The sequence below is a fragment of the Pseudomonas sp. SCA2728.1_7 genome, assembly GCF_018138145.1.
Lineage (GTDB): Bacteria > Pseudomonadota > Gammaproteobacteria > Pseudomonadales > Pseudomonadaceae > Aquipseudomonas > Aquipseudomonas koreensis_A.
The window spans coordinates 6,484,938-6,542,608 of the sequence record NZ_CP073104.1 but is presented as its reverse complement, the minus strand read 5'-3'; the positions used below and the strand labels follow the sequence as shown (position 1 = coordinate 6,542,608).

Below are 57,671 nucleotides of genomic sequence, written 5' to 3'. Positions count from 1 at the left end.
TCTTGGTGAGCGTGTTGTAGATCGTTAGCACGTTATTTCCCTTGACGCTGAATCACTGGCCCCACGAATCACGCAGGGTCACGGTACGGTTGAATACCGGCTGACCTGGTTTCGAGTCCTTCAAATCCGCAACGAAGTAACCTTCGCGCTCGAACTGGAAACGGTCTTCCGGCTGTGCATTGCCAAGCGATGGCTCAGCACGACAACCGGTGAGTACCTGCAGCGAATCAGGGTTGATGTTGTCGAGGAAACTCGCGCTGTCTTCGGCCTTCTCAGGGTTGGCCGAACGGAACAGACGATCGTACAGACGCACTTCGCACTCGACGCTGGCGGCAGCCGGCACCCAGTGGATCACGCCTTTGACCTTGCGGCCTTCCGGGTTCTTGCCGAGGGTTTCCGGATCGTACGAGCAACGCAGTTCGACGATGTTGCCATCGGCGTCCTTGATTGCTTCGTCGGCACGGATCACGTAGCTGCCGCGCAGACGCACTTCACCGGCCGGCTCCAGGCGCTTGTAGCCCTTTGGCGGCTCTTCCATGAAGTCGTCACGGTCGATGTAGATTTCCCGAGCGAATGGCAGTGCGCGCAGGCCCATGTCTTCTTTCGGGTGGCGCGGCAGTTCGAGGTTCTCGACCTGGCCTTCCGGGTAGTTGGTGATCACGACTTTCAGCGGACGCAGCACGCACATGGCACGCGGCGCGGTGTGGTCGAGGTCGTCACGGATGCTGAATTCGAGCATGCCGAAGTCGACCACGCCGTCGGAACGGTTGGTGCCGATCATTTCGCAGAAGTTGCGGATCGATTTCGGCGTGTAGCCACGGCGGCGGAAGCCCGACAGCGTGGACATGCGCGGATCGTCCCAGCCATTGACGTGCTTTTCATCGACCAGTTGCTTGAGCTTGCGCTTGCTGGTGATGGTGTAGTTGAGGTTCAGACGGCTGAACTCGTACTGACGCGGGTGCGCCGGCACTGGCAACGCGTCGAGGAACCACTCGTACAGCGGACGATGGCTTTCGAACTCGAGGGTGCAGATCGAGTGGGTGATGCCTTCGATGGCGTCCGACTGACCGTGGGTGAAGTCGTAGTTCGGGTAGATGCACCACTTGTCGCCGGTCTGGTGGTGATGGGCGTGGCGGATGCGATACATGATCGGGTCGCGCAGGTTCATGTTCGGCGAAGCCATGTCGATTTTGGCACGCAGCACGCGGGCGCCATCGGCGAACTCACCGGCGCGCATGCGCGCAAACCAGTCAAGGTTCTCTTCAATGGAACGGTCGCGGAACGGGCTGTTCTTGCCCGGCTCGGTCAGGCTGCCACGGTATTCCTTGGCCTGCTCCGGGGTCAGGTCGTCGACGTAGGCCTTACCGGCCTTGATCAGCTCGACGGCCCAGTCGTGCAACTGGTCGAAATACTGCGAGGCGTAGCGCACTTCGCCGGACCATTCGAAGCCCAGCCATTTGACGTCGCTTTCGATCGCGTCGATGTATTCCTGGTCTTCCTTGGCCGGGTTGGTGTCGTCGAAACGCAAGTGCGTGACGCCGCCGAACTCCTGGGCCAGGCCGAAGTTCACGCAGATCGACTTGGCGTGGCCGATGTGCAGGTAGCCGTTGGGCTCAGGCGGGAAACGGGTGACGATCTGGGTGTGCTTGCCCGAGTCCAGGTCTGCCTGGATGATCGGCCGCAGGAAATTGACCGGCACGGCAGGGCCGGACTTGGCATTCGAGGTAGGGTCGACAGTGGGCTTGCTCATAGGATCCTTGACTTACATGTGCGCGGCCGCAGAGGGGGCCAGACAAAACAAAGCCGCTATCATAGCCGATGCTGTCAAGGGGCTGACAGAGCAGGCCCTATAAAGGTGTGCTTTTTATCGCCGGGAATTGAAAAACAGCCTCGAAATTCGCGCCTGTCACGCTAAACTGCGCACCTTGGCCCACGCTGGCTGAACCGGTTTGGGGGCTCGATGTCTCAAAACCACGAATTCCTCTAAAGAGTAGCGATCATGACTCAAGTTAAATTGACCACCAATCATGGCGACATCGTCATCGAACTGAACGCTGAAAAGGCGCCGATCACCGTCGCCAACTTCATCGAGTACGTCAACGCCGGTCACTACGAAAACACCGTTTTCCACCGCGTCATCGGTAACTTCATGATCCAGGGCGGCGGTTTCGAGCCAGGCATGAAGGAAAAGAAAGACAAGCGTCCAAGCATCCAGAACGAAGCTGACAACGGTCTTTCCAACGAGAAATACACCGTTGCCATGGCCCGCACCATGGAGCCGCATTCGGCGTCCGCGCAGTTCTTCATCAACGTTGCCGACAACACTTTCCTCAACCACAGCGGCAAGAACGTGCAAGGCTGGGGCTACGCAGTATTCGGTAAAGTGACCGCTGGCACCGACGTTGTCGACAAGATCAAAGGTGTGTCGACCACTTCCAAGTCCGGCCACCAGGACGTACCAGCAGACGACGTGATCATCGAGAAAGCCGAGATCATCGAAGCGTGATATTGCTGATTTCAGACTTGCATCTGGAAGAGGAGCGCCCGGACATTACCCGGGCGTTTCTGGATTTGCTCGCTGGACGCGCCCGCTCGGCGAGTGCGTTGTACATTCTCGGCGACTTCTTCGAAGCGTGGATTGGCGACGACGCCATGACACCCTTCCAGCGTTCCATCTGCCAAGCCCTGCGCGAACTCAGCGACAGCGGCACGGCGATTTTTCTGATGCACGGCAATCGCGACTTCATGCTCGGCAAGGCCTTCTGCAAGCAGGCCGGCTGTACGTTGTTGAAGGATCCGAGTGTCGTGCAGTTTTACGGCGAGCCGGTGCTGTTGATGCACGGCGACAGCCTCTGCACCCGCGACGTCGGCTACATGAAGCTGCGGCGTTATCTGCGTAACCCGATCACGCTGTTTATCCTGCGCAATCTGCCGTTGAGCAGCCGTCATAAGCTGGCGCGCAAACTGCGCAGCGAGAGCAAGGCGCAGACGCGGATGAAGGCCAATGACATCGTTGATGTCACGCCGGAAGAGATTCCGCGGATCATGCAGGCGTTTGGCGTGAAAACCCTGATTCACGGCCACACCCACCGCCCGGCGATTCACAAGTTGCAGCTCGGTGAGCAAGCGGCGAAGCGCATTGTGCTGGGGGATTGGGATCGGCAGGGTTGGACGTTGCAGGTGGATGAGAGCGGGTATGCCTTGGCGCCGTTCGACTTCGCCCCGCCGCTGGCTTTGCCGCACGGCTGAAGATCGCCACCCCCTCACCCCAGCCCTCTCCCCCAGGGGGGCGAGGGGGAAAGGGAGCCGATCTCTGTGCTTTTCAAAACCGAGTTCGACTGAAGTCAGACAGTCCCCTCTCCCCAACGGGGCGAAGGGCAAAGGGAGCTGATCTCTATGCTTTTCAAACCTGAGTTCGGCTCGGTATTGCAAGTCGGTGTACCTCGAACATCCACCACGGTCAGTCCCCTCTCCCTCCGGGAGAGGGTTAGGGTGAGGGGCTTTTGACCTCAGTGCCCGGAAGCAGCAGGCCCTGCCTTCGCGGCAAACGGTGGCTTAGCCAGCCACACAATCAGAATCAACCCCATAAACCCCCAGCCCAACAACGTGAAGTAATCCACGGTGGAGAGCATGTACGCCTGGCTCGTCAAAATCTGATCCATCTGCGCATAAGCCGATTGGCTCGCCCCACCCAAATGATTCAAGGTCTCGCGAGTCGCCGGCTCAAAGGTACTGATGCTCTCACTCATATACGCATGATGCTGATCCGCCCGGCGAATCCAGATCCAGGTGGTCAGCGACGCCGCAAAGCTACCGCCCAACGTCCGCAGGAAAGTCGCCAGACCGGCACCGTCGGCAATCTGACTCGGCGGCAGGTCCGACATCAGAATGCTCAAGGTCGGCATAAAGAACAGCGCCACACCAATGCCCATGAACAACTGCACCAGCGCGATGTGCTGGAAGTCGACCTCATTGGTGAATCCGGCGCGCATGAAGCAGCTCAAGCCAATCGCCAGAAACGCCAGCCCGGCCAGTAACCGCAGGTCGAACTTGTTCGCGTACTTGCCGACAAACGGCGACAGCAGCACCGGCAGAATGCCGATCGGCGCCACGGCCAGACCGGCCCAGGTCGCGGTGTAGCCCATCTGCGTCTGCAACCATTGCGGCAAGATCAGGTTGATACCGAAGAACCCGGCGTAACCCAGCACCAACACCAGCGTGCCGATGCGGAAGTTGCGGTACGCGAATAGCCGCAGATTCACCACCGGATGCTGGTCGGTCATTTCCCAGATAACGAACACCGCCAGCGCGATCACCGAAATCGCCGCGCCGATGATGATGAAGTTCGACTCGAACCAATCCAGGTCATTGCCCTTATCGAGGATCACCTGCAACGCGCCGACTCCAATGATCAGCGTGATCAGACCGACGTAATCCATCGGCTGACGGCTGGTTTCCACCGGACGTTTGGCCAGTTGCGAGCGCACCACCATCACCGCAAAGATGCCGATCGGCACGTTGATAAAGAAGATCCACGGCCAGCTGTAGCTGTCAGTAATCCAGCCACCAAGAATCGGCCCGGCAATCGGCGCAACCACCGTGACCATCGCCAGTAACGCCAGAGCCATGCCGCGCCTCGCGGGCGGATAAACCGCGATCAACAGGGTTTGTGTCATCGGGTACAGCGGCCCGGCGACCAGGCCTTGCAAGACGCGGAAGCCGATCAGTTCCGGCATCGACGTGGAGATACCGCAGAGAAACGAGGCCAGCACAAACAGAATGGTGGCCCAGAGAAACAGCTTCACCTCGCCGAAACGGCGGCTGAGCCAACCGGTCAGCGGCAGCGCAATCGCGTTGCTCACGGCGAACGAGGTGATCACCCAGGTGCCCTGCTCCGAACTCACCCCGAGGTTGCCGGATATGGTCGGCAACGCCACGTTGGCAATGGTGGTGTCGAGCACTTGCATGAACGTCGCCAGCGACAGGCCAATGGTGCTGAGCAACAGGCTGGGCGGCGTGAAAGAGGCGTTATTGCTCATTGTGAATCCTATGAAACCTGATGGTCGCCGCAGCCCTGTAGGAGTGAGCCTGCTCGCGATAGCGGTGTATCAGTCGAGGAAATTGGGTCTGACACACCACTATCGCGAGCAGGCTCACTCCTACAAAGTCAGTGCAGGTCAGCGTTGCGCGGTTTTGCTGACCGCAGCGCTGTTGTCGTGGATCAGCTGCGCAATCATCGCGTCGGCTTCGGCCAGTTGACGGTCGTAGACGCTGGTGCTGAACGACGCTTTCTGCGGTGGCTGCTGTGCGAGCACCGGGCCGCTCTGGTCGTGCAGGTTCACTTCAACATTGGTCGACAAACCAACACGCAGCGGATGCTTGGCCAGTTCTTCGGCGTTGATGTGAATGCGCACCGGCACACGCTGAACGATCTTGATCCAGTTACCGGTGGCGTTCTGCGCTGGCAGCAAGGCAAACGCGCTACCCGTACCGGCGCCGAGGCTGTCGACGGTGCCGCTGTATTTCACGTCGCTGCCGTAGATATCGGATTCGATATCGACCGGCTGACCGATGCGCATGTCACGCAGTTGGGTTTCCTTGAAGTTGGCGTCGATCCACAGTTGATCCAGCGGAATCACCGCCATCAACGCCGTGCCCGGCTGCACACGCTGGCCGAGTTGTACGGTGCGCTTGGCGACGTAACCGGTGACCGGCGCGATCAAAGTGCTACGAGCATTGGTCAGGTAAGCCTGACGCAGATCGGCAGCGGCCGACATCACGTCCGGATGCGACGAGACCACGGTGTCATCGACCAGCGCGCTGGTGGTTTTCAGCTGCTGCTTGGCGTTGGCCAGGGCGTTTTGCGCCGAGGTCAGGTCGTCACGAGCGTGGGACAGTTCTTCCTGGGAAATCGCCCCGCCCTGCGCGAGGTTTTTCCGCCGGTTGTAGTTGTCCTGGGCTTTCTGCACTTCGGCCTGTTGCGCGTTGACCTGGGCTTTCATGCCATCAACGTTGCTGTACAAGCCACGCACCTGACGCACGGTGCGCGCCAGTTTCGCCTGCGCACTTTGCAGGCCGACTTCAGCGTCGTTCGGGTCGAAGTTGATCAGCACCTGACCTTCGTGAACCAGATCACCATCGTCAGCGCCAATGCTGACCACGGTGCCGGTCACCAGCGGGGTGATTTCGACAACGTTACCGTTGACGTAGGCGTCGTCGGTGCTTTCGTTGAAGCGCCCGATGAACTCGTGATACGCCCAGACGCCGGCGCAGGCGAGTGCAACCACAACGGCCAGCACCAACAGCATGACTTTGCGCTTGCGCGGGTTGCCGGTGTCCGGGGTGTTGCCTTGAGCTTGGGTGTTTTCGGCAGTGGCCATGACAATTACCTTGAATTAGTTGTGCGGCGTGGCTGGGCTGGCGTTGGCTGCGGTCAGGGTTTGCCCCTGGAAGCCGCCGCCCAGCGCTTGCATCAGTTGAATCGACAGGTCGATCTGCTCGGCATTGAGGGTGGCCAGTTGACGCTGGGCCTGCAGCAATTGCTGCTCGATGCTGAGCACGTCCAGGTAGTTGCCGATGCCGGAACCGTAACGCTGGACCACGGTGTTGTAAGAATCCTGAGCAATGTCGGTGGCGTGTTGCTGCGCACCGATCTGCCGACCGATGTCACGCAACTGGTTGATCGTGTCGCTGACATCGCCGAGTGCTTTCACCAGACTTTTGTTGTACTGCGCCACCGCCAGATCGTAATCGGCGTCGCGCGCATCGAGGTTGGCGCGCAGGCGTCCGCCGTCGAAGATCGGCACCGAAATGGTCGGGGCAATATTGAAGAAGCGACTGGCCGAACCGAACATCGCGTCACCCAACAACGACTCGGCGCCGGCCGAGGCCGACAGGTTCAAGTTGGGATAGAAGCGGGTTTTCGCCGAGTCGATGTCTTTGCTCGCCGCTTCGACGCGCCAGCGCGCAGCGACCAGAATCCGGGCGTCGACCGAGCAATTCCGCTGGCAATACCGACGGCACGGCGACAGCGCTGGCTTGCAGGACTTTCGGTCGGGCGATTTCGTTGCCACGATCCGGGCCTTTGCCGAGCAGCACGGCCAAAGCGATTTTCGCGCTGTTCAGGCGTTTTTCCGCGTCGATCAGGCTGGCTTCGGAACTGGCTTCCAGACTTTGCGTTTGCTGGAACTGGTACTGGCTGTCGATCCCGGAACTCAGGCGACGCTGGCTCAAATCGAGCATCTGTTTGGTGCGCTTGAGGTCTTCGTTTGCGAGGTCATAAACGATGTGCGCCTGACCGAGATCGCTGTAGGCACGAGCGACGTCGGCAGCAAGCGTCAACTGCGCAGCCTGACGATCAACTTCTGCGGCGCGGGCCTGACCGAGTGCAGCTTCCCAGGCATCACGCTGGCCGCCCCAGAGGTCGAAGTTGTAATTGAACCCGGCGCTGACGTTACGCACGGTGGCGTAGGCATCGCCCCGCCCTCGCGGGTCCTGATCCTTGGCCAGACGCGAACGGCTGATGCCGGCGCTGGCGTCGAGGGTCGGATAGCGCTCGGCGTCGGCGGCATAGGCAGCGGCGCTGGCTTGATGCGCGCGGGCTTCAGCGATCTGCATGTCCGGGCTGTCGTGCAGGGCTTCGCGAATCAAGCCGTCGAGTTGCGGATCGCCGAGGCTGGTCCACCAGTCGCTCTTCGGCCAGGCGGCCGGCGACAGGGTCACGCCGTTGAGAGACTGGCCGACTTTCAGATTTTTCGCATCGAGGCTCGCGCCTGAAGTGTCGAGGCCGCTGTAGTTGGCGCAACCGGCGAGGATCATCGCCGACAGCACCAGCGTCAGGCTGCTGCGCAAGGTTTTACCGCTCATTGTGTTCACCTAAGCGCTGGATGGTGATCGGGTCACCGGCTGCCAGCAGGATTTTCTTGAGGATGTATTCCAGGGTCTTCAACTCGTCCGGAGTGACGGCGCCGGCCAGTTCATTCATCGCATCGGCGCCGATGTGCGGCAGGCGATCGGCCAGTTGCTGGCCTTGCTCGGTCAGCTTGAGTTGCACCTGACGGCGATCGCCTTCGCTGCGCTGGCGAGCCAGAAAGTCTTTCTGCTCCAGACGATCGAGCATGCGCGTCATCGAACCGCTGTCGAGCGACAGGTGCCGGCACAGCTCGGCCGGGGTATCGACGCCGAACTGGGCCATGATGATCAACACCTTGAACTGCGCGGCGGTGATGCCGTGGGGTTCCATGTGGGTGTCGATGATCCGGTCCTTGAGCAGCGCAGCACGGCCAAGCAACAAACCGAGATGGCAGTGTTTGAATTCGTCCGGGGTGAAATGCTTCATTTGCTCACCTAATAACTGCCTAGGCAGTGAATGTATGTCGAGATGTTACTGCCTAGGCAGCGAATGTCAACGCAATAGTTAGGTTGCTTTGCAATTAGTTGACCAATGGGCTGGGTTTTTGTGTTGCACAGGCGGACGCCATCGCGAGCAGGCTCACTCCTACAAGGGAACGCATTTCAAATGTAGGAGTGAGCCTGCTCGCGATTGGAGCGACTCGGTGTGAAGTCGGTCAGGAATCGTCGGAAGGATGTACAGGCGGCGGCTGCACTGGATGCACCGCACGCCCCCGCAACGCAGTGCCCACATACCCAAACGCCCGCTTGCTCACCGCATACATGCTGTGCCAGCCCGGCGGTGCCGGCTCGATTGCAGCATGCAACGCCCGCGCATAGTCGAGCACCAATCCGGGCGTCCACGCCATCGCCTCTGCCCGTTTGCGCACTTGCGCGGCAACCCAGAACTCGGGGCTGAAAATGACCCGGGCGAAATCCAGCATGCTCGAATGCCCCCGGTTCATCGCCCCTTCCAAGGCCGCTTCGAGGCTATGGGCGACAGCACTGGAACAATTGCGGCTGGTCAGGTTGTACGTGCTGTTCTGCCGATACTCCGTCCAGAACGCATGCAGGCGCCGGGCGTCATAGTGGGCAAAACTGACCTGCACCGAAGACGGACACCAGTCCGCCACCTCGCCGGCATAATCCGGCAGAAACCTGCCGGCAACATCGTTGTTCGGCGTCGCCCGCAGCAAGCGCACAAAATCCCCCGCCGAACGATCGATGTCGTCCTGTGGGTAATGGCTGATGTAAATGTCCGGGCCACATTCCAGTGCCGCGTGACCGGCGGAGATAACGCCATTGATGTCGACCGCCGCGATGTAGCGGTTGAGCAGCCGATTGCGCACCAGGGTGTCGTCGACGGTGCCGCTGGGGGTCCAGACGTGAATCACCAATGCGCCGCTGCTGGCCGGCGCACTGACTGACAAAGGGCTTGTCAGCGGCGGCTGGTGTTTGAAGCGCACGGCTTGCCGCAACAAGGCGCAACCGCTGAGAAAGAGGCTCATGCCAATGCAAAACGGCACCGTGCCCTTGTACAGCGTCGGATACGGCTCAAGGATAAACACACCAAAGCCGATTTCGAACAATCCCGCCAGCAGCGACACTTGCCAACCGACAAAGCGCACCACCAGCGCCGCCGCCAGCCGAAAACCGCCATCGAGCAAAAAAGCCCCGCCAAACAGCACCGCCAGAATCAGCCCGGCAGCATGTTGCCGGTCGACGATCAGCAGTCCCAGCAAGAGAAAAGCCAGTCCGCGCGCTCTGCGCAGGGCCGCAGCGGTCCCGGCTTGCGGTGCCGGCACCAGCAGCAGGATCAGCGCTTCGAGCAGCAACAGATAGCCGAAGAGATGCAGCGGAAAATACAGAACGCCGTCCAGCGCATCAATGAAGATGCCCACACCGGCCGCGCCCCAGACAATGCCCGTCAGCGCCAGCGCGGACCAACGCTTGCGGACAAATTCGTGACCGAGCAAGACCATACTCAAGCGGACCATTTGCGCCCCCGTTCTCTTCGGGTAGCCGCCAACCGCGCAGCTTTCCAGTGGCGGTGAGTCTAATCCATTCTGCAAAAGCCGGATCGCAGCGACGCGACCCGGCGATGGGAAACGCGCGTTAGAAATCGCGCTTGTAGAAGATATCCAGCGAACTCGCCACGCCACTCGCCGCCTCGACGTAAACCTTCTTGCTCAGCTTATAGCGCAGCGCAATGGTGCTGGCTGGTTCAAACACGCCCACGCCATAACGCAAACTGAGCTTCTCGGTAATATTGCCGCTGGCCACCACACTGGTGGCATCGCCGCTGCCTGCCGTGTCGAGCTGGAAGTCCTGAATACCCAGATCCTTGGCCAGGCTGCTGGTGACCCCGGAGCTGCCCATCAGACCCAGACCCAATGCCGCTTGCGCGAGCATGTTGTTGTCTTCGCCGTTGGTGCTCAGCGGACGACCGAGGACCAGATAGGACAACGCCTGCTCCTGGCTCATCGCCGGCTCGGAGAAGATCTGTGTGGTCGGCTGCTCGGCGCTGCCACTGAGGCGAATACCGGCGATCACGTCGTCAGTCTGGCGGATCGCTTCGATGTCCAGATACGGCTGATCGAGGGGGCCGGCGAACAACAGACGCGCCCGGCGCACTTGCAGGCGCTGGCCGTAGGCACTGTAGCGACCGTCGTTGAGCCACAGTTCGCCACGGGTGTCCATGTTGTCACCGATGTGCACATGACCTTGCACGTTGGCGGTAAGGCCGAAACCGGCGAAGGCCAGTTTGTCTTCGCCGACCACCACGTCGATGTCCATTTTCATCGCCATCGGTGGTTTGCCCTCTTCGGTCTGCGCACCGACGATGATCGTGTCATCGGAGACTTTCACCGTTGATGGTGGCAATTCGCGCACGGTGATTTCGCCGCGCGGCACCTGTACCTTACCGGCAATCGCCAACTCATCGCCGGCCATGGAAACCTTCAGATCCGGCGCGACTTCCAGCTTGGCGTACGGCTCGACCGTAACCGGCAATTGCGTGCCTTTGAGCGCCAGATCGACCACCAACGCCTGACCCCAGGCGACGTTACCGTTCAAGCTGCCCTGCCCGCTCTTGCCACTTTTCCAGCCGCCGTCGAGGCGTACCGATTCGCCGGCAATCAGCGCGGTGAGTTGCAGGTTCTGCAGTTCCATCGGCAACTCGGCGCCGGACACTTCACCGTCGCTGAGTTGCACGGTGCCGTTGACCAGCGGCGCGAGCAATCCACCGGAAATCGTGCCGCTGCCATTCAGGCGCCCGGTGAGTTTTTCAACCATCGGCACAAACGGCCGCGCCACCGACAGATCCAGTCCGCTGAGGCGGAACGAGCCGCTCAACGGTTTGTTTTTCGGCCGCGGATTGAGCTGTGCCTGCACCATCAACTCGCCGAGTTTGCCGCCGACGAAATTCAGCTCGGTGTCGACGCGTTTTGGCGTGAGTTTGCTGGTGAGTTTCAGGGTCTGGTACGGGAAGTCCAGCCACTGTTCCTTTTCCTTCATGCGCAAGGTGCCGCCACTGGCGTCGATGCTGACCACGCCGTTCGGGCCGCTGGCCGGCAGATCCAGTTGCAGATCGGCATTGAGCTTACCCTTCCAGGCGAAATCTTTTGGCAGCCATTGCGCGAGGCTTTCGATCGGGAACTGCTTGAGGTGGTAGCGCAGTTTCGGCTCCGGCATCAGGCGCTGATCTTCACCGCACAGGCTGGCGTCGCCGGACATCCAGCAATGAGCGCCAAAGTTGATTTTGCCGTCTGCCAGACGTTCGAGCTTGGCCGGGCTTTGCAGTTTCCAATCCTGGCCACCCGCCTGAATATCGCCACTGGCCAGACGACCACGCCAGTTGCCCTTGTCCAGATTGCCATCCAGACCGAGGGCTAGTTTCAGCTTCGGCCCGATCAGGTCGAGGTTGAGTTTCTGGTTCTTGATGTCGCCTTGGGCGCTGGCGGTCAACACACCCAGATTGGTGTCGCCGGCCTGAATGCCGCTGCCTTTCAGATCGATCTTTGCCCGCTGCGCACTGTCGAGGGTGGCGTCGAGGTTGAGGCTTTGCAGGCGATTGTCCTGGAAGGCCAGTTGCGAACCTTGCAGGTCGAGTTTGCCCTGCGGTGCTTTCAACGTGCCGGCGACATTGACCTGCCCGTTGATCTGCCCGCGCAGTTGCGGCCAGAGCTGAGCCAGACGCGACAGCTTGATATCAATCTGCCCGGTGAGTTTCTGTTGCAGACTGCCCTTGCCGCTGATGCTGTTATCGCCGAGACGGATTTGCAGGGCATTCAGATTCCACTGTTCGCCAGCGCCATCAGCCTTGGCCTGGAGGATCGCCGGTTGCCCACGCAATTTGCCTTTCAAGTCGAGGTCGGCGGTGAGGCTCAGGCGTTCGTTTTTCATTTCGCCTTGGCTTTTCAGCGGTCCAGCTAACGTGCCCGGCAATTCGGCGACCCAGTACGCCGGGTTGAGCGCCGACAGCTCCAGCGCGGTGTCCCAGGCGATACCGTCGGCGAACTGCACATTCACATGGCCTTCAGCCTTGCCCTGCCCGGCTTCCATTTTCAGTTGCGGCAAGGCGATCTGTTTCAGGCTGCCGCTGAACGGACTGCTCAGGGTAAACGCGCCGGCCGGACCATCCAGAGCGGCGGCGAAGTTGCCGAGGTATTGACCATCGGTGTAGGAGACTTCGCCCGTGAAGGTGCGCAAAGCGACCTCAGGTTCGTCGATTTCGTTGTAGAGCCGATGCCACGGAAAGTCCTGCCAGTTGATGTTGGCTTGGGCGCTGAGGCCTTTACTCCAGTCGACGCTACCGGTGAGTTTCAGGCTTTGTTTGTCGTTGGCTGTCAGATCAAGGCCGGCGATCTGCGCGCCGCTGGCGTCGACTTTGCCTTTGAGCAGCAGCGCCACTGGGCCTTTGTCGGCGGGCAGCGTGGCGTTGCCGTTGAGCTGGTAACCGTTTTTCAGGTCGCCTTCACCCGTCAACAGCAATTGATTGAGTTGCAGGGTGTCCGGCAAATCGGCGCTTGGCTTGAACGCGTCGCTAGTGATGCGCACCTTGGCCGGGAGGTTTTCCGCCAGTGGCTGCAACTCGCCGCTCAACTGGCCGTCAAGGTAACCACGGCTGTCGGCATGCAGGTTGAGGGTTTTCAACAGGTCGCCGTCAATCTTCAACGCCAGCGTCCACGGCCCAGTGCCCGGGGATGGGAGGGTCAGGTCACCGGCGATGTTCAACGGCCAGTTGCCGCTCGGTTCAAGTGTGCCGGACAGGTTCAGGCTGAGGTCATCACGCTGCAATTTGATGCTTTCAATCTGCATGCCCTGAGCGGTCCAGTGCGCCGCCAGTTGCAAGCCTTTGAGCTGTTCGCTGCCGTTGAACAGCAGGCTGCCGACCTGCACGTCGCCCAGTTCGATGGCCACCGGCAATTGCAGATCCGGCAGTTTGATCGGACCGCTCTCGGTCGTCTCTTCGCTCGGCGGAAATTGCAGAATGACCTGATCAGCCTTGAGCTGTTCGATGCACAAGGTCATGCGCGTCAGGCACAGCGGCGACCAAGCGAAGATCGCCTGGTTCAGCTCGACGCGGCTGCTGTCTTGCTGCCACAGCAGATGATCGGCGCTCCACTGCCCGCCGAGGCGACCATGGAAATTTTCTACCGTCAGGCCCGGCACGAGGCCCAGCACCCAGCGGCTGCCGGCCGCCGTGCCGAGTACGACGGTGACACTCAATACAACCAACAACAGCAGCGCCAACAACGCCAGCGCCGTAATTTTCAAACCACGCTTCACAGCTCAGGCCCCATGGAAAAGTGCAGCCGGATGCCGCCATCGTCGTCGAGTGCGTGGGCCAGATCGAGGCGGATCGGCCCGACCGGCGAAACCCAGCGCACACCAATACCGACCCCGGTCTTGAGGTTCGGCAGTTCGAGTTTGTTGAAAGAGTTGCCTTGGTCGACGAAGGTCGCCACGCGCCATTTCTCGGCGATCGAGTATTGATACTCGACGCTACCGGCGACCATGTAGCGGCCACCGATGCGATCACCGTCGGAGTTTTTCGGCGACAGGCTCTGATAGTCGTAACCACGCACGCTCTGATCGCCACCGGCGAAGAAGCGCAGCGACGGCGGCACCGAGTTGTAGCCATTGGTGGCGCTGCCGCCGACCTGCACGCGACCGAGGAAACGGTGTTTGTCGAATACGGTGGTCAGGCCTTTGACCAGCGCGGTGCCATATAAAAGGTTGTTGTCCGAGCCGAGGCCTTCCTTCGCCACCTTGCTTTCGAAGCTCAGGCGATAGCCGTTGTGCGGGTCGATGCGGTTGTCGCTTTTCAGGTACGAGTAACTGATGCCGGGCATCAGCAAGGTACTCAGGCCGGAGTCATCGCCGAGTTCATATTCTTCGCGCTGCCATTTCAGCGAAATCACCCGCTGCCAGCCGCTCGGTAATTTGCTGTGCCATTCCGGGCCGAAAGTCAGCAGTTTGCTCAGGGTATCGGAGCCGTCGATGTCTTCGAATTGATAGCCGCCGGCCCAACGCAGTTTGTCGGTCAGCGGCGGGTCGAGCGGGATGTCGTAGAACAGCCCGACGTTTTGCCGCGGCGCCGACAGTTCGGCTTCCCAGCCATAACTGTCGCCCTGCGGGTTGACCCAATGGCGGGTCCAGTTGGCTTTGATGCGCGGGCCGACGTCGGTCGAATAACCGAGACCCAGGCCCATGGTGCGCGGCTTGCGCGTGTCGAGTTTGACGTCGACCGGGATCACGTCGTTCTTCGCGGTGGTCGGTGCGGCATCGACACGCACGCCTTCGAAATAGCCGCTCGATTGCAGATCGCGGTTGAGTTCGGCGATCAGCTCGGAGTCGTACGGCTCGCCTTCCTTGAACGGCACCATGCGTTGCAGCAGGTCTTCGTCGAACGGTGTGTCGCCTTCGAATTTGACTTTGCCCAGCGCATAACGCGGGCCGCTTTCGTAGATCAGTTCGATGTCGGCGACACCGGCGCGCGGGTCGACCATGAGTTTTTGGCTAGTAAAGTGGCCACTGAAAAAACCGAAGCGCGAGGCCTGATTCTGAATAAGTCTTTTGGCGTCTTCGTAACGGCCATGGTTGAGCACCGCGCCGGATTTGAGCGCGTCGCTTTTCGGGACTCGAAAGGATTTGAGGGAGGCCGCCGGGCCGTCGACACGGAGGGTGACGTTGCGCAGGTGAATCGGCTCGCCAGGATCGATCTTCAACACCAGGCGCGGCTTGTCGCCGCCCTTAACGTCACTTTCGATCTGCGGCTGGTAGTAGCCCAACGCCTGAGCCGCTTTGCGCGCCTGCTCTTCGGCACCGCGACTGAAGCGTTGCAGGGCTTCTTCGTCACGGTCGCCGAGGCTGCCGATATAGCCTTCTATATTGGCTTTAAGTTCGTCGTTGGACGGTTTGATCCGCACGTCCAATTCACTTTGCGCCAGCGCCGCACAGCTGGTTAACAGCATGAGCACGCCACTGGTAAATCTTCCTGGAAACTTCATAGGCGCGGATGCTATCACGGGCTTGGGAGCGTGATAGAACAGGAAATTTCCCAAGAAGTTCGATTGTTATGCTGTTGCAGTTTGTAACACCTGCGGATTGGCGTGGAAAAACACGTGTTCGCGCACCGGGCCGACGGCAACTTCGCCGATCTCTTCGTAACCCTGCCTTTTATAAAATTCCAGGTAACGCGGGTTGCCGGTGTCGAGCACCACGCCTTGGGAGGTTTCGTCGACGGCGCACCAGTTGTGTACGGCCGTCAGCAGTTGTTCGCCAAAGTGTTTGCCCTGGAATTGCGGGTGAATGCCCAACAAGGGAAGCATGTGCACGGAATCGCTGGGCACGCACGCGGCGACCGCATCGTGATATTCGAGATAGCGGCGGGTGCAGCGGAAACCGGTGCTGAGCACCATGCGCAGGCGCCACGCCCAACTTTCGGTGATGCCCAGGCGCCGTTGCGGTGGCGCGATCAGGGCGATGCCGATCAGGCGGTCGTTGACCAGCAGGCCGATGGCCGGCAGATCCTGCAGAAAGTGTTGCTTGACCAGTTCACGCACCGTCGCCCGCACGCGCTGTTCGTAACCGGGGCGTTCGGCTTCGAACAGGTAGCCGAAGGTCGGCTCGTGGCGATAGGCCTGATAGAGCAGCGATCGGGCTTCGCGCGAGTAGCCGCGGTCGAGCATATGTATGTCGGCGATGGCGGTCTGGGTTTCAGGCATGACGTTGATTCTCCCCGGGGCGCGTGCAAATGGCGGCGCTCTTGTTGGTACGAACCTTTTGCGGGTGGCGTGGTTCCCCACAGGTATAGACCAAGTCGGGATCTTCATCGACTGGGCGACCGCTATCGCGAGCAGGCGAAGGCCTACATTTGGAATGCGTTCCCCCTGTAGGCCTTCGCCTGCTCGCGATGGCGCCATTGCTGACAACACAAATCCCACAGACAAAAGTGATTTCTCCCACCCCACACTGGCCCATCTCCCCCATGTCAGCTAGCATCGCCCTTTTGCCAGGACTGCCGACCATGAAGATCGTTTCCTTCAACATCAACGGACTGCGTGCCCGTCCGCATCAGCTGGCAGCGCTGATCGAAAAACACCAGCCGGACGTGATCGGCCTGCAGGAAACCAAGGTCCACGACGACCAGTTCCCGCTCGAAGAAGTCCGCGCCCTCGGCTACCACGTGTATTTCCACGGCCAGAAAGGTCACTACGGCGTGGCGATGCTCTCGCGTCAGGAACCGATTGCGATCCACAAAGGTTTCGCCACTGACGAAGAAGACGCTCAGCGCCGCTTTATCTGGGGCACCTTCGCCGATGCCAATGGCGTGCCGGTGACGATCATGAACGGCTATTTCCCACAGGGCGAAAGCCGCGACCATCCAACCAAATTCCCGGCCAAGCAGCGCTTTTACAGCGATCTGCAAGCGCTGCTGGAAAGCCAGTTCCACAATGAACAACCGGTTGTGGTGATGGGCGATGTGAACATTTCCCCGGAAGACTGCGACATCGGCATCGGCCCGGACAACATGAAGCGTTGGCTGAAAACCGGCAAATGCAGCTTCCTGCCGGAAGAGCGCGAGTGGATGGCACGCCTGAAAAATTGGGGTTTGACTGACAGCTATCGCCACTTGAACCCGGACGTGACCGACATGTTCAGCTGGTTCGATTACCGCAGCCGTGGCTTTGAAGATGAGCCGAAGCGTGGCCTGCGCATTGACGTGATTCTGGCGTCGCATGGTTTGTTGCCGCGGGTGAAGGCAGCGGGTGTCGACTATGAATTGCGCGGGATGGAAAAACCTTCCGATCATGCGCCGATCTGGCTTGAACTCAGCTGATCCCAAGCCTTACGCAATCCCTGTAGGAGTGAGCCTGCTCGCGATAGCGGTGAATCAGTCGACATAAATGTTGACCGGTACACCGCTATCGCGAGCAGGCTCACTCCTACAGGGGATCGCTGTCATCTTTCGGTCATGCGCCTGACTTAATCTCCCCGGCAATCCCCTTGGCTTGATTCGGTGCCGGCATGACCCTGCGTGTTCTGTGCGTTTTTCTCTTGAGTGCGTGGCTGACGGTTTCTGCCGCTGCCCTGCCCCTCCCTGAAAACGGCCCCGCGCTGCGCATTCAAGGCTCCAACACCATCGGCGCCGAACTCGGCCCGGCGCTGGTCGAAGGCCTGCTGCAAGAGCAAGGCCTGCTGAAAATCCACCGCGAAACCCCGGACACCGCCAACGAGCTACGTATTGTCGGCCAGACCAACGAAGGCAAACGCGTGGTCGTCGAAGTCGCCGCCCACGGTTCCAGCACCGGTTTCACCGCGTTGAAAAATGCCAGCGCCGACCTTGCCGCCTCCTCCCGCGAGATCAAGGACAGCGAATTGCAGACCTTGCAATCACTGGGCGATCTGAAAAGCCCCGCCGCTGAACAAGTCATCGCCATCGACGGCCTGGCGATCATCCTTCATCCCGACAATCCCCTCCAACAACTGGACACTGAGCAACTGGCGCGGATCTTCGCCGGCGAGGTGAAAACCTGGGAAGACCTCGGCGGGCGTGGCGGTGCGATTCATTTATATGCGCGCGATGATCAGTCCGGCACCTATGACACGTTTAAGGAGTTAGTCCTCAGTCGTCGTGGGAAAAGTCTGAGCAACGCGGCGAAACGGTTTGAATCCAGCGAGCAATTGTCCGACGCCGTCAGCGCAGATCCGCAGGGCATCGGTTTTATCGGTTTGCCCTACGTGCGTCAGGCCAAAGCCGTGGCGATTGCCGACGGTGCGTCGCAATCGATGCTGCCGCTCAACAGCTTGATCGCGACCGAAGACTACCCACTGTCACGACGGCTGTTTCTTTATCTGCCACCCGACAGCAACAATCCGTGGGCGAAAGCCTTGGTGAAGTTTGCGCAAAGTCGCCAAGGCCAGGCAATCGTGGCGGCCAGCGGATTTATCAGTCAGACCGTGCATGCGATGAGCGTCGCGCCGAATGCGCTGATGCCCGAGGGTTATCAATCCCTCAGCCGTCACGCCCAGCGTCTGACGGTGAATTTCCGTTTCGAGGAAGGCAGCGCGAATCTCGATAACAAGGCGCGTCAGGATCTGGCGCGGGTGTTCGACTATATAAAGCGCCATGACAAGACCGAGCGCGCGGTGACATTGGTTGGGTTTGGTGATGCCAAGGATGACCCGGCACGGGCGGACCTGCTGTCGAAGCTGCGTGCGATGGCGGTGCGGCGGGAATTGGTGAAAAACGGCGTGGTGCTGCGTGAGGTTCGCGGCTTTGGCGCGTTGATGCCGGTGGCGGCGAACAATGTGGATGAGGGGCGGATCAAGAATCGGCGGGTTGAGGTTTGGGTGTATTGAGCCTGATGGTTATGTACTGAATGTTCAGGCCCCTTCGCGAGCAGGCTCGCTCCCACATTTAACCGCATTCCAATTGGAAGAATGCGATCCCATGTGGGAGCGAGCCTGCTCGCGAAGAACGATAACGCGGTGCTGGATCAGCGCTCGCTTCGCAGCATTTCCTTCGGCACATATTTGCCGATCTCGAACTTGCCGATCGCCGCACGGTGAACTTCGTCCGGGCCATCGGCCAGGCGCAAAGTACGTTGCATCGCGTACATGTAGGCCAGCGGGAAGTCGTTCGACACCCCTGCCCCGCCATGCATCTGGATGGCCCGATCGATCACCCGCAGCGCGACGTTCGGCGCAACCACTTTGATCTGCGCGATTTCGCTTTTCGCCACTTTGTTACCCGCGGTGTCCATCATGTACGCCGCTTTCAACGTCAGCAGGCGCGCCATGTCGATCTCCATTCGCGAGTCGGCGATCTTGTCGACGTTACCGCCCAAACGCGCCAGCGGTTTACCGAAGGCAGTGCGGCTCACCGCGCGTTTGCACATTAATTCCAGTGCCCGTTCAGCCATGCCAATCGAGCGCATGCAGTGGTGAATGCGGCCTGGGCCAAGGCGACCTTGAGCAATCTCGAAGCCACGGCCCTCACCCAGCAAGACGTTTTCATACGGTACGCGCACATTGTCGAACAGCACTTCAGCGTGGCCGTGTGGTGCGTCGTCGTAACCGAATACCGGCAACGGACGGACGATCTTCACGCCGGGCGTGTCAACCGGCACGAGGATCATCGAGTGCTGGGCGTGGCGTGGCGCATCGGGGTTGCTCAGGCCCATGAAGATCAGGATCTTGCAACGCGGATCGCAGGCGCCGGAGGTCCACCATTTTTTGCCGTTGATCACCCACTCGTCGCCATCACGCACGGCGCGGGCGGCCATGTTGGTAGCGTCGGAGGAAGCCACATCCGGTTCGGTCATGGCGAATGCCGAGCGGATCTCGCCGCGCAGCAGTGGTTCGAGCCAGCGTTGTTTCTGTTCTTCGTTGGCGTAGCGCACCAGTACTTCCATGTTGCCGGTGTCTGGCGCCGAGCAGTTGAACGGCTCGGGGCCGAGCAGCGAGCGGCCCATGATTTCCGCGAGCGGCGCGTATTCAAGGTTGGTCAGACCGGCACCGAGCTCCGATTCCGGCAGGAACAGATTCCACAAACCTTCGGCTTTGGCCTTGGCTTTGAGCTCTTCCATGATCGCCGTCGGCTGCCAGCGATCGCCTTCGGCAACCTGGCGCTCGAACACGGCTTCGGCCGGGTAAACGTAAGTGTCCATGAACGCGGTCACGCGCTCACGCAGTTCTTGCACCTTGGGCGAATAAGCGAAATCCATGAGCAGCTCCCGATGGTTAAGGCAGTTCTTGAGCAGAGGTTGTTTAAGCCATGCAATCGATGCTAGAACAGCGCTGATAATTTACCTAGCCTATTCTCGGCGTGTATAAACATTCATCACCGATATATGATCGGCTGATTGCCAGCCCCCAAAACACCGCCCTAAATAACAAGAGAAGCCGCGTTATGAATCTGAGTAAGGTCGACCTCAACCTTTTCATCGTCTTCGACGCGATCTACACCGAAGCCAACCTGACCCGCGCCGGGCAGATTGTCGGCATCACCCAGCCGGCGGTGTCCAACGCCTTGGCGCGGTTGCGCGAGACCTTCAACGATCCGCTGTTCGTGCGCACCGCACAGGGCATGGTGCCGACACCGATGGCGCAAAACATCATCGGCCCGGTGCGCAACGCGTTGTCGTTGCTGCGCGTGTCGGTGCAGGAAAGCCGCATCTTCAACCCGGCGCAAGCGGTCAAGACCTACCGCATCAGCATGACCGACCTCACCGAAGCGGTGATTTTGCCGCCGCTGTTCCAGCGCCTGCGCCGTCTAGCGCCGACCGTGATTATCGAAAGTTTTCTGTCAAAACGTCGGGAGACCACCAAGGAACTCGCCGCCGGACGCCTGGATTTTGCCGTGGATGCACCGCTCAACACCGACCCGCAGGTGCGCCACGTCAAGCTGATGGAAGACCGTTACGTCTGCGCGATGCGCAAGGGTCATCCGATGGCGGGCAAAGAAAAGCTATCGCTGGATGATTACCTGTCGCTGACGCATATCCACATTTCCAGCCGCCGCAGTGGTTTGGGTTATGTCGATCTGGCGCTGGGCAAAATGGGCATTCAGCGCAAGATTGCCCTGCGCTCGCAGCACTATCTGATGGCGTCGCAGGTGATGCAGCAGACCGACATGGTCATGACCGTGCCGGAGCGCTTCGCCCGTCGGCATGAGCTGCAAGCGTTTAATTTGCCGGTGAATGATGTTCCGCCCGTGGAGACGCACCTGTATTGGCATGAAAGTACTGACCAGGACCCGGCGAATCGCTGGATGCGCGAGCAGATGATCGAGTTGTGCCAACAGGTGACGGCGCAGGAGAAGAAGCTCGATAAGGTGTAGGGCTTTTTACCGCGGCGCTACCATCGCGAGCAGGCTCACTCCTACATGTGGAATGCGTTCCCTGTAGGAGTGAGCCTGCTCGCGATGAGGCCAGCATGAACACCACAGATCATCCTGCTTGACGTAAACGTCAACCTGCCATTAGCTTAGCGCCAAGACCTTTTTCCGAGCGCTTCCATGAGCAGCCAGACTTACAGCATCTCCGACCTCGCCCGCGAGCTGGACATCACCACCCGGGCGATCCGCTTTTATGAAGAGCAAGGCCTGCTCAGCCCTGAGCGCCGTGGCCAGGAACGTATCTATTCGCCACGCGACAAGGTCAGCCTGAAGCTGATCCTGCGCGGCAAACGCATCGGTTTCTCGCTGGCCGAATGCCGCGAACTGATCGAGCTTTACGACCCGTCCAGCGGTAACACCAAGCAGCTCAACAGCATGCTGGCGAAAATCAGCGAGCGCCGCGAGCAGCTGGAGCAGCAGTTGCTGGATATCGAACAGATGAAGCTGGAACTCGATACCGCTGAAGAGCGCTGCGTGCAGGCGCTGGAGCAAACCCTCAAGAACCAGCAAGCGATCTGACAAACACCACAAATCCCCTGTAGGAGTGAGCCTGCTCGCGATAGCGGTGTGTCAGTCGAACAAATATTATCTGACACACCGCTATCGCGAGCAGGCTCACTCCTACAAGGGTTCTCCACGAATTCAAAAGAGCAGGTCAACCGCCATGTCCCTCCCCTCCCAAGTACGCCTGATCGAAGTCGGCCCGCGCGATGGCCTGCAGAACGAAGCCCAACCGATCAGCGTCGCCGACAAGGTGCAACTGGTCGACGCCCTCAGCGCCGCCGGTCTCGGCTATATAGAAGTCGGCAGTTTCGTTTCGCCGAAATGGGTACCGCAAATGGCCGGTTCCGCCGAGGTGTTCGCACAAATCCAGCGCAAACCCGGCGTGACCTACGGTGCATTGGCGCCAAACCTGCGCGGCTTCGAGGACGCCATAGCCGCCGGGGTCAAGGAAGTCGCGGTGTTCGCCGCCGCGTCTGAGGCGTTCTCACAGCGCAACATCAACTGCTCGATCAGCGAAAGTCTGGCGCGCTTTGCGCCGATCATGGAAGCCGCGCAGCAGCACGGCGTTACCGTGCGCGGTTACGTGTCCTGCGTGCTCGGCTGCCCGTACGAAGGCACGGTCGCGCCGGAGCAAGTGGCGATGGTCGCGCGCGAGTTGTATGCGATGGGCTGCTACGAAGTATCGCTGGGCGACACCATTGGCACCGGCACCGCTGGCGCGACTCGCCGCTTGTTTGAAGTGGTGTCGGCGCAAGTGCCACAGGAAAAACTCGCCGGGCACTTCCACGACACTTACGGCCAGGCCATGGCCAACATCTACGCCAGCCTGCTCGAAGGGATTTCGGTGTTCGACAGCTCTATCGCGGGCCTCGGCGGCTGCCCGTACGCCAAAGGCGCGAGCGGTAACGTTGCTACCGAAGATGTGGTGTACCTGCTCAACGGCCTCGGCATCAAGACCGGAATTGACCTGGACGCCTTGATTGCTGCGGGTCAGCAGATCAGCGCGGTGCTCGGTCGCCCGAGCGGTTCGCGCGTGGCCAAGGCTCGCAGCGCACAGTGAGGGGACAAGGTGTTACCGCTGTGTCTGGAATGTGGGTTGAAGCGAGTAACACGGAAACAAATTGTCTGGTTTCGTCGGAGTGAAAAAACGCCTTAATTTTCAAGTCATTGATTTATAACGTATTTTTAAAGTTGGCACGGCTTCTGCTATCTCTATGGCATAACAAGAATAAAAAGCAGCAAACCAATAAAAATAAGACGTACCGACTCTGACATAACAAAAACAACACGGCAGAGACGCAGCTAACAGATTTTTTTGGAGAAGGTGTGCTTTTCAGGGTGCTCTCAGGAGTGACCCGCAACCGGGCAGAGAACAATAAAACTACCTTCAGGTAGCTCCCGAATCGGTTGGATCGCTTAGCGAGAAAGCAGATCAGCGCTCAAAAAAATACGTTTGCTCTTGACCCCGGATGGGGGTCGCCAAAAACAGCGGTAAAGGGCCACGGTTGCCAAAAACAACAACAGACCGACCCTCAATAATAAAAAAGAGCACGCGACGACAAAATTAAAGGGGAGCCTCGGCTCCCCTTTGTGCTTTCTGTGATTCCTCTTTCCAACACCGATCCCCTGTAGGAGTGAGCCTGCTCGCGATAGCGGTGTATCAGTCAGTATTGCATCGACTGACACGACGCTATCGCGAGCAGGCTCACTCCTACAGGGGTTTGTGTCAGGCCTGCTTTTCGCGTAGTTCTTCGATGCTTATTTCCCGCATTCTGAATTTCTGAATCTTGCCCGTGACCGTCATCGGAAACTCTTCGACGAACTTGAAGTGCCGTGGCGTCTTGAAGTGCGCGATGCGCTCCTTGCACCAGGTTTGCAGCTCCAGCTCCGAAGCGCTGTGGCCGGGATGAAATTTGATCCAGGCGACAATCTCCTCACCATAACGCGAGCACGGAATGCCGATCACCTGCACGTCCGCCACCGCCGGGTGAGTGAAGAAAAACTCTTCCAGCTCACGCGGATAAACGTTCTCGCCACCACGGATGATCATGTCCTTGTTGCGCCCGGCAATGTTGACGTAACCCTCCTCGTTCATGCTCGCCAGGTCGCCGGTGTGCATCCAGCCCGCCTCATCGATGGCTTCAGCGGTGGCCTGCGGATTGCTCCAATAGCCGAGCATCACGCTGTAACCACGGGTGCACAGTTCGCCGATGGTGCCGCGCGGCACGAGGTTGCCGGCTTCGTCAATGATCTTGCTTTCCAGTTGTGGCTGGGTGCGGCCAACGGTGGTCACGCGTAATTCCAGTTCATCGTTTGGCCCGGTTTGCAGCGACACCGGGCTGGTTTCGGTCATGCCGTAGGCGATCTGCACTTCGCTCATGTGCATCTCGCTGATGACCCGGCGCATTACTTCGATCGGGCACGTCGCACCGGCCATGATCCCGGTGCGCAGGCTCGACAGATCGAATTCGCCGCGCTGTGGCTGGTCGAGCATGGCGATGAACATGGTCGGTACGCCATAGAGGCCGGTGGCTTTTTCTTCGGCGACGGTTTGCAGGGTCAGCAACGGGTCGAAGGCATCGTTGGGGTAAATCATCGTGCTGCCGTGGGTGATGCAGCCGAGGTTGCCCATGACCATGCCGAAGCAGTGGTACAGCGGTACCGGGATCACCAGGCGGTCGCGCGGGGTCAGGCCGATGCTTTCGCCGACCATGTAACCGTTGTTGAGGATGTTGTAGTGACTGAGGGTCGCGCCCTTGGGGAAACCGGTGGTGCCGGAGGTGTACTGGATGTTGACCGCTTGATCGAAGTGCAGGCTGTCGCTGCGTTCGTGTAGTTGTTCTTTGGAGACACTGCTTGCCATGTCGGCCAATTGCGACCACGGCAGGAAACCTGACGGTGGCTGCGCATCGAGGCTGATCACCCCGCGCAAGTCCGGCAGGCGCTCGTTGCGCAATTGGCCGATGGATTGCTCGGCCAGTTCCGGCACCAATCCCTGCAACATGGTGTGGTAGTTGGAGGACTTGAACGCCCCGGCGCAAACCAGCCATTGGCAGCCGGATTGCTTGAGTACGTATTCGAGTTCGGAGCTACGGTAGGCCGGGTTGACGTTGACCAGGATCACGCCGATTTTCGCGGTGGCGAATTGTGTAATGCACCATTGTGCGCAGTTGGGTGCCCAGATACCGAGCCGGTCGCCGGCCTGCAAACCCAAAGCCAGCAGCGCTCTGGCGTGCAGATCGACTGCATCGGCCAGTTGTCGCCAGGAATAGCGCAGCTGCTGATGGCGCACCACCAGCGCTTCACCGTCCGGGTACTGCGCGACCGTCTGATCAAACTTCTGTCCGATGGTCATCGCCAGCAAGGCTTTGTCCTGAGAACCACGGGTGTAGCTGCGCTGCGGGTTTGCACTGGGTTGATCCATGACGACCCCTATTGTCTTTATTTATGGGTTGCCGACGGTCACTTGTAGGAGTGAGCCTGCTCGCGATCTCGATCCATCAGTCAACATTTACGTCGACTGACACAACGCGATCGCGAGCAGGATCACTCCTACAAAAACTAATCAGCTTTCAATCTTGAACTGCCCCTACTCTCGCTCAAGTTGACGTTAACGTAAAGGGTGATTGACAGCCATCCATCACAGGCTTACGTTAACGTAAAGGTGAGAGCCGAGTGACCGCCCTCCCCACCCTACAAAAAAGCCAAAAGGTGACCCATGAGCTATCCATCCCTGAACTTCGCCCTCGGTGAAACCATCGACATGTTGCGCGATCAGGTGCAGTCCTTTGTCGCCAAGGAGATCGCCCCGCGCGCGGCGCAGATCGACAGCGACAACCTGTTCCCCGCCGACATGTGGCGCAAGTTCGGTGACATGGGCCTGCTCGGCATCACCGTGCCGGAAGAGTACGGCGGCGCGGGCCTGGGTTACCTGGCGCACGTGGTGGCGATGGAAGAAATCAGCCGCGGTTCGGCCTCTGTAGCGTTGTCCTACGGCGCGCACTCCAACCTCTGCGTCAACCAGATCAATCGCAACGGCAACCACGAACAGAAAAGCAAATACCTGCCGAAACTGATCAGCGGCGAGCACGTCGGCGCCCTCGCCATGAGCGAACCGAATGCCGGCTCCGACGTGGTCTCTATGAAGCTGCGCGCCGACAAACGCGGCGACCGTTACGTCCTCAACGGCAGCAAGACCTGGATCACCAACGGCCCTGACGCCAACACTTACGTGATCTACGCCAAGACCGATCTGGAAAAAGGCCCGCACGGCATCACCGCCTTCATCGTCGAGCGCGACTGGAAAGGCTTCAGCCGCAGCAACAAGTTCGACAAGCTCGGCATGCGCGGTTCCAACACCTGCGAACTGTTCTTCGATGACGTTGAAGTGCCGGAAGAAAACATCCTCGGCGTCCTCAACGGCGGCGTCAAAGTGCTGATGAGCGGCCTCGATTACGAGCGCGTGGTTCTCTCCGGTGGCCCGACCGGGATCATGCAGTCGTGCATGGACCTGATCGTGCCGTACATCCACGACCGCAAACAGTTCGGCCAGAGCATCGGCGAATTCCAGCTGATCCAGGGCAAAGTCGCCGACATGTACACCCAACTCAACGCCAGCCGCGCCTACCTCTATGCAGTTGCGCAGGCTTGCGAGCGTGGCGAAACCACCCGCAAAGACGCCGCCGGGGTGATCCTCTACACCGCCGAACGCGCCACACAAATGGCCCTCGACGCGATCCAGATTCTCGGCGGTAACGGTTACATCAACGAATTCCCGGCGGGCCGCTTGCTGCGCGACGCAAAGCTGTACGAAATCGGCGCCGGCACCAGTGAGATCCGTCGCATGCTGATCGGTCGCGAACTGTTCAACGAAACCCGCTAAACGGAGCTGGCCATGGCTACCTTGCACACTCAGCTCAATCCTCGTTCAGCGGAGTTCGCCGCCAACAGCGCGGCGATGCTCAAACAGGTCGACGCCCTGCACACCCTGCTCGCCCAAGTGGCGCAGGGCGGCGGCGCGAAAGCCCAGGAACGCCACACCTCGCGCGGTAAATTGCTGCCGCGCGAACGCATCAATCGCCTGCTCGATCCGGGCTCACCGTTTCTGGAAATCAGTCAATTGGCCGCCCACGCTGTGTATGGCGAAGACGTACCGGCCGCTGGTGTGATCGCCGGTATCGGCCGGGTTGAGGGCGTCGAGTGCATGATCGTCGCCAACGACGCGACGGTGAAGGGCGGTTCGTACTATCCACTGACCGTGAAAAAACACCTGCGCGCGCAGACCATCGCGCAGCAGAATCGCCTGCCGTGCATCTATCTGGTGGACTCCGGCGGCGCCAACCTGCCGCGTCAGGACGAAGTGTTCCCGGATCGCGAGCACTTCGGGCGGATCTTCTTCAACCAGGCCAACATGAGTGCAATGGGCATCCCGCAGATCGCCGTGGTCATGGGTTCCTGCACTGCGGGTGGTGCTTATGTGCCGGCAATGGCTGACGAAGCGATCATGGTGCGCAATCAGGCGACGATTTTCCTCGCCGGGCCGCCGCTGGTGAAAGCCGCGACCGGCGAAGTGGTCAGCGCCGAGGATCTGGGCGGCGCTGATGTGCACTGCAAGGTTTCCGGGGTCGCTGACCACTACGCCGAGAGCGACGAACACGCCCTCGCCCTCGCCCGCCGCAGCGTCGCCAACCTTAACTGGCGCAAACTCGGCGAAGTGCAGCAACGCACGCCGATTGCGCCGTTGTACGCCAGCGATGAGTTGTACGGCGTGGTTTCCGCCGACGCCAAGCAACCCTTCGACGTGCGCGAAGTGATTGCGCGACTGGTCGACGCTTCGGTGTTCGATGAATTCAAGGCTTTGTTCGGCACCACGCTGGTGTGTGGCTTTGCGCACCTGCACGGCTACCCGATCGCGATTCTGGCCAACAACGGCATCCTTTTCGCCGAAGCCGCGCAGAAAGGCGCGCACTTCATCGAACTGGCCTGCCAGCGCGGCATTCCGCTGCTGTTCCTGCAAAACATCACCGGCTTCATGGTCGGTCAGAAATACGAGGCCGGCGGCATCGCCAAGCACGGCGCAAAACTGGTAACCGCCGTGGCTTGCGCAAAAGTGCCGAAATTCACCGTGATCATCGGCGGCAGCTTCGGCGCCGGTAACTACGGCATGTGCGGGCGCGCTTACGATCCGCGCTTCCTGTGGATGTGGCCAAACGCGCGGATCGGCGTGATGGGTGCCGAGCAGGCAGCGGGCGTGTTGGTGCAGGTCAAACGCGAACAGGCTGAACGCAGTGGTCAGGCCTTCAGCGCTGAGCAGGAAGCCGAGATCAAGCAACCGATTCTCGACCAGTACGAAGAGCAGGGTCACCCCTACTATTCCAGCGCACGGCTGTGGGACGACGGCGTCATCGACCCGGCGCAGACCCGCGATGTGCTGGCCCTGGCCTTGTCCGCGTCGTTGAACGCGCCAATCGAACCGAGCCGCTTCGGCGTGTTCCGGATGTGATTTTTTGTGGGAGCGAGCCTGCTCGCGAATACGCTTTGTCAGGTAGCGGAAATGTCGACTGGTACAACGCTTTCGCGAGCAGGCTCGCTCCCACAGGAACCGTGGAGACGGATGAAAATGAGTGATTTCAACACCCTCGAACTGCAAAGCGACCCACGCGGTTTTGCGACGCTGTGGCTTAACCGCGCGGAAAAGAACAACGCCTTTAATGCCGAGATGATCCGCGAGTTGATCCTCGCCCTCGACAAAGTCGCCAGCGACGCCAGCCTGCGTTTCTTGCTGGTGCGTGGCCGTGGCAAGCATTTCAGCGCTGGCGCTGACCTGGCGTGGATGCAGCAATCGGCCGAGCTCGATTACCACACCAACCTCGACGACGCCCGCGAACTGGCGGAGCTGATGTACAACCTCGCCAAGCTGAAAATCCCCACAGTGGCCGTGGTCCAAGGCGCAGCGTTCGGTGGCGCACTGGGATTGATCAGTTGCTGTGACATGGCGATTGGCGCCGATGACGCGCAATTCTGCCTGTCGGAAGTGCGCATTGGTCTGGCGCCGGCGGTGATCAGTCCGTTCGTTGTACAGGCTATCGGCGAACGGGCTGCGCGGCGCTATGCGCTGACCGCTGAACGTTTCGGCGGCCAACGCGCACGGGAAATCGGTTTGTTGTCCGAAAGCTATCCCGCCGCTGATCTTGATCAGCAAGTCGAACAGTGGATCAACAACCTGCTGCTCAACAGCCCCGCTGCCATGCGCGCCAGCAAGGATTTGCTGCGTGAAGTCGGCAACGGCGCGTTGACCCCGGCGCTGCGCCGCTATACCGAAAATGCCATCGCCCGCATCCGCGTCAGCCCTGAAGGTCAGGAAGGCTTGCGCGCCTTTCTGCAAAAACGACCACCGAACTGGCAAGCCGCAACCACCACCAAGGAGCCGCGTTGATGAGCGCACCTGTTCTCACCACTCTGCTGGTGGCCAACCGTGGCGAAATTGCTTGCCGCGTGATGCGCACCGCCAAAGCGCTGGGCCTGACCACGGTCGCCGTGCACAGCGCCACCGACCGCGAGGCGCGGCACAGCCGTGAGGCGGACATTCGCGTCGATCTTGGTGGCAGCAAAGCGGCCGACAGTTATCTGCAAATCGACAAACTGATCGCAGCGGCCAAGGCCAGTGGCGCGCAGGCGATTCATCCGGGTTACGGGTTTCTCTCGGAAAACGCCGGATTCGCTCGCGCCATCGAAGCCGCCGGGCTGATTTTCCTCGGCCCACCCGCCTCGGCCATTGATGCCATGGGCAGCAAGTCCGCCGCCAAAGCGTTGATGGAAACCGCTGGCGTGCCACTGGTGCCGGGTTATCACGGTGAAGCGCAGGATCTCGAGACCTTCCGCGATGCTTGCGCGCGTATCGGTTATCCAGTGCTGCTCAAAGCCACGGCTGGCGGTGGCGGCAAAGGCATGAAAGTGGTCGAGGACGTCAGCCAATTGGCCGAAGCCCTCGCCTCGGCTCAGCGTGAAGCGCAGTCATCGTTCGGCGACTCGCGGATGCTGGTGGAGAAATACCTGCTCAAGCCGCGTCACGTGGAAATCCAGGTGTTCGCCGATCAGCATGGCAACTGCCTGTACCTCAACGAGCGTGATTGCTCGATTCAGCGCCGTCACCAGAAAGTCGTCGAAGAAGCTCCGGCACCGGGCTTGTCCCCGGAACTGCGTCGGGCGATGGGCGAAGCGGCTGTGCGCTCGGCGCAGGCGATCGGTTATGTCGGCGCCGGTACGGTGGAGTTTTTGCTCGATGCCCGTGGCGAATTCTTCTTTATGGAGATGAACACCCGACTACAGGTCGAACACCCGGTGACCGAGGCCATCACCGGTCTCGATCTGGTGGCGTGGCAAATCCGTGTTGCCCGGGGTGAAGCGTTGCCGATCACCCAGGATCAAGTGCCATTGAACGGCCATGCGATTGAAGTGCGCTTGTACGCCGAAGACCCTGCGAATGACTTTTTGCCGGCGACCGGGCATCTGGCGTTGTATCGCGAATCGGCTGAAGGGCCGGGGCGCCGCGTTGATAGCGGGGTCGAAGAAGGCGATGAAATTTCGCCCTTCTACGATCCAATGCTCGGCAAGCTGATTGCCTGGGGCGAGGATCGTGAACAGGCTCGATTGCGCTTGTTGAGCATGCTCGACGAGTTTGCGATTGGCGGCTTGAAAACCAACATCAACTTCTTGCGGCGAATCATTGCGCACCCGGCGTTTGCGGCGGCGGAGCTGGATACCGGGTTCATCCCGCGTTATCAGGAGCAATTGTTGCCTGCTCCGGGCATGTTGAGCGATGCGTTCTGGAGCGCGGCGGCGCAAGCCGTGGCGCAGAGTCTGCCGCAATTGGCGCGTCAGGATGATCCTGCTTCGCCATGGTCACTCAACAGCGGTTTGCGCGCGGGTCTGCCAAGGGAAATCAGCCTGCATTTGAGTTGCGAGGGGCAAGATCGCGCTTTGACGTTGAGTACCGATGATCACGCCAGACTGTCCGGCGAAGCACTCATCGTCGAGCACGAGGGCGTTCGTCGTACATTGCGTGCCATCCGCCAAGGGGATTCTCTGTACCTGCAATGGGAAGGTGAGTTGCGGCGCATCGAAACGTACGACCCGATCAGCGCCGTCGAAGCCAGTCACAGCCATCAGGGCGGACTGACCGCGCCGATGAACGGCAGCATTGTCCGCGTGCTGGTCGAGGCTGGGCAATCGGTCGAGGCCGGGGCACAACTGGTGGTGCTGGAAGCGATGAAGATGGAACACAGCATTCGTGCGCCGCATGCCGGGGTGATCAAAGCGCTGTATTGCCAGGAAGGCGAAATGGTCGGCGAAGGCAGCGCTTTGGTTGAACTGGAAGAAGTGTGAACGGCAGGATCGATCCTACGCCTGGCGAGGATCGATCTGACTAGTAACGCGCCGTTGCCTGAACCACAACGCCGATGATTCGACACTCATCAGTCAGCAGGGCTTTCGGCCAGGTCGGATTGAGCGGCACCAGGTAACGCTGGCCGCCCTCTTCGTCCAGCTTGCGGAAGATCGCTTCAGGGCTGTCGGGCCACTGGGCGATCACCAGTTTGCCGGGCACCGCCTCCGCTGCCGGGTCGACCAGAATCAGCATGCCTTCGGCAATGCTCTGGCCACTGGGAGCGGTCATCGAATCCCCCGTCACCGTCAGCCAGAACGCCGGGCCACGCGCGTGGTAATCCGTCAGTTCGAAACGCTGTTTGCCGGATGCCTTCGTGTAGGACGCCGGATCGCTCTCGCGCACCTCGCAGGTCGTCTGCCAATCGCTGACCGGGTAACGGAAGTAAGGGTTGTACTTCTGCGCCAGCGGCATGTCGTCGTCAGATGTTATTTGCGGTTCCCGGATAACCAGCACCACTTCCAGAAAATCCATGCCCAGCGCTTGCAGCACGCGATTCATTTCCGTGATGCCGGGTTCGCGACGCTTGTTCAGCCAATGGCCGATCCCGCCCTGGGACATGCCGACGCGCTCTCCGAGCTCTGTTTGAGTGATTTTGAGTTCACTCATCTTGGCCTTGACCAACTCAATCCATTTATCCATGTGCAGCACCTTACGTCGACGCCTTCGGCCAGCAAAACACATATTGTAGTATTTAAATTCTGGTCACAACTACACAGAGTACTATTCTGAAGGCACGGATTTTCAATCGACCAAGGAGTGCCTCTTCATCATGAATATCAGCAGCAAAGACTTGCCCGATCTGCAAATGGACACCACCTTCACCTCCCCTCAGGGCAATGCGGCAGCGCAGCGAGCGCTGGACTATTACTTGAAACCAGCTGTGTCAGAACCGGCAGTCGACGAACGCTTTTTCGATGTCAGGCGCCATCTCAGTGGCGAAGAAGCCCTGGTGCACGCCTCGGATCTGTTGCGCTGTGCCGCAGCCACTGCGTTCAAAGCAGCCGAAAACCTGCAAGGCGCGAGTCGCGATCTGGCATTTTCAGTGGTGCACATGGTGGATATGGCGCGGGCGATGGTTGACCATTCGCTCGATGGCGATGAAGCCTGAGGGAGAGCAGTGCGGGCGGACAGGAAAGAATTTTCCTATCGCGCAGGTAAAAACATTTGACTTGCAAATGATAATGATTATTATTGCATGCAGCTGGTCGCGAGATCAGTCGATGGACCAGAGACCTTAGGTCGGTCTTCTGGACTATCTCCTCATCAGGCTAATCACGGTTTTTGACCCGGCTTTTTGCCGGGTCTTTTTTTTGCCCGTTTTTCGGGCTTGTGGCTTCAGGCTAATGAAGTCTTTAGGTGCTGCAAATTCGATGGCGCGGATAATATCAAAAGAATATCGCTTGGCAAGCGAAGCCCGGCCAGATTGGGGCAAACTAATGACAATTAGCACTTGAGAATCAATCGCACACTCTCTAAGCTGCTTGCGCGTCATGGAGGACGCCCCCCGCCACACCCCTCAAATCCCCTCGGTTTCAGCCCTGCCTGCGTGTACAGTAACGGCCATAAAAATCATATTCAGGAATCGATTATGACCGTGGCCAAATCTTCGTTCGACATCAGCGCCAACTTCGACAGCGGCAACATCCAAGTCATCGACATCAGCAACCCGCTCAATCCAGTCCTGGCCATTCGCCCGGATACCCGCAGCGCCCATTTTCAGTGGTTCCACTTCAAGGCCAGCGGTCTGCATGTTCATCAGGAACACTGGTTCCGCTTGGTCAACGCCAGCCAGTCCTCCTATAACAAAGCCTGGACCGGCTATCAGGCAGTCGCCTCCTACGACCACGTCAACTGGTTCCGCATTCCAACCAGTTTTGAAGGTGACAGCCTGCGCTTTTGCCTTGAAGCCGAGCAAACCCATGCCTGGTTCGCCTACTTCGAACCCTACAGCCGTGGTCGTCATGACTGGCTGATCGATCAGGCCCTGAGCAAGGCCGGCACCGAATTGCTGGCCACCGGCAAGAGCGTCGAAGGTCGCGATATTCAACTGCTGCGCAAAGGCACCGGCGCCGAAGGTCAGCGCAAAATCTGGATCATTGCTCAACAACATCCCGGCGAACACATGGCTGAATGGTTCATGGAAGGCGTGATCGAACGCCTGGAAAGACACGACGACCCTGTGCTGAACAAACTGCTGGCCAGCGCTGACTTGTACCTGGTGCCGAACATGAATCCGGACGGTGCCTTCCACGGTCACTTGCGCACCAACGCGATGGGCCAGGACTTGAATCGCGCCTGGCAGAACGCCAGTCAGGACGTCAGCCCCGAGGTACTTTTCGTACAACAGCAGATGGAAAAGTACGGCGTCGATCTGTTCCTCGACGTACATGGCGACGAAGAAATCCCCCACGTATTCACCGCCGGTTGTGAAGGCAATCCGGGTTACACGCCGCGCATCGAAAAGCTCGAAGAGCATTTCCGCAGCCACCTGAAACACACCACTAAAGATTTCCAGACCAAGCACGGCTACACCCGCGACGAACCGGGCCAGGCCAACATGACCCTGGCGTGCAACAGCGTCGGACAGAAATACGACTGCCTGTCGCTGACCCTGGAAATGCCGTTCAAGGATCACGACGACCATCCCGACAAGGAAACCGGCTGGTCGGGCAAACGCTCAAAACAGCTGGGCAAAGACGTGCTGACCACCATCGCTGACATGGTTGATACCCTGCGCTGATCCCCTCCTCCGTCCCTGAAAAGATCGCAGCTTGTCTGCGATCTTTTGCTTTCTGCCATTCGTACCTTCGGGCAAACAGGTTGCAAAATAAAACCTGAATCAATACCGTTATCAAGGTTTTATTTTGAAACCTAAAAGGATGCGGGATATGAAACCTCTCAAAAGCAGCACCGTTTTGCTTTTCTCTGTGGCCTGCGGTCTGGCCGTGGGTAATGTGTATTACGCCCAGCCATTGCTGGACGCGATGGCCGAGGCGTTTGCGATGTCGCCGGCGACCATCGGCATCGTCATCACCCTGACGCAAATCGGTTACGGCATCGGTCTGGTACTACTGGTCCCCCTCGGCGATCTGCTCAACCGGCGCCGGTTGATCGTCACTCAAACTCTGCTGTCGGCAGCGTCCTTGTTGATGATCGCGCTGGCGCCCAGCAGTGTCTGGCTGCTGCTCGGCATGACGCTGACGGGGCTGCTCGCCGTGGTCACGCAGGTGCTCGTGGCTTACGCCGCCACCCTGGCGCTCCCGGCCCAACGCGGGCGCGTGGTCGGTGTAGTCACCAGCGGCATAGTGGTGGGAATTCTGCTGGCACGCACAGTCGCCGGCGGCATGGCCGATCTGGCTGGGTGGCGAGCGATCTACTTTCTGTCAGCCGGGCTGACCCTGGTGATGGCGTTGCTGCTGTTTCGAGTTCTACCCAAGCATGAATCGCCACAACCGGCGACTGGCTACATTGCACTGATCGCCTCGGTTTTCGGTTTGTTCAAAGAAGAACCGGTGCTGCGCCAACGCGCGATCCTCGCCCTGCTGACCTTCGCCAGCGCGATGGTGCTGTGGACGCCAATGGTGCTGCCACTGGCCGCCCCACCGCTGTCGTTGTCGCACAGTGAAATCGGACTATTCGGGCTGGCCGGTGCCGCCGGTGCGCTGGCCGCCGCACGGGCCGGGCATCTGGCGGATCGCGGTCTCGGGCAATGGGTCAGCGGTCTTTCGCTGTTGCTGATGCTTGCCTCCTGGCTGCCGATCGCCCTCACCCAATCCTCGTTGTGGGCTTTGTTGCTCGGCGTGATCACCCTTGATCTGGGCCTGCAAGCCGTGCACGTCACCAGCCAAAGCATGATTTACAGTGTGCGCCCCGAAGCGCAAAGCCGTCTCACCGCCGGTTACATGTTGTTTTACTCGATCGGCAGCGCACTCGGCTCCATCGGCTCGACCGCCATGTACGCGTGGGCCGGCTGGATTGGCGTGTGCCTGCTCGGCGCGGGCATCAACGCCGTGGCGCTCGCGTACTGGTGGCTGACCCTGAAAAGCGGCGCACCGGCTCGATGCGCCACTCAAGCGGGTTAACTGCGATCGCGACCGCGCAACATGCTGTCGAGCACTTCGTCGCGGCGGATCCAGCCATGAAACAGCGCCGCCGCCAAGTGCAGCAGCACCGTCAGGAACAGCAGATAGGCCAGATAGCCATGAGCCTTGCGCAAAAACGCGAACAACTGCGCGTCGGCCGGAACGATCGCTGGCAATTGCAACGTTGTGCTGAGCATGACCGGTTCACCCGAGGCGCTGATCATCGCCCAGCCGAGCAACGGCAACACCAGCATCAACGCATACAACAACAGATGCGAAGCCTTGGCCGCCAGCACTTGCCAGCCCGGCAGATCCGCTGGCAACGGTGGCTGGCGAGTGGTCAGTCGCACCAGCAAACGCACAATCACCAGCGCCAGTATCGCGATGCCCAGCGGTTTGTGCAGATGGATCAGCCATTCATGCCGCTCGGAAACCGAGGTGACCATCCCTGCACCGATAAACAGCATGGCGATGATCATCAGCGCCATCAGCCAGTGCAGCAGCCGCGCCAACAGGGCGAAATGCGTCGGTTGGGTTTTCATGGCCGAGCCTCCTGTTTGGCGGCGGGCAACTGGCTGACTTCGCTGGTGCGACGCAGATAGGAATCGGCGTAACCGGCGGAACGGGCCGCGAGCAACGGGTCGTCGGAACCCTGAATCCCGGCCGGCAGCACCAGCGGGTCATAGTTGATGTCACGGCATTCGCCGCTCAGTTGCGGCTGGGTCCTTTCCAGCACCAGCGTGCCCGCATTCAACACCTTGCGCCCCTGGGGCCAGGTCTTGCTGGCGTCGTTCACCGGATCCTCAGGATTGGCCAGAGTGATATTCAACTGAAAGCGCAGCGGCGCGGATGCCAAGCGTTGCACCAGATCCTTCTCGAGAAAATCGCCGCCCTCAGGCGCACTAGCGCCCGCAGCGTCGCGCGCCAACGGCGTCATGCTCCAGCGCACTGCCTGCTTTTTTCCGCTGGCGTCGACCAGATAAAACGCATTGACGCTGTTGTAGGTTTCAGTGGCATAACTGGCCGACGGCTTGGCGGTTTTCACCCAGGTCAGAAACGGCACGGCTTCCGGGTGCGAGGCAAAGAACGCCGGGACCTTGCTCGGATCAGGTTTACCCGTGGCTGGATCCGGCGACTGTGCCTGCTGCAATTGATAAAACGCCTCAGGCGTACCGACCGGGAACACCGGCATGCTGTTCATCCCGGTGCGCCACTGCTGCCCGTTGGCCTGGGTGAACCGCAGCGCCAGACTGCGAATCGGCACGCTGCTGTCCGGTGCATACGGACTGCCCGCCGGCAGCGCGAAACGCCCGACCACCGGCGTCTGCGGTTCGTTGAACACCTGCGCGGTGGAGAATACCCGCGCCTCACCAGTGCTTTCGAAATGCCCGATCACGCACACGCCTTTGGCGTGGTTACGACGAAACCCGGGATGCACGCCGTTGTTCTTCTCCAGCACATCGACCAGCGCTTTTGGCGTCAGACGTTGTGGGTCGAAGTTACCGTGAACGTAGGCAAACGCCCCGGCCACCGCAGCGACTACCACGGCAATGCCGCCCAGACGCAATATCAGGCTCGCGGCACTCAGTGGCGGGCGTTGCGGCCCGCCGGGCGGTGAAGCGTTGGGTGAGGTGCGATCAACCATGAAAAACTCCAGGGCCATCGGCCACAAGTAGGAAGAATCAGCAAGACGCGCCGCGTCCGGGTTTATTCCACACGACGGTATTTATTTTTCCGAACGTGGAATAACCTTCAACGGCGGGCGTCTCCCTAGTCCACAGCGTAGTGACTAGCAGAATTTCATGAGCGAATTCGACGAACAGTTGAGAGAAATCATTCCCAGATTGCGCCGCTTTGCCGTGTCACTGACACGCAACAGCAGCAGCGCCGACGATCTGGTGCAGGCGTGCCTTGAGCGGGCGCTGTCGAGTTGGGGCGATAAACGCGCTGACGGCGACTTGCGTGCCTGGCTGTTTGCGATCCTCTATCGGCAGTTTCTCGACGCCCATCGCCGCTCGCGACGCTACGCGCGGATGCTCGAATTCTTCACCGGTCGCGACGATGCCGAACCCTCGGCGGAGCGCACCGTCATTGCCCAGTCGACCCTGCAAGCCTTCGACCGTCTGCCCACCGAACAGCGCGCCTTGCTGCTGATGGTCTCGGTGGAAGGCCTTTCCTATAAAGAGGTCGCCGAGATTCTCGACGCCCCGATCGGCACCGTGATGTCGCGCCTGTCCCGTGCCCGCCAGGCCTTGCGCCAACTCAGCGACGGCGAAATCAGCAACCCTTCTTTGCGGATACTCAAATGATCAGCCTGCCTCCCAACGAGCGTGACCTGCACGCCTATGTCGACCACCAGCTCAGCGACGTCGACCGGCGTGTGCTGGAGACCTGGCTGGCCAGTCACCCGGACGAAGCGGTGCAGGTGCGCGCTTGGCAACAGGATGCCCAGCAACTGCGCGCGGCACTCAGCGGCGCGTTGCAGCAACCGGCCAATCCGGCGCTTGATCCGGCGATGATTCGCCAGCGCCGTCAGCGTCAGTCACGTCGTCATCTGGCCAGCGCGGCGGTGTTGCTGATTGCGGTCAGTGTCGGCGGCTTCAGTGGCTGGCAGGCGCGGGAAATGACCCTTGTGCGCTCGACCATGCTGCCGATGACCGATGCTTTGCAGGCTTATCGCTTGATTGCCCAGCAAGGCATGCTGCCAGCGGATTACAAAGTCGACAGTGAGGGTGATATGCAACGCTGGCTCGACCGCTATTTCACCCGGGCCAGTCGCTTGCCTGATCTGAAGGCGGCCGGGTTTGAACCGGTCAGCGGACGCCTGCTCAGCACCGACGAAGGCCCGGCAGCGATGGTCATGTATGAGGATGGCAGCGGGCACAAGGTGAGTTTCTACGTGCGCCCGCCGGGCCCGAAAAACACCTTTTTGCCCCGTGGCAGCCGCAGTGATGGCGACTTGCAGGCCGAGTACTGGTCGGGCGGCGGGTATAACTATGCGATGGTCAGCCCGGTCGATACGCCAGCGGCGCAACAGCTCAAGCAATCGCTGCAATTCTGAGAGTTCCACCTCTCCCCTGTGGGAGCGAGCCTGCTCGCGAAGGCGCCAGATCAGTCGCATCGTTGCTGAATGACACACCGCATTCGCGAGCAGGTTCGCTCCTACAAGGGATCAGCTTCAGGCTCAGAAACCCACATCGAGCACGACATTGTCCAGATAAGTTCCCGCCGGCGGTGTGGTCTGGTCGGTGTAGATCTTCGCGTTGTAGTTGAAAATCTGACTGCCCGTGCCCAAGCCGTTCCCCGGATTGACCTCGGCATCGGTACTCGCCCGCCGTGCCGTGCCGACACTGCCCCAGCGCGTGGTACCGGCGCTTTTGAAAATATCGTAGGCCAGATAATTGCTCCCGGAAATCATCCGTCGCCGGCCGCCGACACTCACCGCGTTCTGCCCGTCACTTATCCCCACGGTGTAGGCACTGCCCTTGGTGCAGGCCAGATTGATGGTCTGTCCGGTCACCGGCGTAAAAGCGCTGACCACCGGCGCGCTGCCGAAGGCAATGTTCGGCGCCGTAATCGTGCAGTCGTTGGACACGGTCAGGTTCACCGTCAAAGAAGTCGTGCCGTTGGCGATATCACGCCCGAGGCAAACAGCGCCGATGCCGATCCCCGAACAGTAATTCCAGTTCCAGAAAATACTCAGGGTCTCGGTATACACCCCGGCGGCGACGTTGCTGCCAATGGTGGTACCGAGATACAGCGGCACGGTTTTCGGCGTTGTCCCGTTGAGCAGGCCCAGGGCATCGATGATGCCGTTGCGCGCAAAGTCATAGGCGGTGCCGCGGGTCAGCGGATAGCTGGTGCTGTTGTTGGCGTAGATCGTGTAATTGATGACATCGCCGGTCGGCCCGACCAGACCACTCTGAGTCGATGAAACGGTGCCCCAGAAGTGGTCGTTGCTGGTCAGCAGGGAGAGCAGCGAACCGGTGCAACTCAAACCCGCATTCAGTGTGGAACTGGGCTGCGAAGTCGTGCGCACGGCGATCGAACTGAGCATACCGAACGCCGCCGGTGTGGTGCTGACCACCGAACACGCAGCCTGCACCGCCCCGGGTATAAGCAGTACCAGACATAACAGCCATCGCCGGAACATCATTGGCACACCAACGGGCCAATCAACGGCACCTGATTTTGATTCAGATCGACGCTGAACTGCGCATGACAGGTCTTGCCGTCGGCCAGCGTCACCTGCAGCGAGTTCTGCGCCTGCAGGTTTTCCAGATAGACCAGCCCATCCCAGCCGACGACCGTTCGCGTGCCACTCTGCTCATGCAAAACACCCGCGCCCAGCGGCAACTCGCGCTGCTGCGCGTCGACCAGCACGATGCTCGCGGCAATCACTCGGGTCAGCGGAAACTCCAGCAGATAACCGCTGCCACGCCGTACAGCGATGCGTTGTTCGACGTTGGGGCTGCGCACGTTGGCCGGCAGATTCAGTGGGTCGATTTCATATTTGCCGCGGTAATAGGCGCTGCTCCATGGCACCAGCAAATGACCGTTCTTGTCGGTCTGACCGACCTGCTGATTTTCGTAGCGCACCGGAATGTCGGCAAAACCCTCGGTGCTCACCACCACAAACGCATCGTCGATACGGTTGGCGGCAAACACCTGGCGATCCATCCACACCAGTGAACCACTGGCATCGGCCCATCGGGTTTCGGCGTCGGAAGTGCCATAGACACCGGCCTGCAACTGCACCGATTGCAGACGCCAGGTAACGTCGGCCTGACGATAATCAGCGCCATCACCCTTGGCGTAACCCAGATTGAAACCTACGCCGCCCTCGGTCGGCACCGCGCGGCTGTAGTTGACCCGCTGCTGGCTCTGCCCGGTTTTACTGCGATCACTGCTGATCGCCAGGCTGCCGCGCAGATCGAACGGAATCACCAGTTGCGCCTGCACCGCCCAGTTGCTGTCGCCGATCTCACGGTTGGCCGACAGGTAGAAACTGCTGTTGCGCCACAACGGTTTGCTCCAGCTGAGGTTGAGCAGCCGCGTGCGCGAATCGTCCGCCGCGCGCACATCGAAATAACCCGCACCAAGGCTGCCCCAGCGTTCGAGGTTAAGGCTCAGGGTCGCTTGCTCGCTGCGCCGGCTAAGGCTGATATAGGGGCTGTCGACCACGCTCAAGTCGGCGTATTGATCATGACGTTGCAGCCGCTGATAGGAAAAGCTGAAACGCTGATTGCTGTACTGATAGCCCAGGCTGACCTGGTGACCGCCCTCGCCGTCGAAACGGCTTTGGCTCAGTGCACTGTTGAGCACACCGAAGTTACCGAGCTGCCAATTGCCGCCGAGGCCGCCCAGTGTCAGCGAATCGGCCGCTTCGGCATGGCTTTCCACGGTGAAACTGTCGCTGACGCCATAGCGCAGACTGCCGGAGGTGACACCCGGGCCGTAGTTGAAATCCTTCAAACCATAGTCGCGGCGCAGCGTACCGGCCGCCACGGAAAAATCGCTCAAGCCTTTTTGCAGCAAAGTGCTGGTGACATAGAACGGCACCGTGGTCGAGACCTGACGACCGAGCGCATCAGTGGTCACTACGACGGCTTCGCCCGCACCGTTGATGAACGGAATATTGGTCAGCGTGTATGGCCCGGGCTGCAAATCCGCACTGCTGGACTTGTAGCCATTGATGAACAGATCCACCGAGGACGGCACCGCCGCTTCACCGGCAAATTGCGGTAATGGATAGGTCACCAGATCCGGGCGTACGGCAAAATCCCGAGAAAACTGCACGCCGCCCAGACGCACCGAACTGCTCCACGGCAAAGCACCGCTGATCACGTCACCGGCCTCGTAGGTGAGCATTCGCTCGTCGTCGGAGTAACGCCAGGTGGTGTCGTATCGCAAGTAGCCGTTGTCCAGCGTGTTGAGTGAATCACCGGACAAGGTTTGCCGGTATTGCCCGGTGTTGGACAGCGTGCCCCAACTGTCGAACAGCCGCACTTCGTTCCACGCCGCCAGATAAGTGCCGGCATCGTCGGTGTCATTGAGGTACAGGTCATAGTTGAACAGCGCGCCGAAACTGCTCAGCGCCGGGGTGCGCGGGTAAGCCTGACGATTGCCGATGAATTGTTCCGGCAGCCAGTCCGGCGGCACGTCCAGCAGCAAGCGTTGACCAACACTGTCGTAGTCACTGTGCAGCCCCGCCAGACTGTCGAGATCGACCTCGGCGCCGAGGCTGTCGGGCAGTTTCATGCCGGTTTCGCGCAACGCCGTCGCTGGCAAAAACAAGCGCCCGTCGCGCTGCTGCACCGCCACTACGCGCCCGGTATTCATCTGGTTGACCACCAGTTCCAGAAACAACTGTGCATCACTCACGGCCTCCATGCCGCTGGGAGGCGGCGGCAGATCGCCGGCCCCGGATGGTTGAATGAACATCAGGCAACACGCGCCGGTGATGAGCCACAACGGACGCTGAATACGGCGAACCCGTCCTGGGTTCATACGCGTTTTACGTCCGTCAATGGACTGAATCCTCCTGATACCGCTTGCGTCGACGCCAGATGCCCGCGCTACGACTCACTTACTTGGCGGGCGTGATGCTCTGCACCTGTGCCGCGCCATTTACTCGTACCTGCAACGCCGAATCACCGGCCAACGGCCCCGGTGCCGGCCAGCGCATCACCGCGCCCGGCAGCACGTAACCGAGCAACCCTTCGGCCAATGGCTTGCTCTGCCCGGCCTGTTTGATTGCCACGTCGGTCAACCGCGCATGCACCGCGCCCTGATTGCGCACTTCGACATAAGGCTTGCCATCCACGGCTACCGTGCGCCAGCTCAACTGCGGCAGGCCAACGCCCTTGGGATCACGCGCACGGGTGCTGTCCTCTTTGCTCCACAACCCGGCGCCATAGGCAAACAGCGGCACCGAATAACGCATCTGGAAGCGGATCGCTGCGGCGGTTTTGCCTCCGTCAGCGGTTGCAGGTTGCGCGGAGGGAATTTCGTCGATGATGATCCGGTAGGCCAGCTCCTGGCCCGGCGGTACGTCCTTGGTTCGGGTCAGGCGCACCAGTTGTTTCTGCCCCGGTTCGATCTTCGCCACCGGTGGGCTGCCGATCACGTCGCGCTGGTTCTGGTATTGCTCGGCGAAACCACTCTGGCTCCAGCCGAACACGCGGATCTGCAGATTGGCGGTTTCGCTGCCGCGGTTTTCCAGCCACAGCGCACTGGCCTGTTGATCAGCCTCCAGCACCGGATCGATCGGCCAGATCAGCACCGAACTCGCCGCGTGTGCCTGGCTTGCCCCAAGCATGAACATCGTCCACATCACACAGCGCACGAAAGAATGCCGTGACGTCACTGCCCCCATAAAACTGCTCCTTGTCGGCCATTCAACTTCGCCTCACCACGACAGTTGCACCTGCAACACGTCGCTGTACGTCCCCCCAGGCTGATTGCCCGGCAATTGCACCTGACCGTAAATCGGCAGGCTGATGTTGTTCGCGTCGCTGTAAGCCACCGCCACACTCTGGCCAATGCCCAGGCTCTGGCTGTACGCCGCATCGCGAAACAGTGCATACGCCACCCGCGCGCTGCCGCTGTTGACCTGCATGTGCCGACCGCTGCTGTTGTACTGGCCGCCATCGACGCTCATGTTCAGCGTCACCCCCGGCGTGCATTGCAATTGCACCCCGCCGGTCAGCGCAACCTGCACGGTGCCGGTGGCCAATGCCGAACGCGAGCCGAAATTCAGCCCGCCATAGTTCGATACCCCGCCCACCACCAGACACCCGGCAGTGACCGTGGCACTGACCTGAAAGCTCTGGCTCGTCGCTGCGGTCAGCGGCAGCGGTGCACTGCCGGCACAGAACAGGAGCAGCGCGGCACAGCCATGGCGGCGCATGGCATCAGAACGTCAGTTCAACAGCGACGGTGTCGGTGTACGTCCCCGCCGGCAAACCGGCCTTGCCCACCGCCTGACCGTAAATGTTCACCGTCTGCGCGACCCCGGTGCTGGCGGCGAGGTTGATCGTCCCGTCGATCGCCAGCAGTTGCGAGTGCCCGGCATCGGTGTACAAGTCGTACGGCACGTAATTGGCCACACCGTCGTACAACGCTCGCGTGCCGCCCGGCGACATGCCGTCATGGGAGCCGGCGCGCACCTTGACCGTCGGCGTGGTGCCGCTGGAGCAGAGAATCGAAAGCGCCCCGCCACCACCGCCCAACACTTGTCCGGTGGCGGTGGTGAACAGGCTGTTGGCGGTGCCGAAGTTCAACGCACCGAAGTTCAGCCCGGTGGAACCGCCAGCGCCGTTGACCTGACAACTGCTGATCAGAATCAGGCTGGAGGTGATCTGGCCGGTGACCGTGGTGGCGGCGTTGGCACTGGAAACCAGCGCCAGGCCAAGCAATGACAAACCTATCCTTGATGCAAACATACGCATGGTGTCCGTCCTCTCCGGGGTTACCAGTCGAGCGTCACCGTCAGCGTGTCGGTATAGACACCTGCCGGTACCGCGCGGGTATTCGCCACCACCGAGCCAAATACCGGAATGGGTATCTGCGCAGCGCTGGTGACAGCGAAATTGTGTTGCTGGCCGATGCTGTAGCTCCGGGCGCCGGAGGGATCGACGAACAGCTCATAGGGAAGGGTCTGGCGGCCGTTGCTCAGGCGCCGGGTGTTGCCGTCACCGTGGCTGCCGCCATCGATGGTGACAGTGAAGCCGGTGACCGAAGGATTGCAGGCAACGTTGAGTTTGCCACTGCTGTCGCCATCCAGACTGGCCTTGATCGGCGCGTTCCAGGTGGGCCCCTGAAGGCCGAAATCGAGGGTGCCGAAATCGCTGACCGGGCTCTCGGGCGTGCTGGTATTGGTAACTTCGCAGCCGGCAATCAGGATCAGCCGCGCATTGATCTGCCCGCTGACCGCCGCTTGCGCCTCGTCTGCGAGCAATGCCAGCGTACCTGCCGCTACCACCATCCAGTGTTTGCCTGTCATTGCGCCCGTCCCTGCTCCCTTACGCTGACTCATTCACCGCGTTCATCATGGAACGCCTTCCTTGCACACCCGCGTCCACCGGGTGTCTTGAAACCGCGATCACCAGGTGACCGTCACCTTGACCAGATCCGAATAACGGCTGACTCGCGGCACTTCAGCCAAGCGTTCGATGCGCGCGTACAACGGTAATTCCACCGTGCCGCTGTCCGGCACCCGTCCGCTGACCGGTACGTCCACCACCAGCGGTACCCGGCGCGCCGCATCCTGATACAAGCGATACGGAATAGGTTTGCTGCCGACCGAACCGGCCATGTAGCGGACCTCACCGACACCGCCATGCAAGCCGCCATCGACGCGCATCTGGTACGGCGTGTCCGGGTTGCACTCCAGCCGTGGCAGGCGCTGATTGGTCAACGCCGCGCCCAATGGCCCGGTCGGGTCGTCAAGGCGCGCGGTGCTGCCGAAGTCGAGCACACCCAGTTGCTCAATGCCGGCGCCACGCTGTTGGCCGATCAACTGGCAGCCGCGCTGCACGTCAACGCGCACTTCGACTTGAAGATCTGCCGCATGAGCAGGCACAACGAGTACCCCCAGCAGGCCCATGACCACTTGTACATTCACTGCGCCGTTCCTTGTCAGTGATCACTTGCGACGTCGTTTCTGTGATTGAGGTTAGCAACGGTCGACGATTCCGCCAGTCGATTGGATCCAGGGATCGCCCGGGATATGTTTCGAAAGGTTGGCAACCGGTCGAGCCATGTCGCTAAAAATAGCTGTACGCGCGGCACAAATTTGTTCAATAACCGCCCACTGTCGATCCGTCGTGGTGGCTGGCCAGGTCGGCGTCTGGTTACACTGTGTCGCCGCGCTCCCGGGAGCCGGTTTTGACGATCACGGAGACGCCCACAGTGCCTGCCCACCTGCCGAAACGATCGCGACTGATCCAGCGCTGGCCGGCGTTGCGCCGTTGGTTGGGCAAGGGTTTGCCGGCCAGTGTCGGGCATGACGCCAGTGCCCAGTCGATCCATGATTACTTCCGGCACAAGGCCAGTGTGCAGGGTTACACCCTCAGCCACAGCCAGCAGCGCGTCATCGAGTGCATGGCGCAGCAGGCCAGCCTGTTGTTGGGCGCAAGCGGCCGAACTGCGCCAAGCCTGTATCTGTTCGGCGCCGTCGGACGCGGCAAGAGCTGGTTGCTCGATGGTTTCTTTCAGGCCTTGCCGATCACGCAGAAACGGCGCCTGCATTTCCATCAGTTTTTCGCGCAATTGCATCAGGGCATGTTCAGCCATCGCGAGCAGGACGATGCCCTCGAAGTGACCCTCGACGAATTGCTGGAGGATTGTCGGGTGCTGTGTTTCGACGAGTTTCATGTGCATGACATCGGCGATGCCATGCTCATCACCCGGCTGTTCAAAGCATTGTTCAAACGGCGAATTCTGCTGCTGGTGACTTCCAACTATGCGCCGGATGGCCTGCTGCCCAATCCGCTCTATCACGCCCGCTTCAAACCGGTGATCGAACTGATCAATACGCACATGCAGGTAATGGAAGTCGGCGGGCCGCACGATTACCGCAGTCACACGCGCCACTCTGCGCAGCAGTTATTCACTCAGGGCCATTACGTGTGGCCAGCCACGCCAGCGCAACGCGCCGCTCTGCAGCTGCCACCTGCAGATGCGCCAGCCGTTGCGCTAACCGTCGGCACCCGGCAGATTCGGGCTCGCTGGTGTAAAGAGCGAAGTGTCGGTTTTACCTTCAACGATCTGTGTGAACAGCCGACGGCGGTCATGGATTACCTGGAGCTGTGTCGACGTTTCGACCGCTGGATCATTGATGATCTCCCGGAACTGGGAGAATGCCCGATCGCCGCACAACAACGCTTCATCAACCTGATCGACGTGCTGTATGACCAGGACAAGCACCTGACGTTGCTGGGTCGCCTGCCCTTGCGCGAAAGCCTCGACGGCCACGCCATTGACCTGGCGCGCACGCGCAGTCGGTTGGGGCAGTTGCAAGAGATGCACAACGACGACTGAGCACACTGACCCTGTGGGAGCGAGCCTGCTCGCGAAGGCGCGGTGTCAGTCACATATCAGCGGCTGACACTCCGCCTTCGCGAGCAGGCTCGCTCCCACAAAAGGCAGCTGAAGTTTCGCCACCTACCCAATTTCAAATCCGGGTATTGCCGTTATCATGTCGCCCATTCCCAGCGCCTCAGCGTCGCTCCACTGATCATTAGCGAACCCCAACATGCACACCCTTGCTCAATTGCGCGCCGGCGAGTTGTCGGGCATCACGCGGCTGGATCTGTCTTGCGGACTGACCGAGTTCCCGGTCGAGATTTTCGAGCTGGCCGACACTCTGGAAATTCTCAATCTCAGCGGCAATGCCCTGAGCAGCCTGCCGGATGACCTGCATCGTCTGACGCGTCTGCGCGTGCTGTTCTGCTCCGACAACCCATTCACCGAACTGCCGGCCTGTCTCGGCCAATGCGCGGCGCTGACGATGGTCGGCTTCAGAGCCAATCGCATCGTCAACGTCCCCGCTCAAGCCCTGCCGCCACAACTGCGCTGGCTTATCCTGACCGACAACTGCATCGAAAGCCTGCCGAGCGAACTCGGTGAGCGCCCGGCCCTGCAAAAGCTCATGCTGTCCGGCAATCGTCTGCAAGCGCTGCCGCCTTCACTGAGCAACTGCCATCGGCTTGAGTTGCTGCGCATTTCCGCCAACCGCCTGACCGAACTGCCGCAATGGCTGCTCGCGCTGCCGAGCCTGACCTGGCTGGCCTACGCCGGTAACCCGCTGGAAACCGAGGCAGACGCCGCCGCGCTGGAGGCGACGCCGCAAATCCTTTGGTCGGCACTGCGTCTGGAACAGCGGTTGGGTGAAGGTGCCTCGGGAGTGATTTCCCGGGCGAGCTGGCAACGCGACGATGGCTCAGTGACGTCGGTTGCGGTGAAGTTGTACAAAGGTGAAATGACCAGCGATGGCTCGCCGCTGCACGAAATGAATGCCTGTATCACCGCCGGCCTGCATCCCAATCTGATCCGCATCGAGGGGCGCATCAGTGGCCATCCCGACGGCCAACAGGGACTGGTGATGCAACTGATCGATCCGTCCTTCCATAACCTCGCCGACCTGCCAAGCCTGGCGTCCTGCTCACGCGATGTGTACGCCGATGATTGCCGGTTCACTGCCGAGGTGGCGCTGAACATTGCCAGAGGCATCGCCTCCGCAGCGGAGCATCTGCATCAGCAAGGCATCACCCACGGCGATCTCTACGGGCACAACATTTTGTTGAACGCGCGCGGCGATTGCCTGCTCGGGGATTTTGGCGGGGCGTCGTTCCACGCTATTGCCGACACGGCGCAAACGCGCGCGTTGCAACGCATCGAAGTGCGTGCGTTCGGGATTTTGTTGGGGGAATTGCTGGCGCGCATCGACTCGGGGTTGAGTGATGAGCGGCGTGCGGTGCTTGAGGAGCTGGAGCGGCGTTGCTGTCAGGCGGAGGTGCTGGCGCGGCCGGGGTTTGCTGAGGTCATGCGGCAGCTTGAGAATCTGTGACCGCTGCGCGGTCAATCGCGAGCAGGCTCACTCCCACACTGGATCTGTGGCGTTCACAAATCCCCTGTGGGAGCTAGCCTGCTAGCGATGAGGCCATCACTGACGCGGTCGATCAGCCCGCCAGGCCGACAAACATGTCTTGCACGTCATCATGGTTATCGAGGCCTTCGAGGAACGCTTCAACCTCAGCCATTTGCTCGTCGCTCAAACCGCTGACCGGGTTTTTCGGCTGGTAGCCGAGCTTGGCCGACAACACGGTGAAACCTTGCTCTGGCAGCGCTTTCTGCACCGCATCCAGATCGGTAGGGTCAGTCAGGAACAGCGTTGCGCCGTCTTCGCCCGGCTCGAAATCCTGAGCACCGGCTTCGATGGCGGCCATTTCCGCATCGGCGTCCGGGGTGTCCGGCGAAGCTTCGATCATGCCGACGTGGTTGAAGTCCCAAGCCACGGAGCCGGAGGCACCCAGTTGGCCTTTACGGAACGCCACGCGGATTTCGGCGACGGTACGGTTGATGTTGTCGGTCACGCACTCGACGATCAGCGGCACCTGGTGCGGGGCGAACCCTTCGTAGGTCACGCGATGGTATTGCACGGTTTCACCCAGCAGACCGGCGCCTTTCTTGATCGCGCGATCCAGGGTTTCTTTTGGCATCGAGGCTTTCTTGGCCTGTTCGACCACCAGACGCAGGTGTGCGTTGGTGGTGGTATCGGCACCGTTGCGGGCAGCGATGGTGATTTCCTTCACCAGTTTGCCGAAGATCTTGCCCTTGGCGTTGGCTGCCGCTTCTTTGTGTTTAACCTTCCACTGTGCGCCCATTACTCACTCTCTTGATCTGTGGCGCCGAGACATCTATTGGCCGACGCGTGGCGCCAAGTTTATACGGCCTAAAGTCGGCAATCGACCAAAAAAACACAATGCAGAATCGACATTTTCACCAGTGCTTGTAGGGGGATTCTGAAAAACACCTTTGACATGACCATTCAGCGCTGTGGTTTCGTACCCTCTCAGGCCCGTATTGCCTGACAGAGCCTGTTCGAATGCTCAATGACAAGGAAAGTCCTTTTACCCTGACCCTGACCGACAGCGGCCTGTGCCTGCCGGTGGTGCGTTTCCACGGTGAGGAAGCGCTCAACCAGCCCTTCCGTTTCGACATCGAACTGATCGGTCTGGCCCCCGCCGTGGCGCCGGGCACCTTCCTGCACCAACCAGCCTACCTGCGCCTGGATGACCAGCATGGGGTGCACGGCATGATCGACAGTGCCCGTTGCGAACATCGCGGCACGCATCGGATCGGCTATCGACTGACTGTCGTGCCGCGCCTGCAACAGTTGGCCCAGCCGAGCAAACGGCGGGTCTTCGTGCAACGGAGCGTGCCGCAGATTCTCCAGCAATTGCTCAAGGGAAATGCCCTGCCCGTTGATAGCTACCGGATTGAAATGAGCGTCGGGCAATACCCGATCCGGCCGTTTTGCATTCAGTACGAAGAAAGTGATCTGGCGCTGCTGCACAGGCTTTGCGAGGAGGAAGGCATCCACTATCACTTCGAACACCGAATGGACGGCCACGTTGTCGTGTTTGCCGATGACAGCCTGAGCCTGCCACAAGTGCCGGTGCTGCTTGCGTTCAAGGCCGGCGAACAAACGCCCTCACCCAGCGTCAGTGCGCTGTACCAGCATCACCACGCAGCCCCCATCGCCACGCTGCATGCCGTGCGTAATCGAGGGCAACAGGCGATCAGCGTCGATGCCGCCAACCACATCACGGTAAATCCCCTGCCGCCAATACCTTCTCTCGAGCAACGTCACCACGAACAACGCAGCCGTCGGCATTTGGAACGGCAACGCTGCCAGCACCGCACGATCAATGGCCGCAGTGATCGGGTCGGTTTGCTCAGTGGCCATCTGCTGCAAGTGTCGGCGCATCCGATCAGCCACTTCAACGAACAATGGCGGCTCACGTCGATCCGCCATCACGGCGAGCATCCGTCGATTCTTGACCCGAACCCTGCCCTGCACCGCTACCACAACGATTTCACTGCCCAGCCCTGGTCAACCGATTTTCGTCCCGCGCTTAGACAAACCCGCCCCGGCATTGCCGGATATCACCTGGCGCAGGTGTTCGGGCCTGCCGGGCAACCGGCACAACTCGATGAGCAGGGTCGAGTCGCCGTCAGGCTGTGGCCTTCGGAACACTCGCAAACACTTGATGACGACGCGATCTGGTTACCCATCGCCATGACGCGAGCCAATGGTCGAATCGCACTGGATGAACTGCCCTGCGCCGGCAGCGAAGTGTGGGTGAGTTTCCTCGACAGCGACCCGGATCGACCGATCCTGTGTCTGGGCAACTCGCGCAACCCCACGCCTCGCGAACCACCGCCTGCACGCGATAGCAGCTTGTTGCTCGACTGGCTGCTCAACAGCGACGCCCGCTGATCCCTTTGTACATCAGCAAAAAGCGCTCAGGCTTTGTCGGCCTTACCTGCCGCGGCGGCGAATTTGGCCAGGCGCACGTCGAGATGCCGAGGTCGTCGCCCATGATCCTCGGCGCGCTCCTTGCGGCGGATAGCGTTGCGCACCATCAGTGAACCGAGGTAGCGGATCGGCTCCGGCGGGAAATAACCCAGCGGCCCGTTGACCAGCGGCGAGCGCGTCCACGGGTTGTCCAGGCCTTGCACCAGTGAAGCGAGAATCTGCCCGCCCATGTGGCACGGGCCGACGCCGCTGCCCGAATAGCCGAAACCGTAAAACACATTGCCGGCGCTGCTCATCTGGCCAAAGAACGGCAAGCCAGTGACCGAGCGATCGGAGGGGCCGTTCCAGGTGGCATCGACTTTCACATCGGCAAACGCCGGAAAGAAGTCCGCAAGACTGTTTTTCAGCAGGCCGGCATAAGGCGATGGCTGATCGAACACCGGCAGCATCCGCCCGCCAAACGCGAAGGTGTTGCCGCCCTTGCCGAGCATGATCCGGCCGTCCGGGGTGTTGTGGTAGTAGTGCACGAAAATCCGCGAATCGAGCACGGTGACCCCGCTGGTCAAACCGATCTCCTGCAACAGCTCCGGGCGCGGTTCGGTGATCAGCATGTCGCTGGAGACAATCGCCACGCTGCGTTCGAACTGCGGAAAAGCACGGGCCATCCATGCGTTCATTGCCAGCACCACGCGATCGGCGATCACCGTGCCATTCGGCGTCTGCAAGCGTGCCGGGCGTCCTTCTTCCAGCCCGGTCATTGCCGTGTTTTCGTGAATCTTCACACCCAACTGCAACGCTACCCGACGCAAGCCACGCACCAGTTTGCCCGGCTGCACACTCGCCGCTGCCGGCGAGAACCAGCCTTCCAGATGCTTGCTCGAACCGGCCATGCGCTGCACATCGGCCAGCGGGCGCTGGGTGAACGAGTTGATGCCGTTGCGCTCCAGTGCGACGATCACCGCATCGGTCGAGCCGACTTGTGCGCGGTTGGTCGCGGTGTACAGCGTGCCGTCGAGGCGATAATCGGCATCGACGCCGTACTGCTCGCAGAACTCACCGATCGCATGGATGCTGCGCTCCGATTCCTTGACCAGACGTACCGCTTCCTCGACGCCAAACAGACGTTCAAGGGTGAAATATTTTGCCGACCACGACAGCGCACATCCGCCATTGCGCCCACTGGCGCCGGCGCCGCAGATGTCCGCTTCGATCAGCAACACATCGAGTTCGGGGTTCTGCTGCTTGAGCATGATTGCCGTCCACAACCCGGTGTAACCGCCGCCAACAATGCACACATCGCTGCGGACCTCGCCCTGCAACGGCGCGCAGGGTTCAGACGTATCGGCCTGCAAGGCCTGCTCCAGCCAAAACGGTCTCATGGGGTTTCTCCAGTCAGATGGCCGCGACACAGCCTGCCACGAGCGTCGCAGCAGGCCGCGAGGCAAAGGGTTTCAGGAACGCAGGGGTTTGATCGTCAGCGGGCAATTGGGGATCGAGGCACGCGGTTCCATCACCCCGACCGGGCGGCTGTTCCAGTGCGGAATCAGCACCAGCGCCGAGAACAGCGCACAACCGGCGAAGACGATAAACACCGTCACCGAGTCGAAGTAACCCGGCAGCAAACCACCGAGCACCGCGCCGACCGAGCCGCAGCCGTTGACGAAACCGGCCGCTGTGGCGCCAGCCTTGGCTTTGCCGAAGTCGATCGCGGCGGCACCGCTGATCATTGAGTCCGGGCCGTACAGGGTCAGGCCCATGACGAACAGCAACGCGACCACCAGCAAGACACTGCCGGTGTGCAGCGCGCCCATGAACAGCGCCAGCGTCACGGTCAGCGCCAACAGGCTCAACACGCAGGCCGGCATGCGCCGGGCGCCGAAGAGTTTGTCCGAGGCCAGGCCAATCAGGATCGGCCCGAGCAACCCGGCCAGTTCGAACGAGGTGGGAATGATCGCCGCGCCGACCTTGCCGACACTCGGCATCTGCTCAAAAACAATCACCGGCCCCCACAACAGAATCGCGTAACGCGCCGGTTTCAACATGAAATACGCCAGGCCCAGCACCAGCACCGTGCGGTTACGCAGGATTTCCTTCAACGGCTCCCAGACACTCAGCTTGCTGTTGGCTTCGGTTTCTTCCGCCGTCAATTCAGGTTCCGGCTCGACCGCCGGCAAGCCGACGTCTTCCGGTTTGTTGCGCTGGAAGATAAAGAACAACACCGCGACCACGGCAACCACCACCGCACTGGAAATGAACGCCGCGTGCCAGGTGCCCATCAAGGTATACGCCCACCAGCCGGCAAATGGCGACGCCACCAGACCACCAAAGGCGTAGCAGGAACTCCATAGGCCGAGCACCCGCCCGCGCTGCTGGGACGGGAAGAAACTGCCGAGGTTTTTGCACAATCCCGACCAGCCGGTGGACTGCGCCAAGCCCTGAATCAACATGCAGGTGGCGAAGATCGGCAACGTGGCGTAACTGCCCATCACCAGCGCCGCTGCGGCGGAAATCAGCAACCCACCGAGCACCACGACCCGTGGGCCAAAGCGGTCGGCGAGCATGCCCCAGGTGAACTGGCCGAGGGCATAAGCCGCCAGATAAATGGCATCGAGGTTGGCCATGGCCATCTTGTCGAGCATGAAGGTCGGGTCTTCGGCGATGCCCAGTTTGGCCACCGAAAAGGCTTTGCGGGTGAAGTAGAAAGCGGCGTACGCCAGCCAGGTAATCGCGAAAATCTGCACGCGCCAACGCGCAATGGTGCCGATGTGCTTATTCATGGTGGTTCTGACCTCAGGGTGTGAGTGTGCCGGCAGAATCGTTAAGCAAAACGCCTGTGTTTTTATTGTTGAGCACTGCGATATCACCCCGTCCCTACGGCGATACCGGTCAGATGAGTCCTGTTGTTGCACGCTCAGGCTCATGGCCACCGTGCTGCCCGAGCGGGCAGTCAGCGATGGCGTGAGTCGATCAAAGCAATTACTGTTTAATAAATAAAATCGATTTATCGTATTTCACACATAAGCTCAGCTTGTTACTGACTTAACGATCAGGTGACTTCATGTCGGTGTCCCACGCCCAACTCAAAGCCTTCCACGCCGTGGCCGTGCATGGAAGCTTCACCAAAGCCGCCGAGCGCCTTTTTCTCACGCAACCGGCGATATCCGACCAAGTGCGCAAACTCGAAGAGCGTTTCGGCGTGTTGCTATTTCACCGCAATAAACGTTCCGTACGCCTGACCGACTTGGGCGAGCGCTTGCTGGCGATCACCCAGCGCCTGTTTGTGATTGAAGCCGAAGCGCAGGAGTTGCTGCAGGAATCTCAGGCCTTGCAGACCGGCAGCCTGATTCTCGCGGTGGATGCGCCGGTGCACGTGCTGCCGCAGATCGCGCGGTTCTGTGAGCGTTATCCGGGGATCAGCGTGAAGATCGAGACCGGCAACACCGATGAATCACTGTTTCGTCTGTTCAACTATCAGGCCGATCTGGCGTTGCTCGGGCGCGATGTCAGCGATGAGCGCTTGCTGTGTGTTCCATTGCGTAACGATCCGATGGTGGCGTTCGTTTCGCGCAATCACCCGTGGGCCGAGCGTGAATCGATTTGCCTGGAAGACCTGGATGACACGCCGCTGGTGCTGCGTGAACACGGATCGGTGACAAGGCAGACGCTGGAAGAGGAAATGGCCCGGGCCGGATTTCGCATTCGCCCGGCGATTCAAGTGGAAGGACGGGAAGCGGCACGCGAGGCGGTGGTGGTCGGGATTGGTGTCGGCGTTGTTTCGGCGGCGGAGTTTGGTGCGGATTCGCGGGTGTGTGCGTTGCCGATTGTCGACTGCACACGACGGCTGACGGAGACGCTGGTGTGTTTGCGTGAGCAAAGCAATCGACGGGTGGTGGCGACCTTCCTCGATATGGTTCGCCAGAGTCTTGTGTGAACCGTGATGGCCCCTTCGCGAGCAGGCTCGCTCCCACATTTGGAATGCATATCCCCTGTGGGAGCGAGCCTGCTCGCGAAGGGAGCGCCACGGTGTATCAGACTGGCGCAAGACCGAAGAATGCCTGAATCAAGCGCAACTCTCGTCGCCGTTCCATGCAGCCGATCATGTGCCGATTGACCAACCCTGCCCCGACAATCGGAATCGCCACCACGCGCGGGTCATGGCTGACCTCAACCGATGACACCACACCAACACCCAACTCGGCCGCGACGGCTTCGGTCACCGCCTCACGGCTATCGAGTTCCAGCAGCACGCGCGGATGGATCGACGCCTGCGCGCACGCCTGATCAAACGTACGCCGGGTGATCGAACTCGGCTCACGCAGCACCATGATCACCTGATCCAGTTCCTTGAGTTTCACTTCCCCGGCACGCACCGCCCATGGGTGCCCCGCCGGCACCAACGCGCAAATTCTTGATTCGCTCAACGCTTGCAAATGCAGGCCTTTGCGCGGCTCCACTTCGGTCAACACCGCCACATCGGCGTGTTCCGACAGCAACGCCGCGAGAGTTTCCTGAGCATTGCCCAAGCGCAGATTCACCGTGATTCCCGGATAGCGTGCACGCAGGCTGGCCAACATCGGCATGACCATGTGCGGCCCGTCCGCCGCCACTTCCAGCCGTCCGGTGAGTAATTGCCGGTTGGCCTCGAGCATTGTCTGCGCCTCTTCCGCCAGACCAAACATCGCGCGGGTGATCGCCGCGAGTTTGGTGCCCTCCTCGGTCAGTTCGACCCGTCGCGCGGTGCGCCGCAACAGAGTGATCTGGTAGTGCTCCTCCAACGCCTTGATATGCCCGGTAACTGCCGGCTGGCTGATGAACAAGCGCGCGGCGGCGCGGGTGAAGCTGCCTTCACGGGCCACGGCGTCGAACGCGCGGAGCTGGAACAGGTTCATGGATAACTCTCACTGATGGCTGGCATAACAACAAACAATTTGATTGATACAACGGCGAATTGCAACGTATGTCCCGTAGCTTCATCCCACAGCGCTATCCGAGGACACACGAATGAGTATCGCCGAACCCATCCTGCTCACTCCCGGCCCGTTGACCACTTCGGCCCGCACCCGCCAGGCGATGATGGTCGACTGGGGGTCATGGGATGACCGCTTCAACCAACTGACCGCCAGTCTGTGCGAACAACTGCTGGCGATCCTCAACGGCGCCGCCACTCACCACTGCGTGCCATTGCAGGGCAGCGGTACCTTCGCCGTCGAAGCGGCCATCGGCACTTTGGTGCCGCGTGACGGCAAAGTGCTGGTGCTGATCAACGGCGCGTACGGCAAGCGTCTGGCGAAGATTTGCGAAGTGCTCGGCCGCTCGTTCAGCACCTTCGAAACCGCTGAAGACGAACCGACGACAGCCGCCGACGTCGATCGTTTGTTGCGCGCCGACAGCGACATCACCCACGTCGCGCTGATTCACTGCGAAACCAGCACCGGGATTCTCAATCCGCTGGCGGAGATTGCCCAGGTCGTCGAGCAACACGGTAAACGCCTGATTATCGATGCCATGAGTTCCTTCGGCGCATTGCCGGTGGATGCGCAACAAGTGCCGTTCGATGCGCTGATCGCCGCGTCCGGCAAATGCCTGGAAGGCGTACCGGGAATGGGCTTCGTCTTCGCCCGCAAGGAATCACTGGCCGCAGCCGCCGGTAATTCGCACTCGCTGGCGATGGACCTGTTTGACCAGCACACCTACATGATGAAAACCGGGCAATGGCGCTTCACCCCGCCGACCCACGTGGTCGCGGCACTGCACGAAGCGCTGCTGCAATACAACGAAGAAGGTGGCCTGCCGGCGCGACATGCGCGTTACGCGGCCAATTGCGAGGCGCTGATGGACGAAATGGGCAAGCTCGGTTTGCGCAGCTTCCTGCCAGCGGCAATTCAGGCGCCGATCATTGCCACGTTCCATGCGCCGCAAGATCCGCGTTATCAGTTCAAGGATTTCTACGAACGGGTCAAGGCCAAGGGTTACATCCTCTATCCCGGCAAATTGACCCAGGTCGAAACCTTCCGCGTCGGCTGCATCGGCCACGTCAGCCCGGACGAAATGCGCCAGGCCGTCGCGGCGGTCGGCGAAGTGCTGCGTGAGATGGAAGTCCTCGAAATCTAAACCCCACACAAATCCCCTGTAGGAGTGAGCCTGCTCGCGATGAGGCCGTGTCAGTCGACGAAGATGTTGAATGATCAACCGCTATCGCGAGCAGGCTCACTCCTACATTTGAATTGCATTGCCAACTCAGGAAGTTGATCAACATGAACTACGTCAATCCAAACAAGCTGCAAGCCGCGATCCTCGACTGGGCCGGCACCGTGGTCGATTTCGGCTCGTTCGCGCCGACGCAGATCTTCGTCGAAGCGTTCGCCGAATTCGACGTGCAGGTCTCCATCGAAGAAGCCCGTGGCCCGATGGGCATGGGCAAGTGGGATCACATCCGCACCCTTTGCGATCAGCCGCAAGTGGCCGAGCGTTATCGCAAGGCATTCGGCCGCACGCCGACCGATGACGACGTCACCGCCATCTACAATCGCTTCATGCCGCTGCAGATCGAGAAGATCGCCGAGCACTCGGCACTGATTCCCGGCGCTCTGGAAACCATCGCCAACCTGCGCCAGCAAGGGATCAAGATCGGCTCTTGCTCAGGTTATCCGAAGCAAGTGATGGATAAAGTCGTCGAATTGGCCGCCACCAACGGCTACGTCGCCGACCACGTGGTTGCCACCGATGAAGTGCCGAATGGCCGTCCGTGGCCGGCCCAGGCGCTGGCCAACGTGATCGCGCTGGGCATCGACGATGTCGCGGCGTGCGTGAAGATCGATGACACCGTGCCGGGCATTCTCGAAGGCCGCCGCGCCGGTATGTGGACCGTTGCGCTGATCTGTTCGGGCAATGCGCTGGGTCTGGATTACGCCGGTTTCCGCGCCTTGGGCAGCGATGAGCTGGCCAGCGAACGCAAGCGCATTCACGCACTGTTCGAAGGCTCGCGCCCGCACTACATGATCGACACCATCACCGATTTGCCGGAAGTCATTGCCGACATCAACAAGCGCCTGGCCAATGGTGAAATGCCCCAATACAGCTAGTTCCGCCGAGACGAAGAAAACCGCTGATTGCAAACGCAATCAGCGGTTTTTTATTCGACTTGCATAAATCAAATCAAGCAAACGATTTAACAGGCGCTTACCAAACTCAAGTGTTCACTCTGAAACAAGATCACCTGCGGCGTCATAAGCCAGACCGTCCGGGTATTTAATACTGCCATCCGGAAACTTGATTGTTCCGTCCGCCCATTCA

The 57,671-nt window shown here is 60.3% G+C and carries 49 protein-coding genes and 1 pseudogene (2 of these 50 cut by a window edge); 22 read left to right on the top strand and 28 right to left on the bottom strand.

Annotation, left to right across the window (positions count from 1 at the left end; all coding sequences use genetic code 11):
- Together cysS and KBP52_RS29235 are read right to left on the bottom strand one after the other, a co-directional pair.
- Positions 1-31, bottom strand: the start of a protein-coding gene (gene cysS, locus KBP52_RS29240) for a cysteine--tRNA ligase (RefSeq protein WP_077573639.1). 1,352 nt of this gene lie to the left of the window's left edge; only the first 31 of its 1,383 coding nucleotides appear in the window; its start codon is at positions 29-31; its stop codon lies beyond the left edge, outside the window.
- 21 nt (positions 32-52) lie between these two features.
- A complete protein-coding gene (locus KBP52_RS29235; protein ID WP_212621538.1) occupies positions 53-1,750 on the bottom strand; it encodes a glutamine--tRNA ligase/YqeY domain fusion protein in 1,698 nt (565 codons plus the stop codon).
- 249 nt (positions 1,751-1,999) lie between these two features.
- Between KBP52_RS29235 and KBP52_RS29230 the strand changes: the two genes are divergently transcribed.
- Positions 2,000-2,506 carry a peptidylprolyl isomerase gene (locus KBP52_RS29230; protein ID WP_016986556.1) on the top strand — a complete coding sequence of 169 codons (507 nt, stop codon included), beginning with the start codon at positions 2,000-2,002 and terminating at the stop codon, positions 2,504-2,506.
- Complete coding sequence (gene lpxH / locus KBP52_RS29225) at positions 2,503-3,249, top strand: UDP-2,3-diacylglucosamine diphosphatase (protein ID WP_212621537.1); 747 nt, start codon at positions 2,503-2,505, stop codon at positions 3,247-3,249. Before KBP52_RS29230 ends, lpxH begins: the two co-directional genes overlap by 4 nt.
- Positions 3,250-3,509: 260 nt before the next feature.
- On the opposite strand, the gene KBP52_RS29220 is transcribed toward lpxH, so the two are convergent.
- The 8 genes and pseudogenes from KBP52_RS29220 to KBP52_RS29185 all read right to left on the bottom strand — a co-directional run bounded on the left by KBP52_RS29220 (position 3,510) and on the right by KBP52_RS29185 (position 16,121).
- A complete protein-coding gene (locus KBP52_RS29220; RefSeq protein ID WP_016986555.1) occupies positions 3,510-5,039 on the bottom strand; it encodes a DHA2 family efflux MFS transporter permease subunit in 1,530 nt (509 codons plus the stop codon).
- A gap of 138 nt (positions 5,040-5,177) precedes the next feature.
- Complete coding sequence (locus KBP52_RS29215) at positions 5,178-6,380, bottom strand: HlyD family efflux transporter periplasmic adaptor subunit (RefSeq protein WP_212621536.1); 1,203 nt, start codon at positions 6,378-6,380, stop codon at positions 5,178-5,180.
- Between the two features lie 15 nt (positions 6,381-6,395).
- Positions 6,396-7,866 (bottom strand): annotated as a pseudogene (locus KBP52_RS29210) (efflux transporter outer membrane subunit).
- The gene (locus KBP52_RS29205; RefSeq protein WP_034154732.1) at positions 7,856-8,338 is read right to left on the bottom strand and encodes a MarR family transcriptional regulator; all 483 of its coding nucleotides are present in this window, start codon (positions 8,336-8,338) and stop codon (positions 7,856-7,858) included. Before KBP52_RS29205 ends, KBP52_RS29210 begins: the two are co-directional and overlap by 11 nt.
- A gap of 229 nt (positions 8,339-8,567) precedes the next feature.
- Positions 8,568-9,887, bottom strand: a complete 1,320-nt coding sequence (locus tag KBP52_RS29200) for a hypothetical protein (protein ID WP_212621535.1) — start codon at positions 9,885-9,887, stop codon at positions 8,568-8,570.
- A gap of 118 nt (positions 9,888-10,005) precedes the next feature.
- Entirely contained in the window at positions 10,006-13,680 is a 3,675-nt protein-coding gene (locus KBP52_RS29195) for a translocation/assembly module TamB domain-containing protein (RefSeq protein ID WP_212621534.1), read from the bottom strand.
- Complete coding sequence (locus tag KBP52_RS29190; RefSeq protein WP_077573645.1) at positions 13,677-15,404, bottom strand: autotransporter assembly complex family protein; 1,728 nt, start codon at positions 15,402-15,404, stop codon at positions 13,677-13,679. Before KBP52_RS29190 ends, KBP52_RS29195 begins: the two co-directional genes overlap by 4 nt.
- 66 nt (positions 15,405-15,470) lie before the next feature.
- Entirely contained in the window at positions 15,471-16,121 is a 651-nt protein-coding gene (locus KBP52_RS29185) for a GNAT family N-acetyltransferase (RefSeq protein WP_007912451.1), read from the bottom strand.
- Positions 16,122-16,423: 302 nt separating this feature from the next.
- Here KBP52_RS29185 and xthA point away from each other — a divergent pair, with 302 nt between their 5' ends.
- Together xthA and KBP52_RS29175 are read left to right on the top strand one after the other, a co-directional pair.
- Complete coding sequence (xthA, locus tag KBP52_RS29180) at positions 16,424-17,236, top strand: exodeoxyribonuclease III (protein ID WP_141129140.1); 813 nt, start codon at positions 16,424-16,426, stop codon at positions 17,234-17,236.
- Between the two features lie 188 nt (positions 17,237-17,424).
- The gene (locus tag KBP52_RS29175) at positions 17,425-18,759 is read left to right on the top strand and encodes a phosphate ABC transporter substrate-binding/OmpA family protein (protein ID WP_212621533.1); all 1,335 of its coding nucleotides are present in this window, start codon (positions 17,425-17,427) and stop codon (positions 18,757-18,759) included.
- Between the two features lie 137 nt (positions 18,760-18,896).
- Here the strand turns inward: KBP52_RS29175 and KBP52_RS29170 are convergent, their stop codons facing one another.
- Positions 18,897-20,126: an acyl-CoA dehydrogenase gene (locus KBP52_RS29170; RefSeq protein WP_212621532.1), complete on the bottom strand. Its 1,230-nt coding sequence runs from the start codon at positions 20,124-20,126 to the stop codon at positions 18,897-18,899.
- 185 nt (positions 20,127-20,311) lie between these two features.
- On the opposite strand from KBP52_RS29170, the gene KBP52_RS29165 reads away from it, so the two are divergent.
- From KBP52_RS29165 to KBP52_RS29155, 3 genes are all read left to right on the top strand, one after another.
- Positions 20,312-21,241, top strand: a complete 930-nt coding sequence (locus KBP52_RS29165; RefSeq protein ID WP_016986544.1) for a LysR family transcriptional regulator — start codon at positions 20,312-20,314, stop codon at positions 21,239-21,241.
- 177 nt (positions 21,242-21,418) lie between these two features.
- Positions 21,419-21,817, top strand: coding sequence for a MerR family DNA-binding transcriptional regulator (locus KBP52_RS29160; RefSeq protein WP_077573649.1), 399 nt, complete (start codon positions 21,419-21,421; stop codon positions 21,815-21,817).
- 145 nt (positions 21,818-21,962) lie between these two features.
- Positions 21,963-22,862: a hydroxymethylglutaryl-CoA lyase gene (locus tag KBP52_RS29155; RefSeq protein ID WP_212621531.1), complete on the top strand. Its 900-nt coding sequence runs from the start codon at positions 21,963-21,965 to the stop codon at positions 22,860-22,862.
- Positions 22,863-23,528: 666 nt separating this feature from the next.
- Here KBP52_RS29155 and KBP52_RS29150 read toward each other — a convergent pair.
- Positions 23,529-25,226, bottom strand: coding sequence for an AMP-binding protein (locus KBP52_RS29150; protein ID WP_212621530.1), 1,698 nt, complete (start codon positions 25,224-25,226; stop codon positions 23,529-23,531).
- A 294-nt stretch (positions 25,227-25,520) separates the two neighbouring features.
- On the opposite strand from KBP52_RS29150, the gene KBP52_RS29145 reads away from it, so the two are divergent.
- The 4 genes from KBP52_RS29145 to KBP52_RS29130 all read left to right on the top strand — a co-directional run bounded on the left by KBP52_RS29145 (position 25,521) and on the right by KBP52_RS29130 (position 31,186).
- A complete protein-coding gene (locus KBP52_RS29145) occupies positions 25,521-26,684 on the top strand; it encodes an isovaleryl-CoA dehydrogenase (protein WP_077573652.1) in 1,164 nt (387 codons plus the stop codon).
- A gap of 12 nt (positions 26,685-26,696) precedes the next feature.
- Entirely contained in the window at positions 26,697-28,304 is a 1,608-nt protein-coding gene (locus KBP52_RS29140) for a carboxyl transferase domain-containing protein (RefSeq protein WP_212621529.1), read from the top strand.
- Between the two features lie 117 nt (positions 28,305-28,421).
- A complete protein-coding gene (locus KBP52_RS29135; RefSeq protein WP_212621528.1) occupies positions 28,422-29,237 on the top strand; it encodes a gamma-carboxygeranoyl-CoA hydratase in 816 nt (271 codons plus the stop codon).
- Positions 29,237-31,186 carry an acetyl/propionyl/methylcrotonyl-CoA carboxylase subunit alpha gene (locus KBP52_RS29130; protein WP_212621527.1) on the top strand — a complete coding sequence of 650 codons (1,950 nt, stop codon included), beginning with the start codon at positions 29,237-29,239 and terminating at the stop codon, positions 31,184-31,186. Before KBP52_RS29135 ends, KBP52_RS29130 begins: the two co-directional genes overlap by 1 nt.
- A gap of 40 nt (positions 31,187-31,226) precedes the next feature.
- On the opposite strand, the gene KBP52_RS29125 is transcribed toward KBP52_RS29130, so the two are convergent.
- The gene (locus KBP52_RS29125; protein WP_077573655.1) at positions 31,227-31,886 is read right to left on the bottom strand and encodes a S24 family peptidase; all 660 of its coding nucleotides are present in this window, start codon (positions 31,884-31,886) and stop codon (positions 31,227-31,229) included.
- A 130-nt stretch (positions 31,887-32,016) separates the two neighbouring features.
- Between KBP52_RS29125 and KBP52_RS29120 the strand changes: the two genes are divergently transcribed.
- Positions 32,017-32,355, top strand: a complete 339-nt coding sequence (locus KBP52_RS29120) for a DUF3077 domain-containing protein (protein ID WP_116030176.1) — start codon at positions 32,017-32,019, stop codon at positions 32,353-32,355.
- 144 nt (positions 32,356-32,499) lie between these two features.
- Here KBP52_RS29120 and KBP52_RS29115 read toward each other — a convergent pair whose 3' ends face one another.
- Entirely contained in the window at positions 32,500-32,739 is a 240-nt protein-coding gene (locus KBP52_RS29115) for a hypothetical protein (RefSeq protein ID WP_137219380.1), read from the bottom strand.
- A 96-nt stretch (positions 32,740-32,835) separates the two neighbouring features.
- On the opposite strand from KBP52_RS29115, the gene KBP52_RS29110 reads away from it, so the two are divergent.
- Together KBP52_RS29110 and KBP52_RS29105 are read left to right on the top strand one after the other, a co-directional pair.
- Complete coding sequence (locus KBP52_RS29110) at positions 32,836-33,987, top strand: M14-type cytosolic carboxypeptidase (RefSeq protein WP_137219379.1); 1,152 nt, start codon at positions 32,836-32,838, stop codon at positions 33,985-33,987.
- 148 nt (positions 33,988-34,135) lie between these two features.
- Positions 34,136-35,329 carry an MFS transporter gene (locus tag KBP52_RS29105; RefSeq protein WP_212621526.1) on the top strand — a complete coding sequence of 398 codons (1,194 nt, stop codon included), beginning with the start codon at positions 34,136-34,138 and terminating at the stop codon, positions 35,327-35,329.
- Here the strand turns inward: KBP52_RS29105 and KBP52_RS29100 are convergent.
- Both KBP52_RS29100 and KBP52_RS29095 read right to left on the bottom strand, forming a co-directional pair.
- Positions 35,326-35,871 carry a cytochrome b gene (locus KBP52_RS29100; RefSeq protein ID WP_212621525.1) on the bottom strand — a complete coding sequence of 182 codons (546 nt, stop codon included), beginning with the start codon at positions 35,869-35,871 and terminating at the stop codon, positions 35,326-35,328. The genes KBP52_RS29105 and KBP52_RS29100 overlap by 4 nt on opposite strands.
- Positions 35,868-36,974: a catalase family peroxidase gene (locus KBP52_RS29095; protein WP_212621524.1), complete on the bottom strand. Its 1,107-nt coding sequence runs from the start codon at positions 36,972-36,974 to the stop codon at positions 35,868-35,870. Before KBP52_RS29095 ends, KBP52_RS29100 begins: the two co-directional genes overlap by 4 nt.
- A gap of 157 nt (positions 36,975-37,131) precedes the next feature.
- Here KBP52_RS29095 and KBP52_RS29090 point away from each other — a divergent pair, with 157 nt between their 5' ends.
- Entirely contained in the window at positions 37,132-37,638 is a 507-nt protein-coding gene (locus tag KBP52_RS29090) for a sigma-70 family RNA polymerase sigma factor (RefSeq protein ID WP_123594161.1), read from the top strand.
- Entirely contained in the window at positions 37,635-38,390 is a 756-nt protein-coding gene (locus KBP52_RS29085; RefSeq protein ID WP_212621523.1) for an anti-sigma factor, read from the top strand. Before KBP52_RS29090 ends, KBP52_RS29085 begins: the two co-directional genes overlap by 4 nt.
- 123 nt (positions 38,391-38,513) lie before the next feature.
- Here the strand turns inward: KBP52_RS29085 and KBP52_RS29080 are convergent, their stop codons facing one another.
- The 7 genes from KBP52_RS29080 to KBP52_RS29050 all read right to left on the bottom strand — a co-directional run bounded on the left by KBP52_RS29080 (position 38,514) and on the right by KBP52_RS29050 (position 44,957).
- Entirely contained in the window at positions 38,514-39,485 is a 972-nt protein-coding gene (locus tag KBP52_RS29080; RefSeq protein ID WP_212621522.1) for a spore coat U domain-containing protein, read from the bottom strand.
- Positions 39,482-41,839, bottom strand: a complete 2,358-nt coding sequence (locus KBP52_RS29075) for a fimbria/pilus outer membrane usher protein (protein ID WP_212621521.1) — start codon at positions 41,837-41,839, stop codon at positions 39,482-39,484. Before KBP52_RS29075 ends, KBP52_RS29080 begins: the two co-directional genes overlap by 4 nt.
- A 79-nt stretch (positions 41,840-41,918) precedes the next feature.
- Positions 41,919-42,707 carry a molecular chaperone gene (locus KBP52_RS29070; RefSeq protein ID WP_212621520.1) on the bottom strand — a complete coding sequence of 263 codons (789 nt, stop codon included), beginning with the start codon at positions 42,705-42,707 and terminating at the stop codon, positions 41,919-41,921.
- Positions 42,708-42,740: 33 nt separating this feature from the next.
- On the bottom strand, positions 42,741-43,241 hold the full coding sequence (locus KBP52_RS29065) for a spore coat U domain-containing protein (protein ID WP_134178274.1): 501 nt from the start codon (positions 43,239-43,241) through the stop codon (positions 42,741-42,743).
- Positions 43,242-43,245: 4 nt separating this feature from the next.
- Complete coding sequence (locus KBP52_RS29060) at positions 43,246-43,782, bottom strand: spore coat U domain-containing protein (protein WP_064389251.1); 537 nt, start codon at positions 43,780-43,782, stop codon at positions 43,246-43,248.
- Positions 43,783-43,802: 20 nt separating this feature from the next.
- The gene (locus KBP52_RS29055) at positions 43,803-44,336 is read right to left on the bottom strand and encodes a spore coat U domain-containing protein (protein WP_116030184.1); all 534 of its coding nucleotides are present in this window, start codon (positions 44,334-44,336) and stop codon (positions 43,803-43,805) included.
- A 99-nt stretch (positions 44,337-44,435) separates the two neighbouring features.
- Positions 44,436-44,957: a spore coat U domain-containing protein gene (locus tag KBP52_RS29050; RefSeq protein WP_116030185.1), complete on the bottom strand. Its 522-nt coding sequence runs from the start codon at positions 44,955-44,957 to the stop codon at positions 44,436-44,438.
- 287 nt (positions 44,958-45,244) lie between these two features.
- Here KBP52_RS29050 and zapE point away from each other — a divergent pair, with 287 nt between their 5' ends.
- Together zapE and KBP52_RS29040 are read left to right on the top strand one after the other, a co-directional pair.
- Entirely contained in the window at positions 45,245-46,375 is a 1,131-nt protein-coding gene (gene zapE / locus KBP52_RS29045; RefSeq protein WP_212621519.1) for a cell division protein ZapE, read from the top strand.
- Between the two features lie 214 nt (positions 46,376-46,589).
- The gene (locus KBP52_RS29040) at positions 46,590-47,903 is read left to right on the top strand and encodes a leucine-rich repeat-containing protein kinase family protein (RefSeq protein ID WP_212621518.1); all 1,314 of its coding nucleotides are present in this window, start codon (positions 46,590-46,592) and stop codon (positions 47,901-47,903) included.
- Between the two features lie 112 nt (positions 47,904-48,015).
- On the opposite strand, the gene KBP52_RS29035 is transcribed toward KBP52_RS29040, so the two are convergent.
- Positions 48,016-48,720, bottom strand: a complete 705-nt coding sequence (locus KBP52_RS29035; protein ID WP_077573671.1) for a YebC/PmpR family DNA-binding transcriptional regulator — start codon at positions 48,718-48,720, stop codon at positions 48,016-48,018.
- A 221-nt stretch (positions 48,721-48,941) separates the two neighbouring features.
- Here KBP52_RS29035 and tssI point away from each other — a divergent pair, with 221 nt between their 5' ends.
- Positions 48,942-50,339: a type VI secretion system tip protein TssI/VgrG gene (gene tssI, locus KBP52_RS29030; RefSeq protein ID WP_212621517.1), complete on the top strand. Its 1,398-nt coding sequence runs from the start codon at positions 48,942-48,944 to the stop codon at positions 50,337-50,339.
- A 26-nt stretch (positions 50,340-50,365) separates the two neighbouring features.
- Here the strand turns inward: tssI and KBP52_RS29025 are convergent, their stop codons facing one another.
- Together KBP52_RS29025 and KBP52_RS29020 are read right to left on the bottom strand one after the other, a co-directional pair.
- Positions 50,366-51,757: an FAD-dependent oxidoreductase gene (locus KBP52_RS29025; protein ID WP_212621516.1), complete on the bottom strand. Its 1,392-nt coding sequence runs from the start codon at positions 51,755-51,757 to the stop codon at positions 50,366-50,368.
- 72 nt (positions 51,758-51,829) lie between these two features.
- Entirely contained in the window at positions 51,830-53,155 is a 1,326-nt protein-coding gene (locus tag KBP52_RS29020; RefSeq protein ID WP_077573674.1) for an MFS transporter, read from the bottom strand.
- Between the two features lie 281 nt (positions 53,156-53,436).
- Between KBP52_RS29020 and KBP52_RS29015 the strand changes: the two genes are divergently transcribed.
- Entirely contained in the window at positions 53,437-54,309 is an 873-nt protein-coding gene (locus KBP52_RS29015) for a LysR family transcriptional regulator (RefSeq protein WP_102901641.1), read from the top strand.
- A 97-nt stretch (positions 54,310-54,406) separates the two neighbouring features.
- Here the strand turns inward: KBP52_RS29015 and KBP52_RS29010 are convergent, their stop codons facing one another.
- Positions 54,407-55,267, bottom strand: coding sequence for a LysR substrate-binding domain-containing protein (locus tag KBP52_RS29010; protein ID WP_116030190.1), 861 nt, complete (start codon positions 55,265-55,267; stop codon positions 54,407-54,409).
- A gap of 112 nt (positions 55,268-55,379) precedes the next feature.
- Between KBP52_RS29010 and KBP52_RS29005 the strand changes: the two genes are divergently transcribed.
- Together KBP52_RS29005 and phnX are read left to right on the top strand one after the other, a co-directional pair.
- Complete coding sequence (locus KBP52_RS29005) at positions 55,380-56,489, top strand: 2-aminoethylphosphonate--pyruvate transaminase (RefSeq protein ID WP_077573677.1); 1,110 nt, start codon at positions 55,380-55,382, stop codon at positions 56,487-56,489.
- 143 nt (positions 56,490-56,632) lie between these two features.
- Positions 56,633-57,460 (top strand): phosphonoacetaldehyde hydrolase, encoded by an 828-nt coding sequence (gene phnX, locus KBP52_RS29000; RefSeq protein ID WP_077573678.1) that lies wholly within the window; start codon positions 56,633-56,635, stop codon positions 57,458-57,460.
- Positions 57,461-57,574: 114 nt separating this feature from the next.
- Here the strand turns inward: phnX and KBP52_RS30620 are convergent, their stop codons facing one another.
- Positions 57,575-57,671, bottom strand: the 3' portion of a protein-coding gene (locus tag KBP52_RS30620; RefSeq protein WP_249122225.1) for a hypothetical protein. It continues 593 nt past the right edge of the window; the window shows 97 of its 690 coding nt (coding positions 594-690); its start codon lies off the right edge, out of view; the stop codon is at positions 57,575-57,577.

Excerpts from the sequence above, each read along its gene's own strand:
- KBP52_RS29235 (WP_212621538.1), bottom strand. The coding sequence starts at position 1,750 with ATGAGCAAGCCCACTGTCGACCCTACCTCGAATGCCAAGTCCGGCCCT.
- KBP52_RS29230 (WP_016986556.1), top strand. The coding sequence starts at position 2,000 with ATGACTCAAGTTAAATTGACCACCAATCATGGCGACATCGTCATCGAA.
- KBP52_RS29220 (WP_016986555.1), bottom strand. The coding sequence starts at position 5,039 with ATGAGCAATAACGCCTCTTTCACGCCGCCCAGCCTGTTGCTCAGCACC.
- KBP52_RS29215 (WP_212621536.1), bottom strand. The coding sequence starts at position 6,380 with ATGGCCACTGCCGAAAACACCCAAGCTCAAGGCAACACCCCGGACACC.
- KBP52_RS29205 (WP_034154732.1), bottom strand. The coding sequence starts at position 8,338 with ATGAAGCATTTCACCCCGGACGAATTCAAACACTGCCATCTCGGTTTG.
- KBP52_RS29200 (WP_212621535.1), bottom strand. The coding sequence starts at position 9,887 with ATGGTCCGCTTGAGTATGGTCTTGCTCGGTCACGAATTTGTCCGCAAG.
- KBP52_RS29190 (WP_077573645.1), bottom strand. The coding sequence starts at position 15,404 with ATGAAGTTTCCAGGAAGATTTACCAGTGGCGTGCTCATGCTGTTAACC.
- KBP52_RS29185 (WP_007912451.1), bottom strand. The coding sequence starts at position 16,121 with ATGCCTGAAACCCAGACCGCCATCGCCGACATACATATGCTCGACCGC.
- xthA (WP_141129140.1), top strand. The coding sequence starts at position 16,424 with ATGAAGATCGTTTCCTTCAACATCAACGGACTGCGTGCCCGTCCGCAT.
- KBP52_RS29175 (WP_212621533.1), top strand. The coding sequence starts at position 17,425 with ATGACCCTGCGTGTTCTGTGCGTTTTTCTCTTGAGTGCGTGGCTGACG.
- KBP52_RS29170 (WP_212621532.1), bottom strand. The coding sequence starts at position 20,126 with ATGGATTTCGCTTATTCGCCCAAGGTGCAAGAACTGCGTGAGCGCGTG.
- KBP52_RS29165 (WP_016986544.1), top strand. The coding sequence starts at position 20,312 with ATGAATCTGAGTAAGGTCGACCTCAACCTTTTCATCGTCTTCGACGCG.
- KBP52_RS29160 (WP_077573649.1), top strand. The coding sequence starts at position 21,419 with ATGAGCAGCCAGACTTACAGCATCTCCGACCTCGCCCGCGAGCTGGAC.
- KBP52_RS29155 (WP_212621531.1), top strand. The coding sequence starts at position 21,963 with ATGTCCCTCCCCTCCCAAGTACGCCTGATCGAAGTCGGCCCGCGCGAT.
- KBP52_RS29150 (WP_212621530.1), bottom strand. The coding sequence starts at position 25,226 with ATGGATCAACCCAGTGCAAACCCGCAGCGCAGCTACACCCGTGGTTCT.
- KBP52_RS29145 (WP_077573652.1), top strand. The coding sequence starts at position 25,521 with ATGAGCTATCCATCCCTGAACTTCGCCCTCGGTGAAACCATCGACATG.
- KBP52_RS29140 (WP_212621529.1), top strand. The coding sequence starts at position 26,697 with ATGGCTACCTTGCACACTCAGCTCAATCCTCGTTCAGCGGAGTTCGCC.
- KBP52_RS29135 (WP_212621528.1), top strand. The coding sequence starts at position 28,422 with ATGAGTGATTTCAACACCCTCGAACTGCAAAGCGACCCACGCGGTTTT.
- KBP52_RS29130 (WP_212621527.1), top strand. The coding sequence starts at position 29,237 with ATGAGCGCACCTGTTCTCACCACTCTGCTGGTGGCCAACCGTGGCGAA.
- KBP52_RS29125 (WP_077573655.1), bottom strand. The coding sequence starts at position 31,886 with ATGGATAAATGGATTGAGTTGGTCAAGGCCAAGATGAGTGAACTCAAA.
- KBP52_RS29120 (WP_116030176.1), top strand. The coding sequence starts at position 32,017 with ATGAATATCAGCAGCAAAGACTTGCCCGATCTGCAAATGGACACCACC.
- KBP52_RS29115 (WP_137219380.1), bottom strand. The coding sequence starts at position 32,739 with ATGACGCGCAAGCAGCTTAGAGAGTGTGCGATTGATTCTCAAGTGCTA.
- KBP52_RS29110 (WP_137219379.1), top strand. The coding sequence starts at position 32,836 with ATGACCGTGGCCAAATCTTCGTTCGACATCAGCGCCAACTTCGACAGC.
- KBP52_RS29105 (WP_212621526.1), top strand. The coding sequence starts at position 34,136 with ATGAAACCTCTCAAAAGCAGCACCGTTTTGCTTTTCTCTGTGGCCTGC.
- KBP52_RS29100 (WP_212621525.1), bottom strand. The coding sequence starts at position 35,871 with ATGAAAACCCAACCGACGCATTTCGCCCTGTTGGCGCGGCTGCTGCAC.
- KBP52_RS29095 (WP_212621524.1), bottom strand. The coding sequence starts at position 36,974 with ATGGTTGATCGCACCTCACCCAACGCTTCACCGCCCGGCGGGCCGCAA.
- KBP52_RS29090 (WP_123594161.1), top strand. The coding sequence starts at position 37,132 with ATGAGCGAATTCGACGAACAGTTGAGAGAAATCATTCCCAGATTGCGC.
- KBP52_RS29085 (WP_212621523.1), top strand. The coding sequence starts at position 37,635 with ATGATCAGCCTGCCTCCCAACGAGCGTGACCTGCACGCCTATGTCGAC.
- KBP52_RS29080 (WP_212621522.1), bottom strand. The coding sequence starts at position 39,485 with ATGATGTTCCGGCGATGGCTGTTATGTCTGGTACTGCTTATACCCGGG.
- KBP52_RS29075 (WP_212621521.1), bottom strand. The coding sequence starts at position 41,839 with ATGAACCCAGGACGGGTTCGCCGTATTCAGCGTCCGTTGTGGCTCATC.
- KBP52_RS29070 (WP_212621520.1), bottom strand. The coding sequence starts at position 42,707 with ATGGGGGCAGTGACGTCACGGCATTCTTTCGTGCGCTGTGTGATGTGG.
- KBP52_RS29065 (WP_134178274.1), bottom strand. The coding sequence starts at position 43,241 with ATGCGCCGCCATGGCTGTGCCGCGCTGCTCCTGTTCTGTGCCGGCAGT.
- KBP52_RS29060 (WP_064389251.1), bottom strand. The coding sequence starts at position 43,782 with ATGCGTATGTTTGCATCAAGGATAGGTTTGTCATTGCTTGGCCTGGCG.
- KBP52_RS29055 (WP_116030184.1), bottom strand. The coding sequence starts at position 44,336 with ATGACAGGCAAACACTGGATGGTGGTAGCGGCAGGTACGCTGGCATTG.
- KBP52_RS29040 (WP_212621518.1), top strand. The coding sequence starts at position 46,590 with ATGCACACCCTTGCTCAATTGCGCGCCGGCGAGTTGTCGGGCATCACG.
- KBP52_RS29035 (WP_077573671.1), bottom strand. The coding sequence starts at position 48,720 with ATGGGCGCACAGTGGAAGGTTAAACACAAAGAAGCGGCAGCCAACGCC.
- tssI (WP_212621517.1), top strand. The coding sequence starts at position 48,942 with ATGCTCAATGACAAGGAAAGTCCTTTTACCCTGACCCTGACCGACAGC.
- KBP52_RS29025 (WP_212621516.1), bottom strand. The coding sequence starts at position 51,757 with ATGAGACCGTTTTGGCTGGAGCAGGCCTTGCAGGCCGATACGTCTGAA.
- KBP52_RS29020 (WP_077573674.1), bottom strand. The coding sequence starts at position 53,155 with ATGAATAAGCACATCGGCACCATTGCGCGTTGGCGCGTGCAGATTTTC.
- KBP52_RS29015 (WP_102901641.1), top strand. The coding sequence starts at position 53,437 with ATGTCGGTGTCCCACGCCCAACTCAAAGCCTTCCACGCCGTGGCCGTG.
- KBP52_RS29010 (WP_116030190.1), bottom strand. The coding sequence starts at position 55,267 with ATGAACCTGTTCCAGCTCCGCGCGTTCGACGCCGTGGCCCGTGAAGGC.
- KBP52_RS29005 (WP_077573677.1), top strand. The coding sequence starts at position 55,380 with ATGAGTATCGCCGAACCCATCCTGCTCACTCCCGGCCCGTTGACCACT.
- phnX (WP_077573678.1), top strand. The coding sequence starts at position 56,633 with ATGAACTACGTCAATCCAAACAAGCTGCAAGCCGCGATCCTCGACTGG.